This window comes from Methanolobus tindarius DSM 2278, assembly GCF_000504205.1.
Classification (GTDB): Archaea; Halobacteriota; Methanosarcinia; order Methanosarcinales; family Methanosarcinaceae; genus Methanolobus; species Methanolobus tindarius.
Window position 1 is genome coordinate 461,372 of sequence record NZ_AZAJ01000001.1, and the last position, 57,671, is coordinate 519,042.

At 40.0% G+C, this 57,671-nt stretch carries 58 protein-coding genes and 3 tRNA genes (2 of these 61 running past the window's edge); 32 read left to right on the forward strand and 29 right to left on the reverse strand.

The window, feature by feature from the left end:
- Nucleotides 1-225 carry the end of a hypothetical protein gene (locus METTI_RS02050; RefSeq protein WP_048135048.1) on the forward strand. It extends 1,611 nt beyond the left edge of the window, so 225 of the gene's 1,836 nt are visible here — the last part of the coding sequence; its start codon lies beyond the left edge, outside the window; it ends in the stop codon at nt 223-225.
- A 32-nt stretch (nt 226-257) separates the two neighbouring features.
- On the opposite strand, the gene METTI_RS15465 is transcribed toward METTI_RS02050, so the two are convergent.
- Together METTI_RS15465 and ilvD are read right to left on the reverse strand one after the other, a co-directional pair.
- Nucleotides 258-470, reverse strand: a complete 213-nt coding sequence (locus METTI_RS15465; protein WP_342665105.1) for a hypothetical protein — start codon at nt 468-470, stop codon at nt 258-260.
- 81 nt (nt 471-551) lie between these two features.
- On the reverse strand, nt 552-2,213 hold the full coding sequence (ilvD, locus tag METTI_RS02055; RefSeq protein ID WP_023844150.1) for a dihydroxy-acid dehydratase: 1,662 nt from the start codon (nt 2,211-2,213) through the stop codon (nt 552-554).
- 709 nt (nt 2,214-2,922) lie between these two features.
- Between ilvD and METTI_RS02060 the strand changes: the two genes are divergently transcribed.
- Nucleotides 2,923-4,599: a radical SAM protein gene (locus METTI_RS02060; RefSeq protein ID WP_023844151.1), complete on the forward strand. Its 1,677-nt coding sequence runs from the start codon at nt 2,923-2,925 to the stop codon at nt 4,597-4,599.
- Nucleotides 4,600-4,603: 4 nt separating this feature from the next.
- Here the strand turns inward: METTI_RS02060 and METTI_RS02065 are convergent, their stop codons facing one another.
- The 4 genes from METTI_RS02065 to METTI_RS02080 form a co-directional block, all read right to left on the reverse strand.
- Nucleotides 4,604-5,632, reverse strand: coding sequence for a lysylphosphatidylglycerol synthase transmembrane domain-containing protein (locus tag METTI_RS02065; RefSeq protein WP_023844152.1), 1,029 nt, complete (start codon nt 5,630-5,632; stop codon nt 4,604-4,606).
- An 81-nt stretch (nt 5,633-5,713) separates the two neighbouring features.
- Entirely contained in the window at nt 5,714-6,865 is a 1,152-nt protein-coding gene (locus METTI_RS02070; RefSeq protein ID WP_023844153.1) for a sugar phosphate nucleotidyltransferase, read from the reverse strand.
- 75 nt (nt 6,866-6,940) lie between these two features.
- Nucleotides 6,941-7,321: an OB-fold nucleic acid binding domain-containing protein gene (locus tag METTI_RS02075; RefSeq protein WP_023844154.1), complete on the reverse strand. Its 381-nt coding sequence runs from the start codon at nt 7,319-7,321 to the stop codon at nt 6,941-6,943.
- A gap of 12 nt (nt 7,322-7,333) precedes the next feature.
- Entirely contained in the window at nt 7,334-7,888 is a 555-nt protein-coding gene (locus METTI_RS02080) for an FKBP-type peptidyl-prolyl cis-trans isomerase (RefSeq protein ID WP_245596059.1), read from the reverse strand.
- A 268-nt stretch (nt 7,889-8,156) separates the two neighbouring features.
- Here METTI_RS02080 and METTI_RS02085 point away from each other — a divergent pair, with 268 nt between their 5' ends.
- Nucleotides 8,157-8,984 carry an archaellin/type IV pilin N-terminal domain-containing protein gene (locus METTI_RS02085; RefSeq protein WP_023844156.1) on the forward strand — a complete coding sequence of 276 codons (828 nt, stop codon included), beginning with the start codon at nt 8,157-8,159 and terminating at the stop codon, nt 8,982-8,984.
- A gap of 41 nt (nt 8,985-9,025) precedes the next feature.
- On the opposite strand, the gene METTI_RS02090 is transcribed toward METTI_RS02085, so the two are convergent.
- Nucleotides 9,026-9,100, reverse strand: a tRNA-Ala gene (locus METTI_RS02090).
- 186 nt (nt 9,101-9,286) lie between these two features.
- On the opposite strand from METTI_RS02090, the gene METTI_RS02095 reads away from it, so the two are divergent.
- From METTI_RS02095 to METTI_RS02115, 5 genes are all read left to right on the forward strand, one after another.
- A tRNA-Ile gene (locus METTI_RS02095) sits at nt 9,287-9,363 on the forward strand.
- A gap of 422 nt (nt 9,364-9,785) precedes the next feature.
- Nucleotides 9,786-10,160, forward strand: a complete 375-nt coding sequence (locus METTI_RS02100; protein ID WP_023844157.1) for a transcriptional regulator — start codon at nt 9,786-9,788, stop codon at nt 10,158-10,160.
- Between the two features lie 172 nt (nt 10,161-10,332).
- On the forward strand, nt 10,333-11,574 hold the full coding sequence (locus tag METTI_RS02105) for a 3-isopropylmalate dehydratase large subunit (RefSeq protein ID WP_023844158.1): 1,242 nt from the start codon (nt 10,333-10,335) through the stop codon (nt 11,572-11,574).
- 38 nt (nt 11,575-11,612) lie between these two features.
- Nucleotides 11,613-11,816 carry a hypothetical protein gene (locus METTI_RS02110; protein ID WP_023844159.1) on the forward strand — a complete coding sequence of 68 codons (204 nt, stop codon included), beginning with the start codon at nt 11,613-11,615 and terminating at the stop codon, nt 11,814-11,816.
- Nucleotides 11,817-11,829: 13 nt separating this feature from the next.
- Nucleotides 11,830-12,609 carry a cohesin domain-containing protein gene (locus tag METTI_RS02115; protein WP_023844160.1) on the forward strand — a complete coding sequence of 260 codons (780 nt, stop codon included), beginning with the start codon at nt 11,830-11,832 and terminating at the stop codon, nt 12,607-12,609.
- Between the two features lie 74 nt (nt 12,610-12,683).
- On the opposite strand, the gene hmgA is transcribed toward METTI_RS02115, so the two are convergent.
- Complete coding sequence (gene hmgA / locus METTI_RS02120; RefSeq protein ID WP_023844161.1) at nt 12,684-13,928, reverse strand: hydroxymethylglutaryl-CoA reductase (NADPH); 1,245 nt, start codon at nt 13,926-13,928, stop codon at nt 12,684-12,686.
- A gap of 310 nt (nt 13,929-14,238) precedes the next feature.
- Between hmgA and METTI_RS02125 the strand changes: the two genes are divergently transcribed.
- Nucleotides 14,239-14,967, forward strand: a complete 729-nt coding sequence (locus METTI_RS02125; protein ID WP_023844162.1) for an RAD55 family ATPase — start codon at nt 14,239-14,241, stop codon at nt 14,965-14,967.
- Between the two features lie 139 nt (nt 14,968-15,106).
- On the opposite strand, the gene METTI_RS02130 is transcribed toward METTI_RS02125, so the two are convergent.
- Nucleotides 15,107-15,817, reverse strand: a complete 711-nt coding sequence (locus tag METTI_RS02130; protein ID WP_156916232.1) for a DUF5591 domain-containing protein — start codon at nt 15,815-15,817, stop codon at nt 15,107-15,109.
- A 116-nt stretch (nt 15,818-15,933) separates the two neighbouring features.
- On the opposite strand from METTI_RS02130, the gene METTI_RS02135 reads away from it, so the two are divergent.
- Nucleotides 15,934-16,305 (forward strand): helix-turn-helix domain-containing protein, encoded by a 372-nt coding sequence (locus tag METTI_RS02135; RefSeq protein ID WP_023844164.1) that lies wholly within the window; start codon nt 15,934-15,936, stop codon nt 16,303-16,305.
- Nucleotides 16,306-16,483: 178 nt separating this feature from the next.
- Nucleotides 16,484-18,190 carry a sensor histidine kinase gene (locus METTI_RS14980; RefSeq protein WP_023844165.1) on the forward strand — a complete coding sequence of 569 codons (1,707 nt, stop codon included), beginning with the start codon at nt 16,484-16,486 and terminating at the stop codon, nt 18,188-18,190.
- On the opposite strand, the gene METTI_RS02145 is transcribed toward METTI_RS14980, so the two are convergent.
- From METTI_RS02145 to METTI_RS02160, 4 genes are all read right to left on the reverse strand, one after another.
- On the reverse strand, nt 18,159-19,751 hold the full coding sequence (locus METTI_RS02145; protein ID WP_023844166.1) for a PAS domain-containing sensor histidine kinase: 1,593 nt from the start codon (nt 19,749-19,751) through the stop codon (nt 18,159-18,161). The two genes, METTI_RS14980 and METTI_RS02145, sit on opposite strands and share 32 nt — an antisense overlap.
- Nucleotides 19,752-20,315: 564 nt before the next feature.
- Nucleotides 20,316-21,065: an ABC transporter permease gene (locus tag METTI_RS02150; RefSeq protein WP_023844167.1), complete on the reverse strand. Its 750-nt coding sequence runs from the start codon at nt 21,063-21,065 to the stop codon at nt 20,316-20,318.
- A 1-nt stretch (nt 21,066) separates the two neighbouring features.
- Nucleotides 21,067-22,053, reverse strand: coding sequence for an ATP-binding cassette domain-containing protein (locus METTI_RS02155; protein ID WP_023844168.1), 987 nt, complete (start codon nt 22,051-22,053; stop codon nt 21,067-21,069).
- Nucleotides 22,054-22,056: 3 nt separating this feature from the next.
- Nucleotides 22,057-22,668: a TetR/AcrR family transcriptional regulator gene (locus tag METTI_RS02160; RefSeq protein ID WP_023844169.1), complete on the reverse strand. Its 612-nt coding sequence runs from the start codon at nt 22,666-22,668 to the stop codon at nt 22,057-22,059.
- A 124-nt stretch (nt 22,669-22,792) separates the two neighbouring features.
- Here METTI_RS02160 and METTI_RS02165 point away from each other — a divergent pair, with 124 nt between their 5' ends.
- Nucleotides 22,793-23,092: a carboxymuconolactone decarboxylase family protein gene (locus tag METTI_RS02165; RefSeq protein WP_023844170.1), complete on the forward strand. Its 300-nt coding sequence runs from the start codon at nt 22,793-22,795 to the stop codon at nt 23,090-23,092.
- 109 nt (nt 23,093-23,201) lie between these two features.
- Here METTI_RS02165 and METTI_RS02170 read toward each other — a convergent pair whose 3' ends face one another.
- Together METTI_RS02170 and METTI_RS02175 are read right to left on the reverse strand one after the other, a co-directional pair.
- Nucleotides 23,202-23,693, reverse strand: a complete 492-nt coding sequence (locus METTI_RS02170) for a TspO/MBR family protein (protein WP_023844171.1) — start codon at nt 23,691-23,693, stop codon at nt 23,202-23,204.
- 136 nt (nt 23,694-23,829) lie between these two features.
- On the reverse strand, nt 23,830-24,660 hold the full coding sequence (locus METTI_RS02175; protein WP_169729093.1) for a YihY/virulence factor BrkB family protein: 831 nt from the start codon (nt 24,658-24,660) through the stop codon (nt 23,830-23,832).
- 113 nt (nt 24,661-24,773) lie between these two features.
- On the opposite strand from METTI_RS02175, the gene METTI_RS02180 reads away from it, so the two are divergent.
- Nucleotides 24,774-25,826 (forward strand): AI-2E family transporter, encoded by a 1,053-nt coding sequence (locus METTI_RS02180; RefSeq protein ID WP_245596061.1) that lies wholly within the window; start codon nt 24,774-24,776, stop codon nt 25,824-25,826.
- Nucleotides 25,827-25,918: 92 nt separating this feature from the next.
- Entirely contained in the window at nt 25,919-26,674 is a 756-nt protein-coding gene (locus METTI_RS02185) for a cobalamin B12-binding domain-containing protein (RefSeq protein WP_023844174.1), read from the forward strand.
- A gap of 451 nt (nt 26,675-27,125) precedes the next feature.
- Here METTI_RS02185 and METTI_RS02190 read toward each other — a convergent pair whose 3' ends face one another.
- The 3 genes from METTI_RS02190 to METTI_RS02200 are packed head-to-tail and all read right to left on the reverse strand — an operon-like array spanning nt 27,126 to nt 29,263.
- On the reverse strand, nt 27,126-28,301 hold the full coding sequence (locus tag METTI_RS02190; protein ID WP_023844175.1) for an aminotransferase class I/II-fold pyridoxal phosphate-dependent enzyme: 1,176 nt from the start codon (nt 28,299-28,301) through the stop codon (nt 27,126-27,128).
- 35 nt (nt 28,302-28,336) lie between these two features.
- On the reverse strand, nt 28,337-28,828 hold the full coding sequence (locus METTI_RS02195) for an Lrp/AsnC family transcriptional regulator (protein ID WP_048135727.1): 492 nt from the start codon (nt 28,826-28,828) through the stop codon (nt 28,337-28,339).
- 60 nt (nt 28,829-28,888) lie between these two features.
- Nucleotides 28,889-29,263 carry a 30S ribosomal protein S8e gene (locus tag METTI_RS02200; RefSeq protein WP_023844177.1) on the reverse strand — a complete coding sequence of 125 codons (375 nt, stop codon included), beginning with the start codon at nt 29,261-29,263 and terminating at the stop codon, nt 28,889-28,891.
- A 232-nt stretch (nt 29,264-29,495) separates the two neighbouring features.
- On the opposite strand from METTI_RS02200, the gene METTI_RS02205 reads away from it, so the two are divergent.
- A complete protein-coding gene (locus METTI_RS02205) occupies nt 29,496-30,416 on the forward strand; it encodes a ribonuclease Z (RefSeq protein ID WP_023844178.1) in 921 nt (306 codons plus the stop codon).
- Nucleotides 30,417-30,462: 46 nt separating this feature from the next.
- On the opposite strand, the gene METTI_RS02210 is transcribed toward METTI_RS02205, so the two are convergent.
- A complete protein-coding gene (locus tag METTI_RS02210; protein WP_023844179.1) occupies nt 30,463-30,735 on the reverse strand; it encodes a hypothetical protein in 273 nt (90 codons plus the stop codon).
- A 60-nt stretch (nt 30,736-30,795) separates the two neighbouring features.
- Entirely contained in the window at nt 30,796-31,923 is a 1,128-nt protein-coding gene (locus METTI_RS02215; RefSeq protein ID WP_023844180.1) for an AAA family ATPase, read from the reverse strand.
- Between the two features lie 222 nt (nt 31,924-32,145).
- Here METTI_RS02215 and METTI_RS14985 point away from each other — a divergent pair, with 222 nt between their 5' ends.
- The 3 genes from METTI_RS14985 to METTI_RS02230 all read left to right on the forward strand — a co-directional run bounded on the left by METTI_RS14985 (nt 32,146) and on the right by METTI_RS02230 (nt 35,519).
- Entirely contained in the window at nt 32,146-34,482 is a 2,337-nt protein-coding gene (locus METTI_RS14985; protein ID WP_023844181.1) for a sensor histidine kinase, read from the forward strand.
- Between the two features lie 59 nt (nt 34,483-34,541).
- Entirely contained in the window at nt 34,542-35,321 is a 780-nt protein-coding gene (locus tag METTI_RS02225; protein ID WP_023844182.1) for a sulfide-dependent adenosine diphosphate thiazole synthase, read from the forward strand.
- A gap of 123 nt (nt 35,322-35,444) precedes the next feature.
- A tRNA-His gene (locus METTI_RS02230) sits at nt 35,445-35,519 on the forward strand.
- 369 nt (nt 35,520-35,888) lie between these two features.
- Here METTI_RS02230 and purF read toward each other — a convergent pair.
- From purF to METTI_RS02240, 3 genes are all read right to left on the reverse strand, one after another.
- Complete coding sequence (gene purF / locus METTI_RS02235) at nt 35,889-37,304, reverse strand: amidophosphoribosyltransferase (RefSeq protein ID WP_023844183.1); 1,416 nt, start codon at nt 37,302-37,304, stop codon at nt 35,889-35,891.
- 23 nt (nt 37,305-37,327) lie between these two features.
- Entirely contained in the window at nt 37,328-37,498 is a 171-nt protein-coding gene (locus METTI_RS15470; RefSeq protein WP_023844184.1) for a 50S ribosomal protein L37e, read from the reverse strand.
- A 118-nt stretch (nt 37,499-37,616) separates the two neighbouring features.
- On the reverse strand, nt 37,617-37,835 hold the full coding sequence (locus tag METTI_RS02240; protein ID WP_023844185.1) for an LSm family protein: 219 nt from the start codon (nt 37,833-37,835) through the stop codon (nt 37,617-37,619).
- A 281-nt stretch (nt 37,836-38,116) separates the two neighbouring features.
- Between METTI_RS02240 and thiD the strand changes: the two genes are divergently transcribed.
- From thiD to METTI_RS02290, 10 genes are all read left to right on the forward strand, one after another.
- Nucleotides 38,117-39,448, forward strand: coding sequence for a bifunctional hydroxymethylpyrimidine kinase/phosphomethylpyrimidine kinase (thiD, locus tag METTI_RS02245; RefSeq protein WP_023844186.1), 1,332 nt, complete (start codon nt 38,117-38,119; stop codon nt 39,446-39,448).
- Nucleotides 39,449-39,524: 76 nt separating this feature from the next.
- The gene (locus tag METTI_RS02250) at nt 39,525-40,820 is read left to right on the forward strand and encodes a DEAD/DEAH box helicase (protein ID WP_023844187.1); all 1,296 of its coding nucleotides are present in this window, start codon (nt 39,525-39,527) and stop codon (nt 40,818-40,820) included.
- Nucleotides 40,821-40,880: 60 nt separating this feature from the next.
- Entirely contained in the window at nt 40,881-41,477 is a 597-nt protein-coding gene (gene trmY / locus METTI_RS02255) for a tRNA (pseudouridine(54)-N(1))-methyltransferase TrmY (protein ID WP_023844188.1), read from the forward strand.
- Nucleotides 41,478-41,559: 82 nt separating this feature from the next.
- Nucleotides 41,560-42,852, forward strand: coding sequence for a tRNA pseudouridine(54/55) synthase Pus10 (locus tag METTI_RS02260; RefSeq protein ID WP_023844189.1), 1,293 nt, complete (start codon nt 41,560-41,562; stop codon nt 42,850-42,852).
- A 66-nt stretch (nt 42,853-42,918) separates the two neighbouring features.
- Nucleotides 42,919-43,212 (forward strand): 50S ribosomal protein L21e, encoded by a 294-nt coding sequence (locus METTI_RS02265; RefSeq protein ID WP_023844190.1) that lies wholly within the window; start codon nt 42,919-42,921, stop codon nt 43,210-43,212.
- A 162-nt stretch (nt 43,213-43,374) separates the two neighbouring features.
- Complete coding sequence (locus tag METTI_RS02270; RefSeq protein WP_023844191.1) at nt 43,375-43,728, forward strand: RNA polymerase Rpb4 family protein; 354 nt, start codon at nt 43,375-43,377, stop codon at nt 43,726-43,728.
- A gap of 79 nt (nt 43,729-43,807) precedes the next feature.
- Complete coding sequence (locus METTI_RS02275; protein ID WP_023844192.1) at nt 43,808-44,404, forward strand: DUF655 domain-containing protein; 597 nt, start codon at nt 43,808-43,810, stop codon at nt 44,402-44,404.
- A 14-nt stretch (nt 44,405-44,418) separates the two neighbouring features.
- Nucleotides 44,419-45,228: a 16S rRNA (adenine(1518)-N(6)/adenine(1519)-N(6))-dimethyltransferase RsmA gene (rsmA, locus tag METTI_RS02280; protein ID WP_023844193.1), complete on the forward strand. Its 810-nt coding sequence runs from the start codon at nt 44,419-44,421 to the stop codon at nt 45,226-45,228.
- Nucleotides 45,229-45,237: 9 nt separating this feature from the next.
- Entirely contained in the window at nt 45,238-45,834 is a 597-nt protein-coding gene (locus tag METTI_RS02285; RefSeq protein ID WP_023844194.1) for a HemK2/MTQ2 family protein methyltransferase, read from the forward strand.
- A 207-nt stretch (nt 45,835-46,041) separates the two neighbouring features.
- Nucleotides 46,042-48,612 (forward strand): PAS domain-containing sensor histidine kinase, encoded by a 2,571-nt coding sequence (locus METTI_RS02290; protein ID WP_048135053.1) that lies wholly within the window; start codon nt 46,042-46,044, stop codon nt 48,610-48,612.
- Nucleotides 48,613-48,623: 11 nt separating this feature from the next.
- On the opposite strand, the gene METTI_RS02295 is transcribed toward METTI_RS02290, so the two are convergent.
- Together METTI_RS02295 and METTI_RS02300 are read right to left on the reverse strand one after the other, a co-directional pair.
- A complete protein-coding gene (locus METTI_RS02295) occupies nt 48,624-49,478 on the reverse strand; it encodes a 2-oxoacid:ferredoxin oxidoreductase subunit beta (protein WP_023844196.1) in 855 nt (284 codons plus the stop codon).
- Entirely contained in the window at nt 49,479-51,206 is a 1,728-nt protein-coding gene (locus METTI_RS02300) for a 2-oxoacid:acceptor oxidoreductase subunit alpha (protein WP_023844197.1), read from the reverse strand.
- Between the two features lie 276 nt (nt 51,207-51,482).
- Between METTI_RS02300 and METTI_RS02305 the strand changes: the two genes are divergently transcribed.
- Both METTI_RS02305 and METTI_RS02310 read left to right on the forward strand, forming a co-directional pair.
- Entirely contained in the window at nt 51,483-52,280 is a 798-nt protein-coding gene (locus tag METTI_RS02305; RefSeq protein ID WP_048135055.1) for an ATPase domain-containing protein, read from the forward strand.
- Between the two features lie 201 nt (nt 52,281-52,481).
- The gene (locus METTI_RS02310) at nt 52,482-53,312 is read left to right on the forward strand and encodes a methanogen output domain 1-containing protein (RefSeq protein WP_281170051.1); all 831 of its coding nucleotides are present in this window, start codon (nt 52,482-52,484) and stop codon (nt 53,310-53,312) included.
- On the opposite strand, the gene METTI_RS02315 is transcribed toward METTI_RS02310, so the two are convergent.
- From METTI_RS02315 to METTI_RS02330, 4 genes are all read right to left on the reverse strand, one after another.
- Nucleotides 53,309-53,695 (reverse strand): 5-(carboxyamino)imidazole ribonucleotide mutase, encoded by a 387-nt coding sequence (locus METTI_RS02315; RefSeq protein WP_023844200.1) that lies wholly within the window; start codon nt 53,693-53,695, stop codon nt 53,309-53,311. The two genes, METTI_RS02310 and METTI_RS02315, sit on opposite strands and share 4 nt — an antisense overlap.
- Before the next feature lie 10 nt (nt 53,696-53,705).
- Nucleotides 53,706-53,993 (reverse strand): chorismate mutase, encoded by a 288-nt coding sequence (locus tag METTI_RS02320; RefSeq protein WP_023844201.1) that lies wholly within the window; start codon nt 53,991-53,993, stop codon nt 53,706-53,708.
- A 128-nt stretch (nt 53,994-54,121) separates the two neighbouring features.
- On the reverse strand, nt 54,122-55,003 hold the full coding sequence (locus METTI_RS02325) for a shikimate kinase (RefSeq protein ID WP_023844202.1): 882 nt from the start codon (nt 55,001-55,003) through the stop codon (nt 54,122-54,124).
- Nucleotides 55,004-55,147: 144 nt separating this feature from the next.
- Complete coding sequence (locus METTI_RS02330; protein WP_023844203.1) at nt 55,148-55,726, reverse strand: hypothetical protein; 579 nt, start codon at nt 55,724-55,726, stop codon at nt 55,148-55,150.
- Between the two features lie 555 nt (nt 55,727-56,281).
- Between METTI_RS02330 and METTI_RS02335 the strand changes: the two genes are divergently transcribed.
- Both METTI_RS02335 and METTI_RS02340 read left to right on the forward strand, forming a co-directional pair.
- Nucleotides 56,282-57,301 carry a 4Fe-4S binding protein gene (locus METTI_RS02335; RefSeq protein WP_048135734.1) on the forward strand — a complete coding sequence of 340 codons (1,020 nt, stop codon included), beginning with the start codon at nt 56,282-56,284 and terminating at the stop codon, nt 57,299-57,301.
- Nucleotides 57,302-57,303: 2 nt separating this feature from the next.
- Nucleotides 57,304-57,671 carry the 5' portion of a formylmethanofuran dehydrogenase subunit A gene (locus METTI_RS02340; RefSeq protein WP_023844205.1) on the forward strand. The gene runs 1,387 nt beyond the window's last position, so 368 of the gene's 1,755 nt are visible here — the first part of the coding sequence; the start codon lies at nt 57,304-57,306; its stop codon lies off the right edge, out of view.

Genomic DNA, 57,671 nt, shown 5'->3' on the forward strand with positions numbered 1-57,671 from the left:
CCTGATGTAAATCAGAGTGCAGGGACTAAGCCGGACAAACTGGAAACCAATATTCTAATGTATATGCCACGCGGAGCTAAAGTTAAAAAAGAGATCATAAAGAGTCTGGTATCACGCCAGTTCAGTCAGGAAGACATTGACAGGAAGATACAGGAACTGGTTGCAAGAGAAATACTCATACTTAAGCAGGAAAATGGTGTTGAACAGCTTCACAGACTAAAGTAAAACCAGTAGTGATATCGGACTGGATGTTAACATCAGATTAGGCCGGATCTTTCAGAAGACATTTCTGAAAAGATAATTCCTGATGAGCATTGTTTGCAAACATTACGGGAAGTGTCAAAGCAACTACTGCAAACAAGCCTGCCGCATAGACTACATGTGTTCAGACCGGATACAGAACCACATATAGCACAAATACCCACTCTTTCCATTAAGGAATAGTCTTGTAATTTTAAATAAAAATCCATCGGTCAAGCATAAAAAAGAAAGAAAGAGCATATCTGTTAGGATCTACCCTGACACATTATAATATAAAAATAAAAATGGCACTATTCGATAATAGCACCCTTGTTCGCGGAACTTACAAATTTTCTGTACCTTGCAAGGTAACCGGTAACCTTCTTTTCCAACGGGACAAAAGTTTTCCTGCGCTCTGCAAGCTCTTCTTCAGATACCTTCAGGTCAAGTTTTCTTGCAGGAATGTCTATCTCGATTATATCGCCTTCTTTTACAAGACCAATGGGACCGCCTTCCTGTGCTTCAGGAGAGATGTGACCGATACATGGACCCCGGGTTCCACCGGAGAAACGACCATCTGTAACAAGAGCAACTTTATCGATAAGACCCATTCCGGCAATAGCTGATGTTGGAGATAGCATCTCACGCATTCCAGGACCACCTTTTGGACCTTCATAGCGTATAACAACAACATCACCGGCAACAATCTTCTTGGCAAGGATTGCAGCCATTGCATCTTCCTCACTGTCAAATACCCTTGCAGGACCGCTGTGTTTCAGCATCTTAGGATCGACTGCTGCTTGTTTTACAACTGAACCATCCGGAGCAAGACTTCCTTTAAGTACTGCAATTCCACCTTCTTCATGTATAGGAGATTCCATCGTACCCATAATTCTTGCATTGAGTTTCGGATTTACAATGATAAGCTCTGATAGGTTATCCCCAACAGTCTTACCATTAACTGTTTTTTCATCAAGGTTAAGACTGGACTGGAGCCTGGACATGATTGCCTGGACACCGCCTGCCCTTTCAAAGTCAAGCATGTAATTTTCTCCGCCAGGTTTGAGAGAGATAAGATGAGGAGTGCTTTTACTGAGCCTGTCAAATACATCAAGGCTAAGCTCAAGTCCAAAGGCATGGGCAATTGCAGGAAGGTGAAGTGTAGTATTAGTACTGCCACCGATTGCCATATCTACCATTATGGCATTTTCAAATGACTTCATGGTGACAACGCTACGAGGATTAAGACCTTCATTGACCATTGAAACAATCCTTTCACCTGATTCTTTTGCAAGCCTTATTTTCTTAGCATCTGCTGCATGGGCAGTTCCACACCCTGGAAGACTCATACCAAGTGCCTCTGTCATACATGCCATGGTGTTTGCAGTGTACATTCCGGCACATGAACCGGCACCACTGCATGAACAGTCTTCGAGGAGCTTCAACTTTTCATCGGATACTTTTTCGGACTGGCATTCTCCAACTCCTTCAAATACAGATATGAGATCCCTTGGCTCATCATCAACATAACCCGGAATCATTGGACCGCCTGTAACCACAATTGCAGGAATGTCAAGGCTTCCTGCTGCCATAAGGTGACCGGGAGTAATCTTGTCACATGCTGTTATCATAACCATTCCATCAAGCTGGTGACCCTGAAGGACAAGCTCTATGGAATCTTCGATTGCCTCACGGCTTGGAAGGGAATATTTCATTCCTTCGTGACCCATGGCAATTCCATCACAAATACCTATAGTATGGAATTCAAATGGGACACCACCGGCACTTCTGATACCTGCCTTTACGGCCTCTGCAACTTTGTCAAGATGAATATGACCGGGGATGAGTTCATTCCTGGAGTTTACAACTGCAATGAACGGCTTTTTCATTTCAGAATCTGTTACACCGGTTGCCTTCAAAAGAGAACGGTGAGGCGCGCGTTCGAGTCCTTTCTTTGTCTTGTCACTTCTCATTGGAAAACCTCGTTTGATGCATTCACAGCATGCTTACAACTAATATAGGTAATGGAAAAAGGAATATATAAGAAGTGTGTGCCGCCAAAACATTGGAAATGTGAATATTCAAATACAACAACAAATGCTAACCGCTTTTAATACGCATAATACTAAAGCATAATATACCCTATCATGAAGATATTTATGACATATTGTGTGCATACAAATATGAATAAGCTTACAGATTTTCATATAAATCATACATATTGTATTCTTTAATAGCGGACATAATATTACATGTATGCAGCATCAGTAATGAAGAATTCAGTAAGTGTATCGTTAATAGACTCAAAATAGAATTGCCACCGTACTAAGCAGATTTGTCAATAATTTCATTTTGCAATTATAATCCTGACATCCTCAATTTGAACAGCAATTCAACAACAAAAGACATAGTTGAAAACTGTTTTGTTTAATCCACTATATACTGACCGTCTGATTAAATATGCTTAAAGACCTATAGGACATCATATTGGAAATTGATGGGAAATATACACAACCATGGAAAAACAGCAACCGTAAGCACACCAATAAAACAAATATATTAGAGAATAGATACTTGCATATATACAAAGTAATAGATACATTATATCCAATATAATGCAATAAAGATAATATTTTGTACACATATTAATCTGATTTTTTAGTAAAAAACAAGAAGAGAAGCATGAGAGCAGTAATAATTGACGGATATGTGGACGAGCCGGCATGTTTCGGAGTTCCACCTTACATTTCCCCATACATCAGATACATAGCAGGTGCCTTAAGAGAAAACGGATTTCAGGAAGAAAATATAGCATATTTTACAATTGATAATCTGCGCAAAGATATCACCGAGGCACCCAGACTCATAAATCGGGCAGACATAGTTGTAGTTCTTGCCGGTATGACAGTTCCAGGCAAATACCTGCGTTCAACACCTATCAATTTAGGCGAGATAGAAAGCATATTCAGTGCCACCAATGGAACTAAAATACTGGGAGGACCCATCAGGCTTGGTTTCTCGCTGGAAGGTGGAAAGAAAGCTGAATGTGATATTATAACTAACACAGATGTGTGTATTTCAAGCAAGGACATAGAGGCTTTTGTCTTTGATACAACAGGAGACAGTGCACAGTCTCCGGAAGATTTTGAACATCGATTCAGAACCGTTGAAGAGATAGGAAGATGGAGTACAAAAGGCAGTTTTATTATCAAAAAACATCCGGATTATCCTAATGTGATGTGTGAAATTGAAACATACAGAGGTTGTGGACGTAAGCAGCACTGTTCATTCTGCACGGAACCATCATACGGAAGCTCGGATTACCGGCCAATTAAGGATGTCGTATCAGAAGTTTCAGAACTCTATAAACACGGTGCAAGGTTTTTCAGAATAGGAAGACAGCCTGACATTCTAAGCTATCATGCAAAGGACAAAGGAGGAGAAATACCTGAACCTGATCCACAGGCCATACATTCCCTGTACAAAGGAATCAGAAACGTTGCGCCCGATCTGAAAGTACTCCACATGGATAATGCCAATCCAGGAACAATTGCAGCTTATCCAGAACTAACCAGGGAGATTTTTAAAACCATCGTAAAATATCATACACCGGGAGATGTGGCGGCACTTGGAATGGAAAGCGCGGATCCTGAAGTAGTAAGAGCTAATGGTCTTAAAGCAATGCCTGAGGAAATATATGAAGCTATCAAAATCATTAATGATGCAGGAAGAAGCAGAGGAGTTAACGGAATGCCTGAACTCCTCCCAGGAATCAATATTGTTCACGGACTTATGGGAGAATCAAAAAAGACATTTGAACTAAACTACGAATTCCTCAAGAAAGTTCTTGACGAAGATCTTCTCCTTCGAAGAATAAATATACGCCAGGTGATGGCATTTCCAGGCACCCGCATGTATGGGAATGACGAACTTGTAAGAAAGCACAAGCAGATATTCCTGAAATATAAGGAAAAGATCCGAAAAGAAATCGATATGCCAATGCTCAAAAAAATAATTCCTGCAGGTACTGTACTCAAGAACCTGATGTGTGAATTAAATAGCGAAAGAATTTGTTTTGGCAGGCAGATGGGATCATACCCCTTGCTTGTAGGAATTCCCGCAAATCAGGAACTTGGAAAGTTCATAGATGTTACAGTAACAAGACATGGCCACCGATCCATTACAGGAATACCATATCCACTGAACATCAACACTGCTTCAATGTCACTTTTACAGGAACTGCCAGGAATAGGTAAGAAACAAGCCAATCTTATCAATAGGGAAATGCCTTTTAAAAACGCAGAAGATTTTGTTGATAGGACAGGAAAAGAAGAATTACTTCCATACATCGGCTTCTAAAAGCCTATTTCAGGAAGTTCTTGATAAAATCAGTATCCTTCAAAATCTTGAAACTAACAAAACCACCTACGCAAATATTCATATAGAAAGTGAAAGCCCTCCAGGCAATTACTGCAATTCCAAGTAATGATGACGGAATGAAAAGAGAAAAAGCAGTTGTTCCTGCAAACTCAGCAACTCCGCTTGCACCCGGAGTTGCAGGTATGACAAGTAAGACCATAACTATAATCTGTGATGCAAAGACTATGAGCGGATCAGGGTGCTGGTTAAGACCAAGCAATATCACATAAAGCATGGAGAAATCTACAAACCAGAAGACTATTGTGTATAAGACTCCAAAAGAAAGCCCACGCCTGCCATCAGTTAGCAATATTGAAATGCTGTCATGAAAATGCTCAAGCTCAGAGTCAACTCTTTTTATGATTTTTTCTAATGCAGCATCTGTTTTCCTTCCCAAAAACGGAGCCATCCTCTTTACAACAAAATAAACTACATTTTTAGTTGGATCTGGTTTCCATATAGCATACAAGGTAAGAAACAGTATGAAAGTAAGACCTAATTCTGCAAAGATAAACATGGCATCAAAAACAGAATCATTGAGAACACCGCGTATGACATATATGGAAACTGGTGCTAAAGCGAGGATAAGTATGCCATCAAGTATTCTCTCCCCAAGAACAACAGCTGTGGCTCTTCCTAGTGGAATCTTTTCTTCATGAAGGAGGTGGATTCTTAAAGGCTCACCACCTAAAGAAGAAGGCGTGATAGATGCTGCCAGAGTACCTGATGTTACTATTTCACAAGCTTTAGTATAGCCAACATCAAAACCAAGTGCTTTACAAAGTGAACGTGTACGCATACCCCATACTACATAGCTAAGAGCATGTACGCATGCAGCAGCTAAGATATAAACAGGTTTTATCTGCATAAGGGCAGACAAAGTATTTGAATCAAAAGTAAATGCAACAACGATCAAACCCGATACAAGACTTATTAGTAAAGATATGAGAATCCATTTCTCAATTTTATTCATGACCCCAACCCTGCATAAATGTGTGATGTGTATGAATCAATGCATACACAATCAATACTATATAATCACAATCAACGAAATTCATTCACCAAGCATATCTTCTTTTACACTTGTCCCTGTGGAGATAGATCTTTTTGGCCAGATCCTCACGTTAGAGTGAACTGTAACATCATTTTCGATATTGACTTCCGGACCAATAACAGTTCCATTTTCAAGACTACAGTTGTCACCTACAACAGTACCATTATCAATAATAGAACCGGAAACATTTGAATTATGCCCTATTGACACGTTATTGAACATATAAGAAGATAATATTCGAGTATCATTGTTGATGGTACAATTGGAACCTATTGCCGTATATGGTCCGATAAGAACGTTATCACCTATAGTCGTATTTTCACCAATAACTATAGGACCCACAATCGCAGAATTGGACCCGACAGTCACGTTATGACCAAGAGAAACAGGACCTTTTATACGGGCATCCAGTGTTTTAAAATGACCTTCAATTGTAGTACCGGGGAGTGACTCCAACATCCAGCGTTGTGCCTGCCTGTAAGCCTGTGGGCTTCCAACATCAGTCCATCTGCCCCTGGCAAGAATACCGTTTATCTTCCGTTTTTTCTCAAGTATATCCGGGAAAAGATCCTTCGCAAAATCATATTGTTTGCCTTCTGGAATCCAGTCAAATATTTCCGGATCACATACATAAATACCTGTACTTGCAAGATTACTGAATATTTCACCGGGTCCTGGTTTTTCAAGGAAACGTCTGATCCTGTTATTCACATCCATATCTGCGATACCGAATTCACGAGGATCATCGATGGATAAAAGCCCGATTGTTACAAGTGCATCCGTCATTTCATGGAACCTGTACATCTCCCTTAAATTCAGGTTGAGTACATGATCGCCTCCAAGAACTATAAACGGACTGTCACGAAGATATTCCTCTGCATTCTTAACGCCTCCGGCAGTCCCAAGTTTTTCATCTTCATAAACATAATCGATATGGACTCCGAATATTCTCCCATCACCTAACTGCTCCTCGATTTTTTCAGCCATATACCCGAGGGTTATTACAATATCGTTGAAACCTTCTTTTGAAAGGTGTTCTATTAAATGTACAACAGACGGTTTGTTAAGAATAGGAATACTTGGTTTTGGACGGGCAAAAGTTAAGGGACGAAGCCTTGTCCCCTCTCCACCACACATAATACAGGCTTTCATATTTTAGTATGAGGGTATTTTTTACATATATGTTTAGCGGATTATTAAACTAAAAAATATAGAATCCGAAAGCAATTAAAGGACTGTTACGTCACTACTGCTATCTACAACAACTTCAATCTCACCTTCATACTCTGAAACTGTTCCGGATATCAGTACCCTGTCATTTACTTCAACCATCGAGTTAACATCATTGGAACCGCTGCCTGATGGTACAAACACTTTAACTGAACCTGAACCATAATCCACATCCATTAGCAAATGGTCACCTGAATAAGTGAAGCGTTTTGTGAGAATATCACCTTCAAGCCTTACTTTATCCCCTGGAACAGAAGATGAACTAAAAGAAATAGAATCATCTGAAGGACTCCCGGAATAAAAATAAGTATATGCAATGGCCAGAGAGAAAAGGGCCATGCATAAAAGAATAACTACAATTTTTTCTTCTTTTTCCATAATCAAACCTGATCAGGCATCTTCAGACCCTTCTATTGAAACCAGTTCGATATCAAAGATAAGAGTCTTACCAGCAAGATGATGATTAAAATCAACTGTCACGTTTGTTTCGTTGACATTCAGAATAACTCCCGGATAACCCTGGGCATATATAGTTTCACCAACAACAGGAGTCATATTTACTGCTTCAAAGTCTTCAACTTTGTATGATATAATACGTTCATCCTGCACTTCCCCGTAAGCTTCTTCAGGTGGAATTGTAACAGTTTTCTCTTCACCTACTTTCATACCAATTACAGCAGCATCAAAACCATCGATCATCTGACCCGCACCTGCAACAAAAGAAAGAGGTTTGTATTCCCTGAGAGAATTGTAAATTCCATTTTCTTGGGCAATATCTGCTTTTGAAGTATCAAAAACAGTTCCATCCTCAAGCATGCCGGTGTAATTTACAGAAATATTGTCACCTATTTGTACTACCCTGGAGTTAGCAGGGTTGTCAGAATCTGTACAACCACTTGTTAGCAGCATACCTGTTAAAAGTAAAAGAAGGAATATTTTTTTCACACAATCACCAATTAAGTTAATTAATACTTTTCATAACACTGGAAGCAGACTCATAACCCACAACAAGAATTATTGATACAAACATACATGAGTAGGGTTTTGCTATATAAGGTTACTGAAAATCTTTTAATTTAAACTATTTTGCTGTTAGTAAATGTATTTACGAATGTAAATTGTCAAGAAAAGATTAATATATAAAGTAATACTATAATTATTGTGCAATTGTTACGAGTAATACAACTCATAAACCAATTATTCGGTGAAGCTGATGCGACAACTACCCATATTTAAAAAGTTTATTTCATACACAAATGCCCAAATAGGAATTGGAACTCTTATTATATTTATTGCAATGGTTCTTGTTGCAGCAGTTGCCGCAGCAGTACTGATAACAACTTCAGGAGTTTTACAACAGGAAGCCCAATATACAGGAAGGGAAGCTACCAAAGAAGTTTCATCTAACCTTATGATACAGAAGGTTGAGGGGTTCCGGTCAAAGAACAGCAGTACGGATATGGCAAATTCGATCGATCTCCTCAAAATAACACTTGGATTAAGGGCTGCAAGCGAACCTGTTGATCTTTCTGCCCTTGTTATAAGTATTACAGACGGGTACCAGACAAATAATGTAATTTATGCGGGCAACAGGAATAGCCTCGCACCACGCGCAGATTTTGATGGAAATATGTCAGGCTTCAGCACAGATAAGGATGTAAACCTTTACAAACTTGTAACAGAGAACACAACCATAGGAAACACTGAAATAAATGTAACCTATACAAATGCAAAATACTATTTTACAGTTGACACAATCAGAGATGAAGATGACTCTTTTTCACAATCTTCACCCGTAATTACAACAGGAGATTTTGTAGTAATCTATGTAGCAACAGTATCCCCAACATCAGTCAACACAGGATACACAACACTCTATGAGATGAATGTTGCATCTTCATTGCAATCCTCAGGACTTAACCTGATTCCTCGCGCCTCAATAAATCTGGCAATGACACCAGAAGCAGGTGCTTCAACAAATGCAGACTTTATTCTCCCTACGACATTTGGAAGCTATGAAGCAGTGCAGCTTTACCCATAAGAAAAATATAGATCTTGTTGAACGGCATCTGTAAAAAAGTGTGGTGGACTGGTCGGGAATTGAACCCGAGGCCTCTACCATGCCAAGGTAGCGATCTTCCCCTGATCTACCAGCCCGGAATATCATGCCTTAGAACACATTATGTATCATAAAGCTAACGCCATAAAATTACAACGAATAGGTTCTGTCTAAAAAATTTCTTTTGATTTTTCGATTCCGAGCGAAACGTTAAAGTATTTGGATGCGTATTTGGAGTGTCGCGTGATGAAGGCGACACACAAAACGCATAACACAGGCAAATTGGGCCCGTAGCTTAGCTAGGTGGAGCGCACGGCTGATAACCGTGAGGCCCTGAGTTCGAATCTCAGCGGGCCCACCAATCAAACCTGTACTCTTTTTGTTAATAATTATTTTCAAGGAAGTTATATGTTAATTAATTTTCAATCCAATAAATTTAATCTTGTCTGAGCATTTTCTGATTTATACCCGGATTTATGCCTAAAATCGTCCATTAGCTCTTTTGCTATTTCTTTTTATGACTATCAGAAATATTCATACCCTGATTATCTTATGGACGAAAATATATCATCAAAAATAGATGTTAAAGACTTACTATTTTAATATAAAAAATATTAATATATAATAACTACTTATAATAGTGGTTAGTGTAAACAATATTTCAGGGTACAGGCAGGACTAAAACGCACTATACCAAATTCCAAAAACAGAAATACCTGTGTAAAAGCCCTGAATGAACGAATCCGAACAAAACGAAACAATTCATATAATCGGTGATTTACAATGAGAGAGAAAAAACCAACTGGCATGAGTGAAAAGGAGTATGAGATCGTAGAACTGCTCAGGAAATTAGATATAAACAGACCTGTAGCCCTGACTCTTGCCTGCCTCTCCAGTGGAGAAGAAATAACCTCCCGTGAAATAGAAAAGAATTCCAGCCTCAGACAACCTGAAGTCAGTATTGCAATGAGATACCTTAAAGACAACAATTGGGTGGACATTCGGGAAGAAAAGAAAACAGAAGGAAAAGGCAGACCTGTTAAATTATACAGACTTGTCACACCACTGGAAGATATTGTGCAGAGCATTGAGCAGAGAGTGCTTCTTGAAAGCAGATACGTACTCAATAATATTGAAAAGCTGAAAAGGCTTGCATAATCATTTGACTTAGCCAATTAAACTATTTTGCTGCTTCATGCAGCAAAAACTATTTTTTACAGATAGAGCATATCATCAAATACTAATTTGCTTCTATCGAAGATTTTAAGTTAATAAGGTAGTGTATCATCGCTATTACACTAATCTGCAATTATATAATGGAGTTAATCTTTTGAGCACTATAAGTGAGAAAATTTTTAGCCGTGCATCCGGCAAGAATGCGAAAGCAAACGATTTTGTTATCGCAGACGTGGATTTTGCCATGGCACATGACGGTACAAGTGTCCTTGCAGTTAAATCATTCAAGGAAATGGAAGAAGAAAAGGTCTGGAACCCTGATAAGATAATTATTCCCTTTGACCATTTGACACCTGCAAACACAGATACCACTGCTGCACTCCACCACGAGATCCGCGAATGGATAAAAGAGCAGAAAATAAGTAATTTCTATGATGTAGGAGAAGGAATCTGTCACCAGTTACTCCCTGAGAACGGATTTGCCCTCCCTGGAAAACTTGTAGTAGGTGCAGATTCACACTCATGTACCTACGGCGCATTCGGAGCCTTTGGAACCGGTGTAGGTGCCACAGACATGTCAGAGATATTTGCATCAGGAAAACTCTGGTTCAAGGTTCCTGAAAGCTTAAAAATAACAGCTGAGGGCAATTTTAAAAGCGGAGTCTATGCAAAGGATCTTATCCTGAAAATAATAGGCACACTGGGTGTTGCAGGTGCTACTTACAAAGCTGCTGAATTCTACGGAACTGCAATTGATTCAATGTCCATGTCAGGACGTATGACACTCAGCAATATGGCCATAGAGATGGGCGGTAAAGCCGGAATTATACCACCGGACAAAACGACATTTGACTTCCTTGAAGGAATAGCATCTGAAGAATATGAGCCTGTTTATGCTAGTGAAGATGCTGTATACTCGGATGAATACACCTTCAATGCAAATGAACTTGAACCTCAAATTGCATTACCACACCAGGTTGACAACGTCAATGACATAGGTGACATAAAGCCGACAAAACTTGACCAGGCATTCATAGGTACCTGTACCAACGGCAGGCTGGAAGATCTTGAAGTTGCCGCATCCATCCTTAAAGGAGAAAAGGTAGCCATACGTACACTCATTGTACCCGCGTCCCGCAATGTGCTGATAGAAGCTGTCAGAAAGGGTATTATTGAGACCCTGCTGGAAGCAGGAGCTGTGATTGGTTCTCCAGGATGCGGGCCTTGTCTTGGAGGACACATGGGAGTTATCGGCAAAGGTGAAACCTGCATATCTACAGCCAACAGGAACTTTAAGGGAAGAATGGGTACTGGCGGATTTATTTATCTGGCATCCCCTGCAACTGCTGCTGCGTCTGCCCTTACCGGTGAGATTACTGATCCGCGCGAAATCTGATATCTTATTAACACATATATAACAGTGGAGTTAGCAAAATGGAACTTGACAAGCCAAAACTTGAGCACCTAATGGAACATTGGATAGAACATAATGACAGCCACAGCAAGAGTTTCAATGAATGGGCGGGAAAAATTGAAGCTGCAGGATATGCAGATATAGCCGAAGATGTCAGAAGTGCTGCAAAGAAAATGGACGAATGCTCTGTTTTGCTTGAAACTGCCAGACAGAAGCTTGAATGAGCAGGATGTGTTAATGACAGGTAAAACGCTCAATCTCTTTGGGATTATTCTGGTAGCATGTGTAATCTGCCTCTGCGGAGTTGTAAGCGCTGCTACCAGTGTCAGTGTACTTCCATCAGTGGAGACTGTAGCCCCCGGAGAAGAGTTTACACTTGATGTATATATCAAGCCTGATACACTGGTTGCAGGTGTCCAGTTTGATCTGAACTATGACTGTTCACTCGTATCCATAGGGAGTATTGAAGAAGGAGATTTCCTTTCAAGCACGGACTCACCAGTGATGTTCAACCCCGGAAACATTGACAATGATGAGGGAGTTACCACTGAAATTTATGGTACCCTTATTATGGGCGATGGTACATCGGATGAAGGCACTTTCTGTACCATAAAACTGAAAGCATCCGAAGAGACGGGAACCTGTCAAATCAGAATCGAAAATATCATTTTAGGGGACAACCAAGGTGATGAGATAGATGCGGTCACCTATGATGCACTCATAAGTATCAGTGAAGAAGAAATTTCTGACAGAGATAACGACAACGAAGAAGGTACTGAGTTAAACATAATTGACAGAGAGGATGACAATGTAGATTCCCCTGTAGGTGAGGGAACTGTTCAGACTGCTGAAGAAAAAACAACACTTCAGAGTATTCAGGACACAGCAGAAAGCACTGAAACTCAGCAGACTTCTGCACCTGAAGCTGAGAGCAGTACATCAAACATCAGTATACTTACAGTTGCAGCAATTACATTTCTGGCCCTGGCATATGTCCTTGACAGAAAAAGAAAATAAAAAATGAGTTTAAGGGATGACTCCCTTTTCTTTAAGATTTTTTAACCTGATTGTATTGAGTAACAACTCAGCGTTTATCTTCCAAGTTCAGCATGGGCTTTTGCAAGATGACCTGCGGCCTGTGCACCTACAAGTGATATCTCACCGGCAAGCACAGCAGAAGCAATTATCTCTGCAAGCTTTTTAGCATTAGACCCGGGAGGCGTACCTGAGCCATTCACACCAAGAATTCTCAGGCATTCATGCTGAGGTCCCAGATTAGTGCCGCCTCCCACAGTGCCGATGGCCATTGCAGGAAGGGTTACTGAACAGTAGACATCACCATATTTTGTCAGTTCCATGGTTGTTATAGTACTACTGCCTTCTACCACATGAGCAGGATCCTGACCGCATGCAATGTACATTGCAGCTATGATGTTAGCAGCATGAGCATTATATCCAAGGGAACCTGCGCGTGCTGAACCAAGCAGGTTCTTGCGGTAATTTACCTCTACCATAGTCTCAGGTTTGCATTTCAGACGCTTTTCCACAAGTTCGGCAGGTATTGTCACATCGGCAACGACAGTTTTTCCCCTCCCAAGAATATTGTTTATTGCCGCAGGCTTCTTGTCAACACACATATTGCCCGAAAGGGAAATAGGAATTGCACCAAACTCATCCTTGATTAAATTAAGAACCGCATCTGTTGCAATGGTAACCATATTCATGCCCATGGCATCTTTTGTGTCATAGGAAAAACGGACATATACCGAATTGCCGGTCACAAATGGTTTTACATCAACTAACTCACCAAAGCGGGTTGTCTCAGATGCCTTTGCTTTCATACGGGACAGGACATCAGGATCCTGCAACCAGTCTGAAAACTCTTTTGCCTTGATAACATTTTCAAGTCTGAAAACCGGAGCACGAGTCATTACATCCTGAAATACCCGGACATTTGAACCACCGGACTTTGTAATAACTGAGCAACCCCTGTTCACACTGGCAATAAGTGCCCCTTCTGTGGTTGCCAGAGGAAGACGGAATTCATCACTGGCGAACTCACCATTTACTTTAAGTGGACCCGCAACACCCAGAGGCACCTGAATTACACCTATCATGTTTTCTACATTTTTCTTAGTTGCACTCTCGACATCAATTGAAAAATTCTGTATATGATCAAAATCAAATCCTGATAATTCCTCAAGAGAAAACCTTCTGATCATAACAGCCGTTTCCTTGTCAGTAAGAGAGTCAAGTTTATGATAAGAAATCTCGCCGGAAATTACCCCTTCAAGCAACTCTTTTTTTTCCCTGTTCAAATCCATTCTTGATGTCATATATAAGCTCCAATAAACTCCAGTGAATTAAACAAACAGCATCCCATAACGTTTTTTATAAATGTGAACTTGGCATCAATAATACAAATAGTTCACGCCCAATTGTTTCCTGCCTTAGATAAGGAGATGATTTACCAGGAATTAAAATTAAATACGTGATTTTTTATATTAGGATAACATAATAAACAATATTCTAAAATGTACGGATGATAATCAATAAGTTCTATCTTTAAAGGACTTAATCATTAAGAGAAATTGTTTGGGATATGACTATTAAATATTGATCAGAGAGATATAAAAGAGTGGTAATATGACAGATGCCGATCCATCAGAAAGAGTGAGTTCCGGTATTACCGGACTGGATGAAATGTTACGCGGAGGATTCTTTAAAGGAACTGCAAATGTCGTATCAGGTGATTCTGGTACAGGTAAAACGATATTTGGAACACAGTTCATTGTAGAGGGAGCAAAGAATGGTGAAAAGGTAATGTGCATCATCACCTCTGAAGAATCTAAATCTATTGTAAAAGAAATGAAAACATCATTTGGATGGAATCTTGAAGAATATGTTGAACAAGGACTTTTGACCTTTGTAGACATCACTGACCCAAGTCTTCGTCTCCAGAAGAGTGTTGAAATTGCACCATCTGAGCTAATCAAAAGCTTCAAGAAACTTATTGAAAGCAAGATTGAAGATATTCAGCCAACTCGTATCTTCATAGATTCAGTTGAAGCACTTTTCCTTGCAATCGAATCAAATTATAAGTTAAGAACCCTTATTGATGACGTGTTCAGCATATTCCGCAAGCACAATGTTACTTCTGTAATTACAGTCGGAGCAATGTTCGGGCTTGATGAAATGGTAGAATACGGTGCTGATTCTGTTGTAAAACTGGGACGTATCATGGCAGGAAACAACCTTCAACGTTCAATCTATGTTATGAAGATGAGAGGATCCGGCACAATTAACGAGGTCCGTGTACTCAGCATCTCAGACAGTGGCATGGCAGTTCTGGCCCAGTCCCCATATCTGGAATAAGTGGCATTTGTATTCTGCCACTTTTATCTGTTTTTTACTGTTTCTAATTTATCTTCGCATTTATCCAATAATCTATAAAATACGATCTCAGAAAATGATTTTAATTTAAAATTGAAGTAAAAATAGGCAATATACACAATTAAATGATATACCAGTCGTTATCATTTACATTGGTGTTTTCTTCTTCTTCCTCTGAGATTTTTGTTTCGGAAACAGCTCGGAATAACTCTTTTCCCACATATGATGCAATGGCATCAGAAAAGTCCTGAAGGTAGCTTGCCTGGTTAAGACTTCCGTAAATGAATTTCTTACCTGGCTGAACATGTGAGTTAATTGTTTCCTCTTCAGGAACAATTGTTACTTCAACACCGGACATCTCAACTGCAAGTTCCATTGCTTTTCTGAAATCACCGATACAATAAGCAATGCGGTACCTGTAATTGTCCCGGGTCTTCTCAAGATACTCTGCCAGTCTCTGGCTTTCCATTTTGATAAAATCCCTTTTTATTTTGGCAACATTACATTTTCCGAGCATGAACTGGTAATCCATGAAAGGGTATTCAGTATCAAGTTCACGCGGGGTTATGCCGCATGTACCAAAAACCACAACATGGACTTGTTCCGGCTTCAGCATTTCGAATATGACTTTATCGAATATCTTGTGAGAAGGACTTTCATGATATGGTTTCTTTTTTGCGCAGGGAACAAAGATACAAAACTCCCTGACCGGTGCTTTGTACTCAGTCAGTATCCACTCATTTGCGCGTATCATGTCAGGATGATAGATAATTTCATCAGTGTCCAGCGGCAGACTGGACCGTTCATCTTCTGGTATTATTGTCAAGCACAGGAGAATCTGGCAAACTATATATATAATTGACGCAATCTCTATTCGGTTTTGTGCAAACTGTACAACAGTACAGGCACAGTTTTTAGGATACTTATTACAAATTTATGAGGAAAAACATGGCAAGTTCTATACCTGAAATGCTGAGAGCGGAATGTAAATGCGAAGATATGGCAAAGTGTGTTCTCGGTTTGAAAGAGCTTGACATCAGTACCTACAAAGCTCTTCTTGAAAACGGACCAATGACCGCAGAAAAACTCGGGGAACTTCTTGGTCGTGAGCGTAGCACAGCATATCGTTCATTGCAAAACCTGATATCAGCAGGTCTTGTTTACAGGGAAACTAAATCCATATCTATTGGTGGATATTATTATGAATATGTGGGCATCGAACCGGTTGTTGTAAAAGAAATGATCCGCAAGAATATAGACCAGTGGTACGAGAAAATGAATGACCTTATTGAGAACTTTGATAAGGAACTGCTTTCCTGATACACACATGGAATTTTTTTAATTATCGCAGTTAGTAGCTATATTTGCGTTTATATTTCCAAGTTATTTTTAGAGTTAATAATTATATAATATTAATGCATATGTAACTGTTACACATTGTGTTCAATACAGCACAGAACACAAAATAGCAAACAACTATCTCTTGCAGAGTGGGATCATGAGAGATGCAGACAAGAACAAAGAGCAGTTAATTAAGGAACTGCAAGAACTCAGAATTAAATATGAGGACACTTTTAGTAAGCATGAGCCTTCATGCGGCACCATAAATGAGAGTATAAAAAATGATCTCATTGAAACTGAAGAGAATTACAAGCAATTACTTTCATCGATATCAAGCATAATCTGGAAAGCAGATATAGATAAAGATGAATTTAAAAACTTATATATTTCTCCGGTTGCTGACACAATTTTTGGACTTGAACCCGATACGATTAACAACAATTGGGAAATATTTCTTTCTTTTATCCATCCGGATGATGCTGATACCTTACATGAAAAAATACTAAATGGCATCAAAAAAGGTTCCCTTAAAATCAATTTTGAATTTAGGGCAAAGCGAAAAGATGGGACAAATCTATGGTTCTATTGTACCTGTACCATCATTAAAAAGAATGATGTAGCCCAGGTTTTTGGAAATACTGTTGATATTACCGAACGTAAAAGAATAGAGCAGGAATTAAAGAATAAGAGCAATGAGCTCAGCCAGATAGTGAACAGCTTCCCCGTACCGATGTTTGTTATTAATAAAGATCATGAAGTTACATACTGGAATAAAGCATGCGAAAAAGCAACTGCCATATCAGCCAAAAGAATGATTGGAACAAAAGATCCGTGGCTGGCATTCTATCCAAAGAAAAGACCGGTCATGGCTGATATGATAGTTGACAGGAATATGGAAAGTATCATTGATTTATATGAAGAAAAGAGTCTTAAAGACTCATTCATAGAAGGAGGATACGAAGCTGTAGACTTCTTCCCGCTTTTAAACAAATGGCTCTATTTCACTGCTGCTCCACTGAAGGACATGGACAGGAACATAATAGGAGCCATTGAGACTTTACAGGATAAAACTATTGAAAAGCAAGCAGAGGATGCTCTTATATCTGCCAAGATGCTTGCAGAAAATGCCTCACGTACAAAAAGTGAGTTCCTTTCCAACGTAAGCCATGAATTAAGGACACCACTGAGTCTTATTTTAGGATATTCTGACCTGTTACTTGAAGAGAATGAATTGATGGACGAGCAACAGGCAAAGTTTGCCGGAATAATCAAATCAGGTGGATCAAGACTTCTTGACATGATCAACTCCTTGATATACATTTCAGAAATTGAAGATGGAAAAATGGAACTTGAGATAAGTGACTTCTCCCTGCCGGAAATGGTTTACGACATACAGAAAGTTGCAAGATCCATTGCAATCAAGAAAAACGTAAAACTTGATTTTACACTGGATCCTGCTGTCAGAACAATATACGCGGATAAATCCAAACTAAAGATAATATTCCATCACCTGATTACAAATGCCATAAAATTCACACCAGAACAGGGAAGAATATGGGTGGATATAAGGCATGAAAACGGAAGTGCACTTCTTATTGACGTAAAAGATAACGGAATTGGAATTTCTGAAGATGACAAGGCAAAACTCTTTGATACTTTTGTCCAGCTTGATGGTTCTCCGACCCGCAGATACGGAGGAAGCGGACTGGGCCTTGCCCTTGTGAAGAAACTGGTGGAGATCCATAAAGGAAGCATCTGGATTGAGAGTGAACCCGGAAAGGGAAGCACTTTCCATCTGGTAATTCCTGCGCAGAATGAGATAATAAAGAGAACTAATGTGTTACTACATCCAACGGTAGTCTAAAAGAAAATACACTACCTTTTCCAGGTTCACTTTCCACAGAAACATCACCGCCGTGCATATCAACAAATCTTTTTACAAGTGAAAGTCCAAGCCCAGTTCCATCATATTTTCTTGATATCGTAGAGTCAATCTGCTGGAAAGGCATGAAAAGTTTCTTCAGATCATCCGGTGCAATACCTATCCCGTCATCTATTACCGAGAACTCAGCCATGTCTCCTTTAAGGCATGCTTTCAACATAACATGGCCGCCATCAGGAGTAAACTTAATGGCGTTACTTGCAAGATTGAATAGTATTTGCTTAAAACGAACCCTGTCGGCTGTAAGAGATAGTGTCTTTGGCTCAATGGAAATGCTGATTTCAATATTCTTTTTTCTTGCAAATGGGGAAACTATGTTAAAGACATTGCCAAATTTCTCTTCCACAGAGAATGTCTCATAATGTATTTCCATTTTTCCGGATTCTACTTTTGAAATGTCAAGAATATCATTGATAAGCTTTAAAAGATGTTTACCGCTATGGGATATATGACCAAGGGACCGCTTCTGCTGGTCGTTCAGATCACCGTATGATTCATCAAGCAGAAGATCGGAGTAACCGATGACAGCGTTAAGAGGCGTACGCAGTTCATGGCTCATGGTTGCAAGGAATTCACTCTTTGTCCTGTTGGCCTCTTCAGCCATAATCTTAGAATTAATTATAGCCTCTTCAGCAGATTTACGTTCGGAAATATCCTGGAAGTTTTCAAGGATAAACTGGTTCCCTTCGATGAAAATTCTTTTTGAGTTTTTAAGGATCGGAGTTTTGGTACCATTTTTGCATTTTATAGCAGTATCCATTCCCTGGAAACCTTCAAGACCATCTACCCATATGGGACATTTTTTGGACAAAGAACCTTTGGGACAGACTATATCACATAGTTGCCCTATTAATTCCTCTCTTTTGTATCCTGTTATTTCGCAGGTACGCTGGTTCACATCCTCGATAATATAATCCTTTCCTATAATGAGAGTTCCGCCAGGCATGTTTTCATATAATACTTTGAAGCGTTCTTCTATTTCCTTAAGGGTTTTCTCTGTATTTTTACTCTCGCTGATATCGTCAAGATAAAGAATTACTTTACTTCCCGTTTCAAGGGGAACATAAACTGTTGACACAAAAAAATCTCTTCTGGTAATAGTTTCATCAGGCAGAAGAATATCCATATTACCTTCAACATGACGATGGTCTTTACCAGTCTCTAAAGTATCGATAACAATATTTCGGATAGAGCAACGTGAACATTCGGGAGTATTTCCACATCCATTGCCACGAACAGAGTTCACACATGAAAAAATGTCACCACCCTGCATACCCAATACTGATGAAGGATCGCGGCCTATTAATGCAGCGCCTGCCTTGTTAATTTTTTCAATACGATAATTATCACCTATGACCAGCATCAAATTAGGTGCATACTCAAAAGCAGCATCTGTTATCTTTTTAAGATCCAAATCATCAGGATTTTCATCTGATTTTCCTGGTTTACAATCCTCAGGAACATTAACATTTTCCAGAACCATAATTTATCCCTGTTCAGAGTTATTCCAGATGAATAAAAGCCACCTTATACATTCTCCCAGATTATGCTTATCTTTTCTGTAAGACCGTATATTCAAGCAGTTATATATGGCACTTAAGAGAGAAGTTTTTCTCAATACCTGAATAACAATAATTTTTATTTATTTCCTTCCAACCAACTAATTAGCAAAGACCAACAACAGTTATAGTCCATAATCAATAGTTACTAATGCATACTGCATATATTAATTAGTGTATAAAAGTATACTGGCATTATATGCAGCAAACTTTCTAATGTCACGTAACTACAGTAACAGGTATGTCGGACATGCAAACATTGCAAACATAATGTTTTTTTGACATGTGCTTTAGAAATTATTTTATAAAAACGTTGCTATTTTAGGCCGATTGTTGGATCGGAAAAGAACAGAAATTCTTGATTTGCAGAATAGTTCAAAAAAGAAAAACGAAGATAAATAAATCAATTAATTGTATTCATTATTATATTAATTGTATAACAACCTCTGGTTTACAACTTTTATGAATTGAAATATCAATAATACAAGTCAGATACTGATCTTCCTGAACAGATAGGAACCCACTACAACCATAAGAACAGTGAATCCTGAAAGAACCCCAAAACTTACAGCAGGATCAATCTGGGAGGTTCCAAGAAGACCATACCTTATACCTTCTACACCATATGTAAGAGGATCCAGTAGTGTAAGTGACTTTACCCATTCCGGCAGGCTGTCTATTGGGAATAAGGCACCTGACAGGCCAAATATAGGGAAGATAACAAAGTTCATGATAAGCTGGAATCCATGCATATCCTCCATTCTTGAGGCAATTGCAATTCCAAAAGCTGTAAAAGCAAGACCAATTAATGTCATGAAAATTATTGCCACAATAAATCCGGGAATATTACTGATTTCCAGTCCCATGAAAAGTGAGAGTACAAGAATAATAAGACCCTGAATTACGGCTGTTGTAGCTCCTCCCACTGTCTGACCGAGCATTATTTCAAATCTTGACACAGGTGCCACAAGAGTTTCTTTAAGGAAACCGAACTGCTTGTCCCATATTATTTGTATGCCTGCAAAGACAGATGTGAAAAGAACACTCATGGAAATTATACCCGGCATGATAAAGCCAATGTAGCCCTGCTCCATTCCAGGCATGACAACAACAGAATTCAGACCGAATCCAAGTACAAGGAAGAGGAATAGCGGCATACCAAGACTGCCAATTAGTCTGCTTTTTGAACGAATATAACGTTTTACGCTCCTGAGCCATATAGTATAAACGATATCCATTTTATCTCCTCCCTGCCTTTCGCATCATTCGCATTTGATCTTTAGAACTTGCTTCCTCTTCCCTGATGGTTCTGCCTGTAAAATGCAGGAAAACATCTTCAAGGGTTGGTTTGTGAATAGAAAGGGATTTGATTTCAATATCATTTGCAGATGCAATATTTACGATATTTGCAACATGTTTTTCAGCATTCTGTATTCCGATGGTTATTGATGAATCATGAAGTTCAATACTTTTAATCTCAGGCATGGATTTTATTGCTGAATAGAGAGCATCCCTTTCAGGTGATACGAGAGTTATCACATCACCACCAATATCATTTTTGAGATTTTCAGAGGTATCCATAGCTATTATCCTGCCTTTGTCAATTATGGCTATACGATGACAGAGCTTGTCAGCTTCCTCCATGTAATGAGTTGTAAGGATTATGGTGATACCTTTTTCTTTGTTCAGTCTGTCAATGTAGTCCCATAGGTGGTTTCTTGTCTGTGGGTCAAGGCCAAGGGTTGGCTCATCAAGGAAAAGAACCTGTGGTTCGTGCATCAGACCACGTGCTATCTCTAAACGTCGCCTCATCCCTCCTGAGTATGTTTTCACAAGATTGTCTTTTTTATCGAAAAGTTCCACAAGCTTCAGGAGTTCAGTTATTTTCTTTTGCCTCGCTCTTTTAGGAATCCTGTATAGCCTTCCATGAAAATCCATATTTTCATAAGCAGTAAGCTCCTCATCAAGGCTCTGATCCTGAAAAACGATTCCTATGGATTTCCGGACATTGTCCTGATCCTTCAATATGTCAAAACCATTCACTGATGCTTTCCCTGAACTTGGAGGAAGCATTGTTGAAAGCATGGACATTGTTGTGGTTTTCCCGGCTCCGTTAGGACCGAGCAGACCAAATACTTCACCTTTTTTTATGCTGAAAGACAGGTCATCTACGGCAGTGAAATCAGCAAATTTCCGTACCAGGTTCTCAACTTTAATTGCATACATTTTTCATACACCAATGCCTTCAAATATGATATCGATTTTTGAGGAAATATCTCCTGAAAATGAATAGTCGGTTTCTGAGTGTAACCAGGTCATGAGACTGTGGAAGTAGACCGCATAGATAGTTTCTGATGCCAGCTTTGGATCAATATTGGATTTAATGGCACCTTTGTCAATGCCTTCTCGTATGAAGTCTCCAAGCATATTGATGAACTGTTCATGTTTCTTATTTCTGACAGATTCATCCGCTGGTTTTTTCCCGGAGGAAATTATCATTTTTCTATGCTCAAAGGCTAATAACCTTAGGAGTTCCCTGTCTTTTTCATAATATTCAGCCACAAGAACAAGAAATTCCCTGATTTTTTCCCTTGATGAAATGTCACGAAGCATTTGCTCTTTCATGATACTAACTATGAATTCTTCCCTTTGTTCTTTGAAATAAAAGAGAAGTGATTCTTTTGTAGGGAAATAATTGAAAAAAGTACCTTTGGCAATACCTGCTTCTTTAGTAATTTCATCAACCGTTGTGCACTCAAATCCTTTTTCCTTAAACAGTCGACTGGATATTTCAAATATCCTGTTACGGGTTTCTTTTTTCTTTTTCTCTCGCAGGGACATGGAACCTCATCAATCACTACTAAACATGACTGGAGTCATAAATGACTGCAGTCATATTTAAACATTGTCAATACCAGAAACTAGATAAAATACCTGTTTGAGACTAGAATCCGGAGTAAATAACATGGATGAACACCCATTAAAAATAATACAGGACAAAGACACCGATTTATTCAACATAATTGAATCAACTATTGAAAATGCACTTTCGGAAGGCAGCATGCCATTGAAATACAAATTTCTTATTGCCATGGCACTTGATGCTGACCATGGAGCCGTAGACGGAGTAAAAGTGCTTGCAATCCAGGCAATGGAAGCGGGTGCAACAAAAGAAGAGGTTATGGAAGCAGTGCGCATTGCGAACTACATTGGTGGCATTGGAAGTGTTTACACCGCAGCCAATGCCCTGAGAGACATATTATAGATAAAAGTTATCAGTAAAGGAGTAAAATATATTACTTCCTGCTATGCGATAGCAGAACATAATCTTTTCATTTTTTACATCCAGCATACGCATTTCAATCATTTTGATTCTACATCACCGGATTCAGAATCATTATCTCATAATTGAGGTAAGCTGCGAAAGACACCCAGATGATATAAGGAGCCAGCAATACACCTGCAGGTCTTGAAATCCTGTAGAACTGTATAATATTAACAACTATCAGGATCCAGAGTAATGTGATTCCTACAAGTCCCAATCGTGGAGACTGTAATCCAAAGAACAGGTAAGACCATATAAAATTAAAGAACAACTGGACGATAAATATTGACATGGCGGTTTTTACCTGTGAAACAGACCATCCTTTTTGCCAGACAATATAGAATGCGATTCCCATTAAAAGGTAAAGAAGAGTCCACACGATTGAAAAACTCCAGTTTGGAGGAACAAGTGCAGGTTTTTCCAGATATGCATACCATGTTGGAATTGAACTTACTGTAATAAATCCACCGAGTATTCCGGGTATCTGGCAGACGATTATTGAGATAATTAATTGTTTCCAATTAACATTTGAAGCTTTCATTTTTAAATTACTCCCACATACATATCATATTAAATAGAACTTAAACTTAAGCATGAAACATCATAATCTTAATACAGCCAATTTGCCATAAATGTATGATATTTCATACAATCATGATATGTAGTCACACATCTGATTACAAACTCGTATTCTGCACCTTTGAATCATAATCAGCATACACTCCTGTGAATACTATCATAAAAGTTACGATGATAGAAGACATATATATCCACAGAAGTACCACAAGTATTGATCCAATTGTCCCGTAAACGGTTGTGATATTGCTGTAGGAAAGATAGATACCAATCACATATTTTCCCAGTGTCAGTAAAAGTACTGTTAAAAATGAACCGGTAAATACATACTTGAGATTCACCCTGGCATCGGGAAGTACCCTGAAGAGATACATGAAAAGAACAATAAGTGTTATGAAATTTATACCAAAACTTGCATACTGAACAGTACCCACTGATATTGAAAATGCTGTCTGTAAAGCATCGGATATCACAAAGAAGATCATTTCAAAAAGAGTGCTCACGGATACAAGCATCCCAAATGCAAGGGCTGCAATCAGAGCGGATAGTCTTGTATGGAAAAAGTTATGCAACCAGTGTTTGTTTGAAGGAGCGAGATTCCACATTTTGTTTATCAGTTTCTTTATCTGGAAGAAGATGTTGCCTGCACTCCAGAGGTAGATCAGAAAACTGAACACAATCCCAAAGTTACTGGGAGTACTCACAGAAAGCTGTGTAAAAAGAGAATTTAAAGTTTCTATTGCAACATCATCTGCAAATACTGATGCATCCGTTAAGATAGCTGCTTTCAACAATTGTTGTTTCAGGAAGATGCTTCCCATAAATAATGTGAAAAGAAGCAAAGATGGAAGACCGATAAGTGCGTGGAAGGAAAGTGATGCGCTATTTGTTATCCCATCCTCTATGGTCCATTTATCCAGCGTTGTTTTCATAATCTCTTGAAATTGAGAAAGCATTTATAAGAATATTTATGTTATAGAATATATTAGTTATCAGAAGAAATAAAAGAATACATAGATAATAGCCTTAAATATCATAAAAAAGAATGGAAGAAGTAATGAATAATTCCAGTAAAATGGCACAGGCATTACTGATACTTGCAATACTTGCAGCAGTCCTTTTGTATGCACTGTATCCTTACATAAACGCATTTTTCGGTGCATTTATTCTATATGTTGTCTTCAAACCTTTGTACACTTACCTTATTACAAAACAGAAGATCAACAAAAGAGTGGCTGCTTTTACAATAATACTTCTTACTATTGTCCTTATACTGATACCTCTGTATTTCCTTATGACTATAATTATAATCCAGATACAGAGTGTTATATTTGATACGGATACTTTACTGGCACAATTGGCAAATATCAATACCTACGTAGAACAATTTAGTTCAGCCACTCTGCCAATCGGGATCAATTTACAGGAAAAGCTCACAGAGATTGTGACAGCTGCAGCAAACTATTTCAGCATTTTACTTGTTAATGCTGTCCAGAGTATCGGACAGAGAATTATAGAATTTGTAATCATGTATTTCCTGCTCTATTATCTGCTGGTTGGCATAAATTCAACTTGTTCTGCCAAACTTACAAATGCAATACCATTCAGCAGGGAAAATACAGAACTGCTACAAAAGGAATTTACAAATATTGTCAATGCAACACTCATAAGTTCAGGAATAATTGCTGTAGTCCAGGGTGGGTTGCTTACAATCACATTCCTTCTGTTTGGAGTTTCCGGAGCATTCCTCTGGGGATTTATAGCTATGATCCTTTCATTCCTACCTGTTGTAGGAGCACCGATAATCTGGATCCCTGCCGTTATAGTTCAGATAATTCAGCAGGACTATCTTGCAGCCGTAGGAATACTTATCGGCGGCGTTATTATTAGTTCTATTGACAATTTCCTCAGACCAGCCATACAGGACAAAGTTGGAAAAATCCACCCACTTGAATCACTCATCGGAGTTATTATAGGCCTGAACCTGTTTGGACTTCTGGGAATTATCATAGGGCCTTTACTGATCTCTTATGTTGTCCTTATGGCAAAGATGTTCAACGAAGAGTATCTGTCTGAAAATAAAACAGATACAGATTAACTGTATTTTCAGAGAAAGTTATTAGTTCACAAGCGATGGTGGGCAATTTATATATACATGTTTTACGGAATACAATTGCTGAGTTCCTTGTAATGACATATGGAAAATTCAAGCACAATAGTGAATTTCGAAGTGATCCTGTGCTACCTACAAAAGAATATCTTGATCGAGCAATTGAAACTGTATTAAGTCTCAATGATAAAGAAGCATGCAAAATTGCATATGAAGCACTGAAACTTGGAATTGATACTCAATATCTTTTAGAGCATGGTTTTCATGCTGCTCTCTCTTTAATGAAGGATATGTTCGATGAAGGTAAAGTTTATCTCCCACATATGATTGCGGCTGCCGACGCTGTGCAAGCTGCAACTAAGATTTTGATTCCAAACCCCGGCGAGAACATTCTCAAAAATTCAAAAGGTATTGTGCTTCTTGGCACCATAGAGGGAGACATCCATTCTATAGGAAAGGACATCGTTGCAACATCCCTTCAGCTAAACGGCTATGAAGTTATCGATCTTGGAGTGGATGTGCCAGTGGACACCTTTGTTGAAATGGCAATAAAATTCAACCCGGATGTGGTAGCAACATCTGCCCTTATGGCAATCACCATGACAAACCAGATGACACTGGAAGAGAGTCTCAGGGAAGCAGGCATCAGGGATAAATTGAAAACGATGGTTGGAGGAACACCTGTCACCCTGGAATGGGCCAGAGAAATAGGTGCTGACATATATGGTGACAATGCATCCGATGCACTCAGAAAAGTAAATTCCATCATGTGGCCTGAAAATAAACAACAATTAATCGTAGATAAAAAAAATAGTTCTGAAAATATCTGTTACTGATGATAATATATTCTGATACAGTCTGTTTTTTGAGTTATCAGAAGTTGTAGAAAACAGGAAATTACAAGCCGAAGAATCAGAACGCAGGCAAAAAGAAAGCTTTTTGGGAGAGATGATGTTAGGGAATGCAGAGGGAATCTGCCTGCGTTCTGTTATTTTAGACGTTTTTTCGTTTTTCTTCAGCGATTTTCCGATGAACACATCGTACCACCTATGGTCAGCAAAGCCCTGGTCAATGAGGTTTTGTGACCGCACACCATAGTATCAAATACTGATATATAAATATATCTACATTGTAGTATATTATGAGACTCATCATTATGAGATTTTAAATTTTGGGAGAAATTGATCAGTATAATTATTTGCATAGAAGATAAAAAGAAGAAGTAAAAAATAGAAAAATAAAGGAAAAATGAAGTTCCCAATCCAGTATAATTTATAAAGATTAAAATTAAAGCCCATTAACAAACGCTTCAATCCTCACCAAAGCTTCTTCAATTTCTTCTCTGGAAGTTGCGTATGAGCACCTCAAAAAACCTGTGCCGGCTTCACCGAATACATTACCAGGGATTGTAACGACTTTTTGCTCGTTCATGAGACGTTCTGCAAACTCCTCGGAGCTAAGGCCTGTGTCCCGGACGCTTGGAAACACGTAAAATGCACCTTTTGGTTCAAAGCATTTGAGTCCGATTTTGTTAAGGCCACTAACAATCAGATGTCGGCGACGGTCGTAATCACGGACCATTTTTTCCATTTCGTGCTTGCCGTTTTTGAGGGCTTCGATTGCACCAATTTGTGCGGTTATTGGAGCACATAGCATTGAATACTGGTGTATCAGCATCATAGCACTGATAATCTTGGGGGATGCCATTGCATATGCCAACCTGAAACCGGTCATTGCGTAAGCCTTGGAGAAACCGTTCAACAGGATTGTCCTGTCACGCATTCCTTCAAGAGATGAAAAACATGTGTGTCCACCATTATAGGTCAGACAATCATAGACCTCATCTGAGATTACCATGATATCGTGTTCACACACAACATCTGCAATAGCCTCAAGGTCAGCTTTGCCCATGGTTGCACCGGTAGGGTTATTCGGATAATTAATGAGAACTGCTTTTGTCTTTGGAGTGATTGCTGCTTCAAGTTCCTCGGCAGTGAGTTTAAAATTATTTTCAAGCTTTGTGGAAATAATTACAGGAACTCCTCCTGCAAACATTATCGAAGGAACGTATGCAACATATGAAGGCTGCACAACGATAATCTCATCACCCGGATTGGTAATTGCTCGAATAGCCACATCAAGGGCTTCGCTTACACCGGAAGTAACAAGAATCTCTGAATTTGGATTGTAATTAACTCCATACTTTGAAGCATAATGATCTGCCAGCTCTTCACGAAGCTCAACAAGACCATAATTTGAAGTATATGAGGTTTCACCACATTCAAGTGAGTGAATGCACGCTTCCCTTATGTGCCAGGGAGTCACATAATCCGGCTCACCTACACCAAGGGAGATAACATCTTCCAGACCTGACGCAAGATCAAAGTAGCGACGAATGCCTGATGGAGGCACCTTGTTCATAACATCAGCTACAAATTTAGAAGGGGTGCATGCTTTTCTCATATATTATACATCCTGTAATGTGACTCAATAATAAATTATGGAGTCACCGGTAAACGTGAAACATGGTCCTGCTCATGAAGGATTACACCATCCTCTTTGTATGTTTTCAGGACAAAGTGAGTTGTTGTATGCTGTACCTGTTCAAGAGTTGAAATCTTCTCGGCAACGAAAAAAGCAACTTCTTTCATTGTCTTTCCAGATACTGTAAGTGAAAGATCGTATTGCCCGGATAGAAGTCTCACTGAACGGACTTCAGGGAACTTATACAGACGTTCAACAAGAGGCTGGTAACCTATTGACCTTTCAAGGCTGACCTTAAGCTCGATAATCGCATAGACATACTCATCACCGGCAAGATCCCAGTCAATTACAGTCTTATACTTGCGGATGATTCCGCTTTCTTCAAGCTCTTTTACAATCCTGTCAACTTTGTCTATAGTAAGTCCTGTGAGGGTCGCAATTTCTTCATGACTTATTCTTGCATCCTCTTCCAGACATTCCAGAACATGACGTGTATTATTATCCATCATTTATTAGCAACCCCATAACACCAGACAATCAAATTAAAAAGAAAAAAGAATGCCCGATTACTCGAGCAATACCGCGTTCACAACTCCATCCTGACCAGGACGGCTTGTGATCTTTGCATTACCAAGAGGAGTCTTGATAACTGAGCCCTTTGTAAGGATGTTACGCCTGACGTAGTGCTCGTTTGCAGTATTTCCGGTGACGGTTTCGATGGTAGTCTTCTGGGTCTTACCCTGGGCATCTGTTACATTTGCAACATTGCACTGGAGAAGCCTTACCTTTCTGTTTCCGCCTCTTGTAGAAACATTCTTTCTTTTTGTTTCATTGATGTGAGTGTCAGCAGATTCGCGACCAAGCTCGAACTTTCTTTTGCTGCGAGCAGACTTGATTTTAGCACCTGTGTAGGTTCTTCTAGATCTACCTTGCCATTTCATGATATATCCTCTTATGATTGTTATATAATTATGAATTGAATTAACCTTGTAACTCGGATTAAATCTGGTATGATTTATGGACGTTCCTTTAATAATAAGATGCTATATGAACTTTACGAGTGATGAAATACATATACTCCCTGTACAGAAAAGCAAAAATGAGAAGAAGAATCAGCTTTTCCATAACCTCACATAGACAATTCATAAATAAGTCCAGCGCTTATATTAATGTATGCTTCGCGTAACATTTCTTGGAACGGGAGGATCACTTCCAACCCCGGAACGCAATCCATCGGCCATCATTATTAATCGTGAAGGCGAGCTTATGCTTTTTGATTGCGGAGAAGGGACACAACAACAGATGATGCGGGCCAAAACGGGGATGAAAGCACTGTCATCCATATTCATAACACATTTTCATGCCGACCACATACTTGGAATTCCCGGCCTTATACAGACAATGTCTTTCCACGGAAGAACAGAACCACTGAAGATATACGGCCCTCACTGGGTTCATGAATTTGCAAGGATACTCAGTTCCCTTGGATACTACAAACTGAAATTTGAGATAGATGCTATTGACCTGTCACCGGGAGATGTAGTAAAAAGAGACGATTACTCCATTGTAGCACTCAAAACCGAACACAGTATACCAAGCCTTGGATATGCACTGGTTGAAAACATGCGACCCGGCAGATTTGACCGCCAGAAAGCTATTGAACTTGGAGTATCGCCCGGACCGCTTTTCTCAAAACTCCATAAAGGAGAAGCAGTAGAAGTAGATGGAAAAACAATAAATTCTGAAGATGTAGTTGGGGAGATGAGACCCGGCAGGAAAATAGTCTATACAGGAGACACACGTCCCTGCAAGGCAATACTTGAAGCGAGTAAAGATGCAGACCTTCTTATTCATGATTCAACACTTGCCAGCGACCAGCAACAGTGGGCTATCGAGTCTATGCACTCTACATCAGAAGAAGCAGCAAAACTTGCAAAAGAAGCTGATGTCCTGAAACTTGTACTTACCCACATAAGTTCCAGGTATTCAGATAATCCGACACAGTTGCTTGAAGAAGCTAAGAAGATATTTGATAATGTAATTGTTGCCAATGACCTGATGGAACTTGACGTACCCTTCCGGGACAAAAACTGAACAGAGTAATCAGGAAAATAAAAGTAGAAAAGGGAACTGGATCTATTTAAAGGAAGGTCCAGTCAAGTCTCTTATCATTTGCATCGTAAAGTGAAACTTCCATTGATATTTCCATATCTTCAAGATCATATGGCAGGCGTTTTATACCAATATAAAGAGTGTCTCCCGGACCATAATCAAATCCTTCTGGTTTGACCTTGCCGAAATATGCACGACCACCAGACTCTACCTCTTGAACAGTGACTCCTTTCCACATAAGAGTGTCAATTACATTTACAATGACACATTCGAAACGGTCAGATTCATTTACCTCAGACATAGCTCTCCGATATATTTGTCAGCTTTTAAAAAGATAATCCTAGAAAAAGACACTTTCAGATCAGATGTACATCCTGTCAGCATTTGTTGGTGCAGGAATGTTCTTGAGTTTTTTCACAGAAGCATAAAGGTCATCCTGAATAACATAGTCCCTGTCCTCAATAATAACATTATGAAGAGCAGTCTTCAACACCTTGCTTACAAGATCCCTTCCGGAAAGTCCTTCGGTCATTTTTGCAATGGCAGACAGATCAAGGTCCTTCACAGGTATGGGAAATGTCTTTACATTGGATTCCAGAATCGAAAGACGTTCCTTCTCATCTGGTAGTGTGAACTCAATCTCTTCCTCAAATCTGCTCCTAACGGCAGGATCAATAGTATCTGTGCGGTTGGTGGCACCTATGGTACAAACACCTTCTCGTTCAACAATACCGTCCATCTCAGTCAGCAAGGCATTGACTATCTCTGCAACATCACCACGCAGCTCCTGATGTCTGCGGTCAAGTGCAATGGCATCAAGCTCGTCTATGAAAATGATACATGGAGCCATTTCCTGAGCACGGTCGTACAACTGATGAATCTGCCTGGCACCTTCTCCTACAAATTCACCGATAAGTTCCGTTGCTTTTACAGGAAGAATAGGAACATGTGCCTTATTTGCAAGTGCCTTTGCAAGCATAGTTTTTCCGGTACCTGACGGACCGAAGAAAAGTACATTTCTTGGTGCCCATTTACCGAATTTCTCAGGTGCTTCCAGAAAACGTTCAATTAATTTGCACTTCTTGCGTGCATTTTGCTGCCCGATAACGTCATCAAAGGTGACATCACTTCTGAACTCAACAGCAGGAGTACTGCTAATTACGGTTTCATTCACAATTATATGTGTATTCTGACCGATGACAGAAGCAGGTGGTTCAACATCAGTCACCTTGTATGCAAAATCAGGAAACATCCTGCGGTCAAAGAGATAATCACCTTTGTGCGCGGTGTAACCCTTCCACTGTTCACGTGCATAGTGTTCGAAAACTCCCGGATCTGTAATTTCAGGATATTCATCGAGAAGACTTGTCATTGGATAACCGGCAGGCTCCAGGATGAGAAAATCTGCTGTACTTTCCCCGGGTTCAGAACTTGATTCCCTGCTGGATTTGCTAGTGGTTTTCTGGGCAGTCCTTACTATATGTATCATCTCTTTTATTTTCTAATACTTATTGATTTAAGAAAGCTATTAAAGCTAACCCTTAAACCTCTTTTAAAGTTCAAAAGAGGTTTATGGCCTAAAAGACCGGAGTTTCATCACATACTGTAATCCTGAATTTAAAATATGCGGTTAAATAAAACTCTATAAAATATTAGAACTAAGAAGCAAACGAATGATAAATATAGTTAGAAATACTATAATAATAGATTGATGATGCATGAACGCACACTGAAAAACATGAAGATCACCAGTGTGGTAAACACTGTCCTTATTCTGATAATCAGCATATTCGGATTAGTATTAGTTGTACCTTTTGTGCTTGCTAAGGATACGAATTCCCTGATTGTCAGTTTAGCTTTGATAACTTCCACTTTCACAATAATCATCTATGCAAGTAAGCAGATAGAAAAGAAGAATACAGAACTGGAAATGAAGATAAGCGAACTGGACAAAATGCATAAAGAACTTAATGAAAAGCATCACGGTTTGGAGTATCTCGTCTCCCGCAACACCAGAATAGAGAACATGATATCTTCACTTATCTCAATGTTCATCAAACCGGGAAACATAGAAGGAACCCTGGATGAGATTTTAAAGAAAACAGCTTCATTCTGTAATGCCGAATATTGCTATCTTTTTTTATTCAAAGCAAATGGTGACCCATATATATCCCATAGCTGGAAAAGTGAAGGAAATCCTGAGAAGAAAAGTGTTTTTGAATCAACACCTTACTCAAAATTCCCATGGACAGGAAAAAAGATTGTTCAAAAGCAGATGGTACACATTTCTAAAGAAGAACACCTTCTGGCTGCTGCTGACAAAGAAAGAAACATTGTCTTATCAGATGGCATCCAGTCATTGATGATAGTCCCGGTAGAATCTGAATCAGAATGTATAGGATTTATCAGTATAGAAAGTATATCAAGCAAAAATGATTGCAACCTTGATAATATCCAGACATTGAAAGTTTTGTCTGAGATTATGAGCACAGCACTTAATCACAGGTCATTCCTTAAAGACCTTGGACTTTTTAAAGACCTCATTAACAGGTCTAATGACTTCATTTTTATTATAGATATGGAAAAGAACCGTATCCTTGATGCAAATGAAACTGCATGCAAAGAACTTGGATACTCCATTGATGAGCTGACCGTCATGGAAGAAAAGGATCTTAATTTGCTTTTTGAGGACACATTCTGGAAAAATGACCTTCGAGATCTTGCAGGAGACAGATACCTGCAACCAGGCCAGACACTAACAAAAAAGGATGGAACAAAGATTCCAGCAGAGATGAATATTACTTTTGTAACCCATGACCACCATAATTATGCCCTTGCTGTTGTGCGTGACATTGCAGCACGTCTGGATATGGAAAGCAGGCTTGCAAAGACAAAGCAGGTCATGGAACTTGCCATGGAAGGGGCGGATCTTGGAATGTGGGACTGGAACCTCAGGACAGACGAGGTTATGTATAATGAACGCTGGGCAGAAATGATCGGTTACGATGTCAAAGATATTGAAAAAAACATAATGAGCTGGAAAAAACTCATTCATCCTGATGATCTGGAATTGGTAGATAATACTGTTAGTGAGCATATAAACCGTGAGACACCTTTTTTTGAAGCGGAATTCCGTATGAAAAACAGCAAAGACAGGTGGCAGTGGATACTTGCCAGAGGTAAAATCACAGAATGGAATAATGAACAGCCATTCAGGTTTACCGGTACTACAATGGATCTTGATGAAAGAAAGAAAGTAGAGGAAGAACTACGACATTCCAATGAACTAAAAGACCTGTTCACCGATATCATGCGCCATGACCTGCTAAATCCTGCAGGAAACATCAGAGGATTTTCAGAAGTACTCTACGAGATGGAAGATGACCCTAAAAAAGTGAAAATAATAGACAGAGTACAGAGTAATACTAACAGGCTCATTGACATGATAGAAACTGCTGCCAAGTTTGCAAAGCTTGAAGCAACAGAAGAGCTGGAATTAAAAGGAATTGATATTATGGCAAGCATGAGGAATGTCATAGAACAATTCGAGCACCAGCTTCACGATAAGAATATGACACTTCACGTCAGGGCAGACGGAAGTTACCCTGCAATGCTCAATCCTATTGTAGAGGAAATTTTTGCCAATTACATATCCAATGCTATTAAATACAGTCCTGAAAACTCAGAGATAAACATTGATGTTGTTGACCTGAATTATGTGTGGATGGTAACTGTGGCAGATTCAGGAGAAGGAATATCAGATGATGCAAAACCACTCGTTTTTGACCGTTTTAAGAGAGTTAATAAGAGCGGAGTTAAAGGAACAGGACTTGGGCTTGCCATTGTTAAGAAGATAGCTGAGCTTCTTGGAGGAACAGTAGGTGTTGAAGACAACCCGGAAGGAACTGGCAGCATGTTCTGGGTAAAGCTGAAAAAGTGCCATGAAATGCTGGAAGATGATACATCATCCGCCATAGGAATTGAAATTTCAACCGGAACTAATGTGAACCAGAATACAAAGACAGAAATACACCCGATGTTGCATTAGGTTTAAGGAATATAATTGACATCAGAAGCCCTTGATATCTAATATCGTGAGGAAATAAGATGGAACTTGATGAACTAATCATAACAAGGGCTATAGTTGATGAATTTTCAAAGGTTTTTATTGATTACACAGATGTTGACGTTGCACTTGTAGGTGGAGGACCTGCAAACCTTGTAGCTGCTAAGTATCTGGCAGAGGCGGGTCTTAAAACTGTGCTGTTTGAGAAAAAGCTCTCAATTGGCGGAGGAATGTGGGGAGGAGGAATGATGTTCCCACGTATAGTTGTGCAGGAAGATGCAAAACATATCCTTGACGACTTTGATATCAATTACCACGAGTACGAAGAAGGATACTATGTTGCAAGCTCAGTGGAATCTGTTGCAAAACTTATTTGTGGAGCCACGGAGGCAGGTGCGGAGATCTTCAACCTGATTGACGTAGAAGATGTCATGATCCGCGAAAATGATGCTGTGTGTGGACTTGTCATTAACTGGGGGACTGTTTCCATGACAGGACTGCATGTTGATCCTCTTGCCATCAAGGCAAAAGTTGTTATTGACGGAACCGGACATGATGCAGGAATATGCAATACGGTTCTTAGAAAAATACCTGGTGCTGAAATAGGCTCTGGCATTCCAGGAGAAAAACCAATGTGGGCCGATGTTGGAGAACGTGCCCTCATGGATACTACCAAAGAAGTATATCCGGGATTAATTGCAGCAGGAATGGCCGCAAATGCAGTTGCAGGAGCACACAGAATGGGGCCGGTCTTTGGTGGAATGATGCTCTCCGGTAAAAGAGCTGCGGAAATTGCAATTGAAAAACTGAGAAATGAATAAAAGAATAGATGTTATTTATAAGTAAAAACGCCTGAGGACACTGTTTAACATGCTTCTAAAGGAAAAGGTTTATGTAAGAGACGGACATCTATAGGGTGCTTTCAAGTAAGGCACCTACTTCGAGCCGGGGTAGGGTAGCGGTTATCCTGTAGCCCTGTGGAGGCTACGATTCGAGTTCGATTCTCGATCCCGGCCCCATTTTTTATATTGATTTTATCTGTTTTTTATCAGGATTTTACCTTAACTAAATCTCATTTTACATTAATGATTACTATAAGTACCAAAACAGATGACTAAAAGAAGTTACGTTTTTCGAAATGCAACATAACGTTGCATTTACCACCACCTCACCATTAAGACTGTATAAGAATTAACCCCATCCCATTACAAGGGGTGGTACATCCTTGCAAATCCTATAACGGATTATTTTTGTCTATGCACTCCTACTATATAACAGTATAGATTTTATACACCAGTTATATGGTTTTTTGAATATATAACGTATAAAAAAATATGAAAGGATTGTTTTGTCAAAAATTAAGCCATAGTGACAAAAAGAAAAAAAGATTAAAACTCATTAAGTTTTAACTGTCTTCTCTGGCACATATCTTCGCCAGGAATTTCTACAGGATAAGCACCTGTAAGGCAGCCAACGCATAAATGATCCCGCTCTATTCCTATTGATTCAACCAGACCATCTACACTGAGATAACCAAGAGAATCCGCATTAATAACTGCTTCAACACCCTGGATAGTCTTGTGAGCTGCTATTAGCTCTTCTCTGGAAGCCATGTCTATTCCCAGATAACATGGTGCAATTATTGGAGGACTTCCTATACGGGCATGCACTTCAGTAGCACCCGCATTGCGCACCATGTCAATGATACGGCGTGAGGTGGTTCCTCTTACGATACTATCATCAATGAGAACTACTTTCTTGCCTTTGATATTCTGACCAATAGTATTCATTTTCAGGCGCACGGCAGTTTCACGCATTGCCTGGCCCGGAAGAATGAATGTGCGGCCGATGTAACGATTTTTCATAAGGCTTTCTTCGTAGTCTATCTTTGATTCTTTTGCATAGCCAATAGCAGAAGTTATACCCGAGTCAGGCACAGGAGATACCATATCTCCATCAACCGGGTGTTCACGGGCAAGTCTTTCACCTATTCTTTCACGAACCTTATAGACAAGCTGTCCGTCTATTATAGAATCAGGACGTGCAAAATAAACATATTCAAAAACACAATGCGCACAATATTTCTCTTCAAAGAGCTGGTATGATTCAATTTCACCATCACGGAAAATAAGAAGCTCACCGGGATTTACGTCCCTGAGAAGTTTACCATTAAGGGTGTCAATTGCCACACTCTCGGAAGCCACCACATAACCTGAATCGATTGTACCAAAGCATAACGGTTTGAACCCAACAGGATCCCTGACTGCCATGAGCATATCATCAATCATTATAGTCAATGAATATGAACCGTTAAGCTGCTTCATCACATTGCGCACAGCCTCAACCGGATCATACTTCAAAAGTTCCTTCACAAGAAGGTGGGCAAGTACCTCGGTATCAGAATTTGCGACGAATACATGACCTTCCGCCTCCAGCTGGTCGCGCAGTTCATAACCATTAACAAGATTACCATTGTGTGCAAGAGCAACATTACCACTCTTATATTTTACAATAAAAGGCTGGCAATTTTCTATACGTGAGTCACCGGAAGTAGAATAGCGAACGTGGCCGATACCCACATTGCCTTTCAGGCCAACAAGTTCATCCTTGTTGAAAACCTCAGGCACAAGACCCATACCCTTTAAGGTATGAGGCTCCTTACCATCATGGACAGTTACTCCTGCGGATTCCTGACCACGATGCTGCAGAGCATATAACGCGTAATAGATACGAAGCGCGGAAGGGACTGGATGTGGTTCTTCATCGAACTGTACAACCCCTACAACACCGCATTCTTCGCGCATTTATATCCCTAGTCTAAAAAGACTTAATATTTGCACTTTGCCTGCCACTTGTAGCTTCTCATGCGTGAGCTCTTTCCAAAGCCACATGATGTACACTGTTTTGTATGAATGTTGAGTGAAACACTACCGCAGCGCCTGCATTTTACATGTGTGCGCTTTTGTCTTTTACCCATTGAGGGAGTACCTTTTGACATTTATAATCACCTTTAATATGAAATTCTTTAATTGATTAATAATAATTTTGAAGCCTATGAATTACAGCTTGGAGGTTACCCTTGATATTGCTAGTAGTTCTTATAGGTTACGTTCATTTCAGGGAGAAACGTATACTACGTTGTCACCTCTGATTACAACACTACCCAGTTTTCTTACAATTTCTCCTTCCTTAAGTTCCTCTGCATCATCAAGTACAAGGTTCATGTGTACGTCATATCCCTGGAGTTTTCCACGGAATTCCCTTGCGCCTTTAAGTCTCACAATTACAGGTGTGTTCAAAGCATCGTTCAATATATCAAGAGGTCTGTTTCCCATTTTCGCCGCCTCAGTTAAATAAATCTGAATAAATTCTACACTTAAACTTGTAGCTAATATCTAGCTTGTAAATTTGTTTATTTACATATACATATTGCGATGCTCAATGTTGCATATGCTGTATATAAAACTATCGAGATTAACAGTTTTCAGATATCCAGAAGACTGCAAAACTATGAAAATGAGTCGCAAAGATATATAGGTCCAATTGACCAACTGTTATATAGGCGACAAGGCATTTAAGAGCTCCGTCACACGTCAGAAAACAAATGAGGGATTAAATGAGCAAAATACCAGTCATACTTTCCATAGCCGGCTCAGATTCCGGCGGAGGTGCGGGAATTGAAGCCGATATCAAGACAATAGCTTCACTGGGACTTCACCCTGCATGTGCCATCACATCAGTTACCGCCCAGAACACATTGGGAGTCAGAAGTGCTTACGATATCCCCTGTAATGTTATTATTGAGCAGGTCGATGCAGTCTGTGAAGACATGGACATCACATGGGCAAAATCCGGCATGCTGTCCTCATCAGAGATTACATCAACTGTTGCAGATATGGTTAAAAAACACAAGTTAAAACTTGTGGTGGACCCGGTTATGTCTGCAGAGGCGGGTGGTGATCTGCTCCGCAAAGAAGCTATACGAACCCTGCGAGATGAACTCTTACCTGTTGCAGAAGTTGTGACACCAAACATCAACGAAGCAAACACACTTGCAAAAATGCAGATAAAAACAGTTGAAGACGCAAAAATTGCCGCAAAAGTAATCAGTAAAACCGGAATTAAATACGTTATCGTCACCGGAGGACACCTTGATGCATCAGACATAATATATGACTCCTGTAATGACAGGTACTTTACAATCCCCGGAACTTTTGTAGAAGGCGGAACCCACGGTTCAGGATGTACTTATTCCTCTTCTCTTGCATCTTACCTTGCAAAAGGACATAGCATAGAAGAAGCTGCAAGAATGGCAAAGGAATTTGTTGTTGAAGGCATCAAAGGCAGCGTGCCCGTGGGCAAAGGCGTTGGACCGGTCAACCAGCTTGCATGGCTCCTGAACAATGCAGAAAGATGCATAACCATCAATAATGCGAGAGATGGAGTGCAATTATTAAAGGAATCAAATGCTTTTGCAAATCTCATTCCTGAAGTAGGATGCAATATCGCAATGGCACTCCCGAGTGCAAAAAGCCCTGCAGATGTAGCAGCAGTTACGGGCAGGATTGTTAAACTCAAAAACAATGCCCATGTCGTTGGTGATATTGAATTTGGCGCAAGCAGCCATGTTGCCAGAATAATCCTGACTGCGATGAAATATGATTCATCATTCAAAGCATCAGTGAATATCAAATATTCAGAAGCTATTGTTGGTATTTGCAGGGAAATGGGACTGAGCATATCATCATTCTCAAGAGAAAATGAACCTTCAGATACACACACAATGGACTGGGGGACATCCTTTGCAATTGAGACTTTTAAATCCATACCAGATATAATATATGACAAAGGCGGAATCGGAAAAGAAGCAATGATACGAATAATGGGAAAAAATGCCATAGATGTTGCTGAGACTGCCAGAAAGATAGCCGAAAAGTACCAGCCATGACTAGATATTAATTATATTTGCCAGGAACACACTTAATTAACAGTTAATCCCCGGCATCCACAAGAGTGAAGATAAAATGGAAGCAGAATTTTTTAAAGACCTTTACCTGTCAAAGGAAATAAGGAAAAGTATCCGTGAAATGGGTTTCAGAAAAGCAACAGAGATCCAGGAAAAGTGTATACCGGCCATAATTGAAGGCAAAGATGTTATAGGCCATGCCCAGACAGGAACAGGTAAAACTGCAGCCTTTGGCATACCGCTTATGGAAATGCTTGAACCAGAAGAGAAGAAGACCCAGGCACTCATTATTTGCCCGACAAGAGAACTTGTTATACAGGTAGCAGAAGAACTTGATAAACTTGGAAAATACATACCTGAAATGCAAATATTACCTGTTTACGGCGGAGCTGCAATGCAATCCCAGGCAAATGGCCTGAAAAATGGTATGCAAATTGTTGTGGGTACACCCGGAAGAATAATCGACCATCTGGAAAGAGGGAACTTTCAAACAGACGATATAGGAATTGTTGTGCTTGACGAAGCTGATGAAATGTTGAATATGGGGTTCAGGGACGACATCGAAAGAATACTTGACAGCACGCCTACAGAAAGGCAGACACTCCTGTTTTCAGCAACAATGCCAGAACCTATTCTGAAACTTACAGATATGTACCAGGATGAACCTGTCCACATAAAAGTGGTGCAGGAAAAAATGACAGTGCCTCAGGTTAGACAATATTATTTCGAAGTTAAGGATAACGCAAAACCTGAATCCCTGAGGCGACTTATCGAAGCTGAGAACATCAAGTCGGCCCTTATATTCTGTAATACCAAGAAAGAAGTTGACAAACTTGTCATAAAGTTGCGCTCCAGAGGTTACCCTGTTGACGCCCTGCATGGAGATGTAAAACAAAATAAGAGAGAGCAGCGCATGAACAAATTCAGGGATGAGGATATAGGCATCCTTATTGCTACGGATGTTGCCGCAAGGGGAATAGATGTTGATAACATTGAGGTTGTCTTCAATTATGACATGCCCCATGATCCGGAAATATACGTGCATAGAATAGGAAGGACTGCACGTGCCGGCAGGCCCGGACTTGCATACAGTTTTGTAACTGCAAAAGAAAAGGGAAAACTGGAATCCATTGAAGAAACCACTAATACTGCCATCATCAGGAGAGAACTTCCAAGCAACCGAGACATCGAGAAAATTAAGGAAAACAGGATTGCAGATGAGATAAAAATGCTCATCAGACGTGGTAAACTCGATAAATATGATGAGTTCGTTGCTGGCATAGCAGATGATGGTGTGGATTATCAACAGATAGCATCTGCCCTTGCAAAAATGTTGCTGAAAGGTGACAACTAATCCTTACCATAAACACAATCAATAACAATCCAGATAATTAATTATAACTGAGGAAATTCAATGAAAGATTTTGTGATAATAGGACATAAAGCACTGACAAGCGGAGATTTCTCCTTAAACGATCTTCCCGGGTCTGCCGGAAGGATGGACATACTCTGCAGATGTGTTAATTCAGCACTTTTCCTTTCACATGGAATGAGGCGTGATGTGAATGTCCACCTTGTGCTTCAGGGAGAGCCTGATCCTGCTAAAGTAGTCAGATTCAATGGTGAGAAGCTTAAATATCTCAATCCTGATGAAAGAAGTAGTGGATCCCTGATCAAAAAAGCACTGGAAAAGGATGCAATTGAATATGAGACACAGTCAACTCCAGGAGTATACATACGCCGTGCAGGACTTGAACAGCTGCTCAATGAGTTCAGTGAAGCAGGCAGGGATATTTACTACCTGAAAGAAGATGGCGAAGATATCAGAGAATACTCTGAACTTAACTCAGATGCTGTGTTTATTCTTGGAGATCACATGGGTGTTACCGAGGAAGAAGAGGTAATGATTGACAGGGTTGCAAAATGCACTCTTAATATCGGACCTATTTCCCTGCACTCAGACCATTGTATGATAATCATCCACAATGAACTTGACATGAGAGAGGCATAATCAAATAGTCAAAAAAGGTTATATTATATAGTACCTATTTAAGCAAATCCTAAATCCCCATTATAAACTACAAAGTGATCCAATGAGCATACTTGAAACCGCTAAGAAAATAATTGAAGAAGGCCCCATCTGCGACCATTGTATGGGCAGGCAGTTTGCCAAATTGTCCACGGGCCTTACCAATGTTGAAAGAGGGAAAGCTATCAAGCTGGCCCTGGCAATGGAAGGCGACGCAATCTTCAAAGAGTCAGGCGATGATTCTATCCTGGAAGAACTTGCAAAAAGCAGTCATTACGCCAGAAAGACATTGCGGATCGAAGGTGAGGATGAGAAATGCTGGGTATGCCTTGGAATCTTCGATAATCTCGATGCCTGGGCAGACAGAGCGGTTACAAGTATCGGAGACAGGGAATATTCAACATTTCTTGTAGGTACTAAGGTCAGTGGGCTTATTGGGGAAAATGAGGAAATACTCTGGAGTGAATGCGGCATTACACAGGCCGAGCAGTTCAAAACTGAAATGAACCGTGAGGTTGGTAAGCTCATTTCCGCACGTACCGGCAAGGAAGTGGAATTTGAGAGACCGGATCTTGTTATAACCCTTGACATTGCGGATGAAAGCACAAGCGTACAGGTCAAATCACTCTACATCCAGGGAAGGTACAGGAAACTTGTCAGAGGAATACCACAGACAAGATGGCCATGCAGAAGCTGCGGCGGCAGGGGATGCGAGGATTGTAACAACACTGGTAAGCAGTATCCTGAATCTGTAGATGAACTCATAGGCAAGGAGCTTGTTGGGATGACAGAGGCGATGGATTCAAAATTCCATGGTGCCGGAAGGGAAGATATCGATGCCCTCATGCTTGGTACCGGAAGGCCGTTTGTAGTAGAAGCGGTCAGCCCGAAAATACGCAGCATAGATGTCTGGGAACTTGAAAAGAAGATTAACAAGTTTGCAGATGGAAAGGTTGAGGTTGAAGGACTTAAAATTGTTGAGAAGGCAGTAATTGAGACTCTGAAGTCCTCAAAGGCGGATAAAGTTTATAACCTTAAAGTTACATTCAAAGAGCCTGTTTCCACGGACAAACTGGAAGATGCTATTACAGCACTTATCGGAGTACAGATACATCAGAGGACTCCGCAGAGAGTGGCCCACAGAAGAGCGGACCTTGTCAGGAAACGATATGTCCACAACATGAAACTTGTTGAGAAAACAGAGGAATTTGCTATCATTGAAGTGCATTGTGATGGCGGCCTGTATGTTAAGGAACTTACATCAGGAGATGATGGAAGAACCGAACCGAGTCTTACAGGGCTTCTGGGCATTCAGGCAAAGGTTGATGAACTCAACGTCATAAAGGTAGACATATAAACAAGTCTTAAGGACTTACATACAATTCATACATCAAAATCATATTTTCAATGGAGGAAAATAATCATGGCAACATCACACGGTGAAAAACACTGCACAAGATACAAGTTAAAGAAGACCTCAAGAGAAAGAGGACTTTCACCAATAAGCAAGGCAATCCAGGAATTCGACTGCGGTCAGATGGTTCACATAGACATTGACCCTAGCGTACAGAAGGGAATGCCACACGCAAGGTTCCAGGGAAAGACAGGAAAGATCACCGGACAGCGCGGACGTGCCTACACTCTTGAGATCAGGGACGGAAACGCAATGAAGGAACTTATATCCCTACCACAGCACCTTAAACCACAGAAATACTAATTCACAAATAATTCAGGTGTAATACCTGGATTACCTTTATTTATCGTTAGATATATCTTTACTGTGTATATTTAGCGATAATATTTTATCCCGAATTAATCTTGTAATTACATCGCCATTCCAATGTGGCCTTAATCCAACTAATGCATAGAGTGTATATCAATGATAGTAAAAGAAGTTCTTAGTGAAGAGTTGTTGACCCTGCCTGAAGTTAAGGGTATGCTGCACGAGATTATGGAAGAACGCCTCAGCAATGAGGAAGAGTTGGGCTATGAACTGCGTAAAGCTATCAACCATGCAGAGATGTTCTCAAAGACAACTCCGGAAAAAGCAAGAGATCTTGTAAATAAACTTCTTGAGCTGGAAAAAATGAAGCCTGAGATTGCAATCAGAATTGCAGATGTCATGCCACAGTCAAGAGATGAACTCAGATCACTTTACGCGAAGGAAAGATTCACACTTACCGAAGAAGAACTCGATGAAATGCTAAACCTTGTTGAAGAAGCAATGGATTAGATTTATATTCGATACACCCCTTTTTTTACATCGAGAGTAGTTGCAGTAGCAACAGGTATGCCACATGAGGGAATGATATATGCCAGCAAGGGGAAAACCACCTGAGAAAGAAGAGTACGCATGGATTTTAGATTATCTTCCATATGGAAGCACCGACGATAAACGTCCTTCATATCAAAAGAAGCCTCTTGTCCAGGCAGTTGGAGAGAAACATTTCGTTCTTATGGAACTTGTACCAAAAGAAGGAAAAGTACCGGATATCCAGGCAAGAGTCTACATAGGAGACGGTGACAGGGATCTTATTGACCACGTAAAGCATCGTGTCACATATACAGATCTTAGTCACGGAGCTCAGCTTGAGTTACCATACATTCTGGAAATGACTGTAAAACATGACGAAGACAGGTTTGTACAATTCTTTAACGATGCACATCCAATCACAAACAGGCTTCACATGCTTGAATTACTGCCGGGAATCGGAAAGAAACTTATGTGGGCTATTATTGATGAAAGGAAGAAAGGGACTTTCAAAACCCTGGCCGAACTACATGAAAGAGTCGGCGGAGTGCATTCACCTGAAAAAGTCATAGTAAACAGGATAATAGAAGAGCTGAAGGATGAGAATATCAAATACAGACTTTTCACAACTCCTTCACGCCGCCCACGTAATCACTAAAAGGTGTTCGTTTCTTGGTCTATGAGATACTCAAAAAATATGGTATCCGCGGTGGATACCATGACCAGCATTTTTTGATTGACGAAAGAATCCTTGACAGGATTGTCGATGCAGCAGACATACAGCCCCATGAGACAATACTGGAAATCGGTGCAGGTATCGGAAACCTCACTGAAAGGCTAATGGCAAAAGCCGGCCATGTTATTGCAATCGAAAGAGATCCTGAACTTGTGTTTGTACTAAAGGACCGCTTTGGAGAGCCTGATAATTTCACACTCATAAACGGAGATGTGCTTGACGTTGATTTCCCGGCTTTTGACAAAGTCGTTGCTAATCTTCCTTACTCAATCTCATCTGAAATTACATTTAAGCTATTCAAATACGATTTTAAACTGGCAGTATTGATGTACCAGTATGAATTTGCACAGAGACTTGTGGCCCAAGCCAATTCTAAAGATTACAGTCGTCTGTCAGTCAATGCACACTATTTTGCTGATACTTCCATGATAATGAAAATACCCAGAGGAGCGTTCTCTCCCCCTCCTGAAGTGCTCTCAGCTGTCGTGGAAATAAAACCACGTCCTGCCCATTTTGAAGTTCTGGACAAGGAATATTTCCTTAATTTTGTCACTGCTGTTTTCGGACAGAGACGAAAGAAGATGAGAAATTCCATACTCAGGAACAAACAGCTTCTGGGAATTGAAGATATGAAAGAATTCATAAATGAATTACCACAGGAATTGCTTGATAAAAGGCCAGAGAATCTTGAACCGGAAGAATTCGCAAAACTTGCGAATATGATGTTCACACATAAAGAAAAATAGCATTTGTCCATGGTTACAATTGAACACCGAAGCGCAAGGGTCACACTGGCCGAGCAGGTTTATGAACCTGCTGAAGATTCATATCTACTTGCAGATACTGCGCTTGACCTTGTTAAAGATGGTATGAACGTTCTGGAGATTGGAACCGGAACTGGTTTTGTATCCGCTGTTCTTAAAGCCAACAGGACTATTAGCCTTATAGCCACTGAGATTAGTCCAATAGCTGCAAAATGTGCAAAGTCAAACGGAATAGAGGTAATAAGAACTGACATGTTCTGCGGCCTTAAAGGAAAAAAACAATTTGATATTGTGATATTCAACCCTCCTTACCTCCCCACATCAAATGAGGAAAAAGTACCAGGGTGGCTTAACTATGCCTTTGACGGCGGCTTAGATGGACGCAAGGACGTAGAACCTTTTATGCAACAGGTTGGAAACTACCTCAAACCTCAGGGATTTATCCTTATGCTGATTTCATCACTAACAGGCATAGACGAAGTGATTGAGGAAATGGGAAAACACTCATTCAAAGCAGAGGTTATTGCCAGTGAAAAATGCTCTTTTGAAAATCTGGTGGTCATCATGGCAAATGCAATGGATCACTGATAAAATACCGGCACACATTTGTATAGCCGGGTATTATATATTATGTTTGCATAAAATATGACCAAGATTTATCTCTTGAAATTGGCTATGGCAAGGGAATAACTGGTAGAAATGATTAAAGCGATAATTCTCGACTTTGCGAAAAAAAACCATGATCGGCTTGAAGGAGAACTAAAGGAGATACATCAAGTATTTTCCATATGTCACGTGGATGATGGTAAGCCGAAAATCCCTGAATCGGGAAACAATTTAGTATTTATCTCCAGAGTTGGGAACAATGACCTGAAATACGTAGAAGAAGCAATAGAAATCGCATCCTCCAGCAATTTACCTATCCTGTTCATAGTATCAAACCCCGATGACCTCTTTTTTAAAACAATAGAGAATGAAGAAAATGTATGGTATGTTAAAGAACCATACTCAAAAATCGAACTCAAACACACACTTGAACATCTTGATTCCCTTCTTGAGAAAAATGATGATCAATTCCGCCTTATTACAGAAAATGTAAATGATGCAATTTTTGTAATGGATATGAAAGGAGACTTCTCCTATTTCAGCCCCTCCATAGAAAAGATCTCAGGATTTACACAGGATGAAGCTGTTAAGAAGAATCTTTCAGAGTGGATTACAAAGGAATCATATGTGTATTGTGTAGATATGATCACACACTTTGCAACTGAATTGAGCAAGGGAGTAGTTTATGATCCACCTGTTTTTGAAATAGAGATAATTTGTAAAAACTCTCAAACAATACTGGCAGAACTTACTGTCAATCCTATAATTGATGATAATTTTAATTTTAAACATTTTATAGGAGTTCTCCGTGACATCAATTCCAGGAGAAAAGCTGAAGAACGTTTCAGGATAGCTGCACAATGTGTTAGTGACCTGATATATGAATGGGACATGAAAACAGACCAGATGGAATGGTTTGGAGATATTGATAAACACCTTGGATATGAGCAGGGAGAAATCAAAAATAATCTTGATTCATGGTCAGAACATGTGCATCCCGAAGACCTTCCAAGAGTAATGAAGACAATAGATGCGTATCGTTTGAATGGTGAAAGTTTCGATGCCGAATACAGGATGATAAACAAAGATGGGAAAATCAAATACTGGATCGAACATGGTCTTCCAATTTATCACAGAGATACAGGAAAAATTCAGGGAACCATTGGCGTATGTTCCGACATTACTGAACAAAAAGAGATAGAGAATGCTCTGAAAAGGAGCGAGGAGATGTTCAGACTCATAGCAGAGAATGCCAATGATGTAATCTGGATGATAAATGAGAAGGGAAAACTCTTATACGTCAGCCCTTCTGTCCAGAAATTGAGAGGATACAGCCCTGAAGAAATCTATGAACAGGACATTGAAAACAGAATTGCAAATGAATCCGGCCTTCAGGCAATGAAACAATGGAATGAATTCTTCCGGAAATTCAAAAAAGGCGTAGTTCCCGATACACCCAGAAAACTGGAAGTTGAACAGCCATGCAAAGATGGATCTACAGTATGGACTGAAATGCACATCAATCCAGTACTCGATGATGAAGGCAATTTCAGGTATTTTCTTGGAATAACCCGTGACATCAGTGAACGGCGAAAGAATGAGCAAGAATTAATGGAACAAAAGAATATGCTTGACAGCATATTCGACCTTGCACCAATACCCATGGTACTGCTCAATGAAGAAATAATTGTAGAGAATATGAATAATGCATGTTTAGAAATGTTGCAGCGAAAAAAAGAAAACATGCTTGGCCTTAAAGCCGGAGAAGTGTTTGACTGTATAAATTCAGAAAAAGGCGATGGTTGTGGAACTAACAAAGAATGTATTAAGTGCATATTTAATGATTCTGCCATTGAAACATTTGTAACTAAAAAGAATATTCATAAAAGGGAAGGTAAAACCACGATACTTGACCCGGCTGGTAAAACCATTCAACTCAATGTACTGGTTTCAACTGCCTATATCGAAATTCCTGATGAGCCAAAGATAGTTGTCAGCGTAGAAGATATCACTGCAAGAAAAATGGCAGAGCAAGCAACTATTAGTTCAAAACTCGAAGCAGAACAGGCTAACCGTACTAAGAGTGAATTTCTGGCAACCATGAGTCATGAACTCAGGACGCCGCTAAATGCAATAATAGGTTATTCACAGATGCTTCAGGAAAGCAATTTTGGAAACATGTCTGAAAAACAGCAACGTTTTGCAAGCCATATTTCTACAAGTGGAAAGCACCTTCTGGAACTTATTAATGATATATTGGATCTTTCCAAAGTCGAAGCAGGAAAAATGGACCTGTATATGGAAACTTTTGATGTTAATGAAGTAATAAAAAATGTTTACAACATAATCGACCCTCTTGCTGTAAAGAAAAATATAGAGCTTAATTTTGAAATTGACCAGGACATTTCCATATATGCCGATAAAATCAGGTTCAAGCAGATATTTTACAACCTGATGAGCAATGCAATCAAATTCACACCAAACGGCGGGCATGTCACAGTAGACATTAGTGTAAATGAAAGCTTTTTGAAAATATCAGTCATAGATGATGGAATCGGGATTTCTAAGGATAAGCAGATAAAACTCTTTACACCATTCTATCAGGCAGATTCATCCACGGCAAGAACATACCAGGGTACAGGTCTTGGATTATCAATTGTGAAAAAGATTGTGGAGCTGCATGGAGGGACTATTTCTGTAGAAAGTGAAGAAGGAAAAGGAAGTAACTTCTCCTTCACATTACCCTTTTTGAAAGAATAATAAAGAACGGCTCATATAAAGCCGTCTATAAGTTCATTCACTTTTTCTGTTGCTGGCGGATTCTTGTAAAGAGGGCCTGATTTGAGAACATCGAGATAATCATCAAAGCATGGTTTCTCGTTCACATAGAAAACACCCAGAGGAATCTTTTCACCCCATTCCATTGACTTTTCAAATGCTTTCACGCGATCGTTTAACTCATAACCAGCATCATCCATTTCATAGACCCTTTCAGAATACCACTTGAATGTATTCAGTTTATTGAACGATACACATGGCTGCAGTACATCAACCAGTGAAAGACCTTTGTGTTCAATGGCCTTTTCAATCAGGGAGGTTAAGTGTGAGACTTTTCCGGCATACCCGCGGGCCACAAAAGAACAATCCAGAGATATAGCCAGAGACAATGGATTCAGTGGCATGTTAAACACACCATGGGTCTGCACCTTTGTCTTCATACCAATCTCACTTGTAGGCGAAGCCTGCCCTTTTGTAAGTCCGTAAATCTGATTGTCATGCACAATCATTGTTATGTCAGGATTTCTTCTGACGGTGTGCAGGAAATGGTTCCCTCCTTCACCATAACAATCTCCATCACCTGTTACAGCAATTACAGTAAGTTCATGGTTGGCAATCTTGGCACCTGTTGCAGGTGGTAATGAACGTCCGTGAAGTCCGTTAAAACCATTGCAATTAAGGTAATGCGGGGTTTTACTTGACTGACCGATACCTGATGCCACCAGTACTTCATGAGGTGAACGTCCAAGGTTTACAAGTGCCTGCTTGATAGATTTCAGAATTGCAAAATTACCACATCCAGGACACCATGCTGTTTCAAAGTTACCATAATCTTCTATGCTGACCACTCAGATCACCTCCTTTTCCTTAAGGGCAGCAATTATGAATTCGGGACTGAAGGGTTCTCCATCATATCTAAGAATTGTTTCAGTTACTTTCACATCTGCGTCCAGCTTGAGATGTCGGGCAAACTGCCCGGTGGAATTATTCTCCACACAAACGGTCTTTTTAGCTTTAGAGAATAAATTCCTGGTTGCTTCAACCGGAAGCGGATGGATATGAGTGAAATGGACGTGATTTACCGACTTACCCTGAGATTTCAGAATATCCACAACCTCTGCAAGAGGACCGCAGGTTGAACCCCACCCTATAAGAGAAATCTCAGCGCCGGGGTCGCCATAAACTCTGGCAACGGATATCTCATCACTGAGAAGTTCCAGTTTCTTCATGCGCTTATCATTCATTTTTATGCGGTTTTCCGCATCCTCGCATATGTGACCGAACTCATCATGTTCGTCACTGTCAGAAAGAACAAGAACTCCCTCCTGACCTGGCAAAGCACGCGGAGATATTCCCATGGGAGTAATTTTGTAGCGTTTATACTTTTCTTTCTTTGTTCTCAGATCCTGATCGGAAAGAAGGTGACGTTGCACAGTTATTTTTGATGGATCAAATCTCTTTGAAGTGAAAAGAGAATCTGCAAGGTACTGGTCACTCAGCACAAATACAGGAATCTGGTATTTGTCAGCAATGTTAAAAGCTTCAGCAGTCAGATAGAAACATTCTTCCGGCGTTCCCGGTGCAAGTATACATCTTGGGAATTCACCCTGTGCAGCCGTCAGGACAAACTGAAGATCCCCCTGCTCAGTCATAGTTGGAAGACCTGTTGCAGGACCTGGACGCTGACATAGGAATATTACAGCCGGAGTTTCTGTGATGCCCGCCAATCCAAGAGCCTCAGTCATAAGGGCAAATCCTCCTCCAGAAGTGGTAGTCATGGAACGAGCTCCCGCATAAGAAGCACCAAGTACCATGTTAAGTGCTGCAATCTCATCTTCTGCCTGTTCCACAACAGCATTAAATTTATCCGCATTTGCAGCCACATAGGTCATAACACCTGTTGAAGGAGTCATTGGATACGCAGCAAGGAACTGTACTCCTGCAGCAAGGGCACCAAGGCCTACTGCCTCGTTACCGCTTATGAGCATCATCTTTTCCTTCTCCCCGGGATCATTTATAGCAAACTTGCAGCCACCTGGGTAATTTTCCTTAACAAAATCATAACCTGCTATTGCAGCACTAATGTTTTTCTGTATAATTTCCTCGCCTTTTTTCTTGAAAGAAATTTTCAGTATTTCCTCAAGGTTAGACAGGTCAAGACACAGAAGACCAATCACAGCACCCATGGAAACTGAATTGGAATAAATTTTGTCACCGCAAACGTCCTTTGCGATTTCCAGCATCGGAACGTGGAAAATAGATTCGGAACTGCTGTTTACTTTTACGTTATCCGCATCAACAACCACCACACCATCGTTTACTTCTGAGAGGTGTTTGTCGATGGAATCTGAATCCAGTGCAAGTAGCAGATCCACACCTTCATTCATTGCAGCAATTGGAGAATCACTTATACGAATCTTGAATGTGTTGTGTCCGCCGCGCACCCTGGAAAGATAATACTGCGTTGCAAAAACATGGAATCCACTTTTCTTTAATGTCTTGGCAAGGGCCATGCCGGTGGTTTGAAGACCCTGGCCGGCTGCACCCCCTACTTTAATATTGAGATCTATTGTCACGATTATCCCCTATACTATTATTTTATACCCGATGGTAATGATACCAATCCCTTCTTATTTTCTGAGGCTAATATATAAAAACATTCGCAAAAAACTGAATCTAACTTTTAAAAAACACGATGTTTTGCACTATTTACACATAATACCATTTTATGATAATCCTGTTACCAAAATTAGCTATTGGGAGCCATCTAAGAATATATTTATATAATATATTATCCTTAATAATATATAATTCGTTGAAAAATGATAATTATACAGTCTGACGTGATACATATGGAAAGAATGCCCACAGGAATAGCAAACCTTGACAAAAAAATTAGTGGCGGTTATCCGAGAGGTAAAGGAATCCTTATTACAGGTGTACCGGGTGCTGGAAAAACTATTTTTGGATTGCACTTTCTCCATAAGTCATGCATGGACGGCAAAAAGTGTGTAATGGTTGCAACTGAAGAAACTCCGGAAGACGTACTGGAGCAGGCTGCGATGCTTGGCCTTGGACTGGAATCATTTATAGAGAAGGGACAGCTTGTAATAAAACAGGTCATAGAGTTTAGAACCCGTTCAATAGCCCGGGAAGCTCACCTCGTTGATGACTTCAGTGATACTGAGATTGACATTATCGAAGAAACCCATCTTGACAGGCATATGAGACTTGATCAGGAAGGTTTTAACATTGAGGAAATTGACATAATTGACCTCGTCAGATTGATACCTGAAGATACAGATGTGGCTGTTATTGATAATATAGGAGTGCTTGCATTTGGTCTGATGCCAAAGGAATTCAGGGATAAATTTGATACTATTAACCGTATGCTTGCAAAACAGAAGACAACAGCTCTTTACATAATGGATGAAGCTGCCTATGAGATGACTCATAAGATTGCAGATTATTCAACATACGGTTCTGTCAAGCTCATGGTTAAGGAAAATCCATATACAGGCAAAAATGAACGTTTCTTAAGCATACCAAAGATGAGAAGCACAAAAATATCCCTTGATATTACAATATTTGATATTACGTCTGCAGGAATCAGCCTTAAAGGTTCAAAGGCAAAACTTGTTGAACTTTGATTCTCCCTGCATTTTTACAGGTAATAGTTAAGGTAGATTTTCAATCTGTTTTTTACATATTTTATTATTTTACCTTAAAAAGCATTAGGTATATATAATAAAAACTTAAATATATAATTGAACTGAAAACTAGTTCAAACCATCCAACAAAACGCACCAGGAGACCTCACCATTACTCTTACTGATAATCCGAAAATACTCATCGTTGACGATGAGATCATGAATATAGAGTTGCTTAAAGCATATCTGGAAGATGATTACTCTATCGTATCTGCTACAAACGGCAGAGACGCACTTGATCTTGTTCCCGAGGAAAAACCTGATGTTATTCTTCTGGACGTTATGATGCCGGACCTTAACGGATATCAGGTATGTGAAACGTTAAAAGGTGATCCTGAAACCCAGTTTATTCCTGTTATTATGGTCACCGCACTTTCCGGCAGAGATGACTGGATATCCGGAATAGAGGCTGGTGCTGATGAGTTCCTGACAAAACCTGTAAACAAAATGGAACTGCTTACGCGTATAAATTCACTGCTGAAACTGAAGAAGATGCACTATGATCTGCTTGAGGAAAGGGATAAACTAAACCTTCAGAACAAAATAAGATCAGTGCTCACACAGATTATTCCGACATTACTTCGCACACTTCCAGCCGAACAGAAGAGTGTTGTTATTCACCAGATGATAGACATGGTAGTGGAATCTATTCTTGAAAATACAGATTCCGGAAGTCGTGAAAACGGACATGAGGGAATTGGAGATATATGCTGTAATATCATCAACCAGCTTGGCGCCAATTTTGAATCAGGTCCCGGCGAGGAGGAAAATACAGTATTCCTTATTAAAGGCAATGTATGCCCCTGGGGAAAAGAAGAAGCTCAGCTTAACCCAATTCTTTGTACCATTTCAAGAGGAATATTTTCAAGAATTCTTGACACCTATGATCAGGAACTTGAAGTTGAGGCTATTGAAACAATGGGAAATGGGGATGAACAATGTTTATTCCAGCTTAATAAAATAGAATATTAGATAAGATCCAATATTCTTATTGCCAGATGGGCAGCATTTGCGCCGTTGTCAACACCAACACTTGCTACCGGAACGCCGGGCGGCATCTGAGCTGTTGAAAGCAATGCATCAAGACCCATCATTTTTGCGCTCACAGGAACGCCGATTACAGGCTTTTTTGTTTTTGATGCAATGACACCCGGAAGCGCTGCAGACAATCCTGCTATGGCAATGTATACTTTTGAATCACTTTGAGAAACATACTCATCCAGTTTGTCCGGGTTACGGTGAGCTGAAATTACCTGGACATCGTATGAATAATCCGTACCATCAAGCACTCCGGTCACTCTGTTTGCAACAGAACGATCGGATTCGGAACCCATTATTATTGCAATATCAACCATTTCTTACCTCCTAAGGAAGATTACCTTCGCCTCTCAGCTCCTGCTGACGCTCGATGTTCATCCTTATCAATATATTATATATTTCTTTTACCGCAGAAACATCAAGATTCAATTCTATTGCAGCATCTGCTGCACGATCCAGAACCACATTATTCTGTGTCGGATCGTTAATATTGATCTTTTCCTGTTTCTTCGCTTCAAGTACCTTAGCAGCCATACCTACCCGCTTATGAATAAGCTGCATGATCTCGCTATCAATCTGTTCTATTTCCGTGCGTACTTCTTTGATAGTGGACATGTATACCCCGCATGTAAAAACATCTATTTATTACTACAACTTAAGAATATGATTTTGATTTACAATCATTGTTTATTGATGATGAGTGACGGTTATTGAATGTTATTTTTCAAATTATACAAATTAAGCTATGCTGTTTCGTAGCATGCACCTTTATGAGCACCTTTGTTATTTACTTTTGTCCTTATCACGTTTCCGCTGACATTATAGCCTTTCCAGGCATCTTCAAGAATACCTGCCTGCTCATTATTTACAAGTGCAACAAATGAAGGACCTGTACCTGAAAGTGTTACTCCTTCAACACCAATATTAAGAGCACGCATCAGGAATTCCGTGTCAAAACCCAGGGCACCGCAGTAAAGAAAACCATTAAGTGTCATTGCCTTTTCAAACTTGCCTTCCATGGAAAGGTCAAATGCCATATCAACCCATGGGGCTATCAGCCTTGAATTATCTACGTTGGTACCTGAACTGAATGACTTTTCATCAGGTGCAAATATCAACACCTCATAGTCGTGCTCTGTCCTTTTCAAAAGTTCCATGGCTTTGTTGTCAGTTACTACAAAACCACCGTAAAAGGATGCACATGCATCATCCAGAGCACCGGTGATTGTCACTTTTGAATCAAGGGCAGCCTGTACACCCATTTTAACAGCATCAAAAGGATCCAGCTCCTCGCCAATGGCATCCAGAGTTGCAAGAATCGAAGCATTTGCAGCTGCACTGCTGCTTTTAAGACCACTTGCAAGAGGAACCTCTGATCGAGTATTTACTGTGCCACCCATCTCAATTCCAAAATGCTCAAGTACATATGAAACCGATCTTTCAATAAGCTGTGTATCCGCGTCAGGCATTCCCTGAATGCTGCCGCTTATCGATGTTGTTTCATCTGTGAGTTCCACATCAGCAAATGTCTTCAGATCGATACCAAAAGCCGCACCTTTCCATGTGGCTATTGCGTTTATTACCGTACCTGCACCAAGTGCATAAGCACTTCCTTTTGCTACCATTATGTTACCCTGTTATCCTTTAAAAATCCAGGATTTGGATTAAAATGTACAACTCTGCAAAACCCTGTATTTTACCCATACCAGTACTGTAAACTATTAAAGAATAATGTTTACAGGAATGAAAACAGAAATACTACACATGACTTATGAATTTGTCTTTGGTGTCAGGATCATGTCCTTTAATCTATTGTAACAAACCCTGTGCTTTTCCTCCATGTCAAGAGATTTAGCCTCGTTCTGTTTTTCCCTTTTTCTGGCGGAACCAGCAAGGCATTCGTCAAGTTTCTCTTTCAAATATGCACTATTGTTAGTATCATCTTCAGACAATAATTCCAGAATAAACTTGCTGTTGTGGAAATCGACTCCTTCTTCCTGTAATAATTTACCGCATGAAGTGGAGTACATAAGCACACCATTTGAAACAGGTCCGTAGAACTTTATTTTTTCACATGTCTCATTTTTGAGATGTTGTGGGGACTTGTAAACAGTATCATCCTGAAGTGTGACAAGCACATTAAAACTTTTACTTTTCTTGAGTCCCGGAGGGATTGTCTCCGGATACAGCACTTTTGGTTTCACACCCATATGCTCAAGATCAGACACCAGCTCAGATGAGCTTGAATCATCTACTACGATGATGTGCTCTATAGTCTTATCTTCAGCCAGTATCCTGGCAATTTCTTTTTCATATTCCATACATCCTATTATACTCATCAAAGGCACATTCCCATCTCCTCACAATGAGGGTATCATAAAAGTATTGCAAAAACGGTCGGTTATCGATCGTATAAGCTAAATACAAAAAAATTTCGCAGACCAAAATATATACCCCATATTATATGGGATAAGTTTTAGTATATAAATCCTGCGAAAAATATGCTTTTTATTAAAATATATATACAGTTGGTTGGCGAGGTAAACTTACAGTCAAAAAATACAAACGACAACAACAGATACAAACGATACTTTTATAACAAATACGAGTCACTATATTTTACAATTCCCGACCCCATGGGTTGGAATTTAAGTAAAGTGACACGATCATTGAGAATCAAGATTGTAAGCAAGTTTTTCCGAGGGTTTTTAGCCTGAAAGTAAGACTTGTTGAAAAAGGCGTATTCATGCCCGCAAACACAAAAAGTGCTTGATTGAGAAATGTTCTTTAGTGGCCTCAGTAATACTGATATCTGCATTTTTTCTGCAGAACCGCTGCAATCTTTCACAAGACATGACCTGGAAGCATTTGTACTTATTAGGCAGGATTACGGAGAAGATCAAATGAACGAAGTAGTGTTTGGAGTAAAAGACGACAAGCAACTCGAATACACTCCTGAGAAGTGTATCGGTTGTGGAACGTGCGTTATGGCATGTCCTAAAGGTTCATTAGTTATCGGTTCAGTTGGAGCCGTGGCCAGAGGACTTATCGACAAAGATTTCCTTGAGAACCAGACAGAACTCTGCATTGTATGTGGAATCTGTGCTAAGACATGCCCAACAGGTGCACTTGAACTGAAACAGGCCGGCGAGTCTGTAAATGATAATGCTTACATAAGCGTTGCACTTAAGGACACAACAGTCAATGACAACTGTGTACACTGTGGACTTTGTGAACAGATCTGTCCACAGGGCTGCATTGAAGTCAAACAGTGGCTTTCCAACGATGGAACTGCCAGTGTAGACGGTGAAACTATTATTGACACAGAATGTTGCATACACTGTGGCTGGTGTGCAGAAGTCTGTCCTGCTGAAGCTATCAGCGTTGAAAAGCCATTTGAAGGCACATGGGTACAGGATGATAAAGTATGTACTGCATGCCGCAGCTGTGTAGATGTATGCCCATGCAATGCACTGTTTAACCCTGACTGGGAAGCAGGAGAAATTGTAAACAAGGTAGAACAGCGCGCAGATGCATGTATTTACTGTGGTGCATGTGACATGGCATGTCCTGTTAAAGCTATTACTGTTACAAAGACAGGAATTCTTCCGGAAGTCGACAAAAAGACACTTCTTGAGAAGAAACTGCTCAATGCGGAAATGAAGAGACCTACACTCACATCAACACTTGTTATCGATGAAGATGCATGTCTTGGATGTGGAAACTGTGTAATTGTCTGTCCTGTAAATGCAACGGATGAAGAAGTTGCAGCAGGATGCCTGAACGATGTCGATGGCAAGAAGATCCTTGAAGTAAGGAACGGTGTGGCACAGGTCGTTAACCAGGATCTCTGTGGATCAGACGGTGCATGTGTAATGATCTGCCCTGTAAGTGCCATTACACTTGAGAAGAGGGAGGTTTAAACATGGCAGGAACTATTGCAATCAAGAACGGTTACGTTTACGATCCGCTCAACGACATTAACGGCGAAATGATGGACATTTTCATCAAAGACGGAAAGGTAGTCACTGAGCTTTCCGGCGCCGACATGAAAGATGCAAAGGAAATAGATGCAAAGGGCAAGACAGTAATGCCTGGTGGTGTTGACTCACACTCCCACGTTGCAGGAGCTAAGGTCAACGTTGGTAGGATGATGAGACCTGAAGACCACTACAGGCACTACCAGAAGAAGACGCCACTTACACACTCAGGCTGCGGATACAGTGTACCATCAGTTTACCTTGGTGGATACGAGTACTCCAAGATGGGATACACAACTGTTTTTGAGGCAGC

Coding starts and splice junctions, on each gene's coding strand:
- METTI_RS02155 (WP_023844168.1), bottom strand. CDS start 22,053: ATGTATGCAATTAAAGTTGAGAACCTGGTACGGAAATTTGCTGATTTC.
- METTI_RS02160 (WP_023844169.1), bottom strand. CDS start 22,668: ATGTCCCTGCGAGAGAAAAAGAAAAAAGAAACCCGTAACAGGATATTT.
- METTI_RS02065 (WP_023844152.1), bottom strand. CDS start 5,632: ATGAATAAAATTGAGAAATGGATTCTCATATCTTTACTAATAAGTCTT.
- METTI_RS02265 (WP_023844190.1), top strand. CDS start 42,919: ATGGCAACATCACACGGTGAAAAACACTGCACAAGATACAAGTTAAAG.
- METTI_RS02260 (WP_023844189.1), top strand. CDS start 41,560: ATGAGCATACTTGAAACCGCTAAGAAAATAATTGAAGAAGGCCCCATC.
- METTI_RS02195 (WP_048135727.1), bottom strand. CDS start 28,828: ATGGATAATAATACACGTCATGTTCTGGAATGTCTGGAAGAGGATGCA.
- METTI_RS02215 (WP_023844180.1), bottom strand. CDS start 31,923: ATGATACATATAGTAAGGACTGCCCAGAAAACCACTAGCAAATCCAGC.
- METTI_RS15465 (WP_342665105.1), bottom strand. CDS start 470: ATGGATTTTTATTTAAAATTACAAGACTATTCCTTAATGGAAAGAGTG.
- METTI_RS02165 (WP_023844170.1), top strand. CDS start 22,793: ATGGATGAACACCCATTAAAAATAATACAGGACAAAGACACCGATTTA.
- METTI_RS02060 (WP_023844151.1), top strand. CDS start 2,923: ATGAGAGCAGTAATAATTGACGGATATGTGGACGAGCCGGCATGTTTC.
- METTI_RS02150 (WP_023844167.1), bottom strand. CDS start 21,065: ATGGATATCGTTTATACTATATGGCTCAGGAGCGTAAAACGTTATATT.
- METTI_RS02200 (WP_023844177.1), bottom strand. CDS start 29,263: ATGAAATGGCAAGGTAGATCTAGAAGAACCTACACAGGTGCTAAAATC.
- METTI_RS02135 (WP_023844164.1), top strand. CDS start 15,934: ATGGCAAGTTCTATACCTGAAATGCTGAGAGCGGAATGTAAATGCGAA.
- METTI_RS02190 (WP_023844175.1), bottom strand. CDS start 28,301: ATGAGAAAAGCATGCACCCCTTCTAAATTTGTAGCTGATGTTATGAAC.
- METTI_RS02075 (WP_023844154.1), bottom strand. CDS start 7,321: ATGGAAAAAGAAGAAAAAATTGTAGTTATTCTTTTATGCATGGCCCTT.
- METTI_RS02320 (WP_023844201.1), bottom strand. CDS start 53,993: ATGTCCACTATCAAAGAAGTACGCACGGAAATAGAACAGATTGATAGC.
- METTI_RS02115 (WP_023844160.1), top strand. CDS start 11,830: ATGACAGGTAAAACGCTCAATCTCTTTGGGATTATTCTGGTAGCATGT.
- METTI_RS02070 (WP_023844153.1), bottom strand. CDS start 6,865: ATGAAAGCCTGTATTATGTGTGGTGGAGAGGGGACAAGGCTTCGTCCC.
- thiD (WP_023844186.1), top strand. CDS start 38,117: ATGAGCAAAATACCAGTCATACTTTCCATAGCCGGCTCAGATTCCGGC.
- METTI_RS02325 (WP_023844202.1), bottom strand. CDS start 55,003: ATGGTAGCAAAAGGAAGTGCTTATGCACTTGGTGCAGGTACGGTAATA.
- METTI_RS02170 (WP_023844171.1), bottom strand. CDS start 23,693: ATGAAAGCTTCAAATGTTAATTGGAAACAATTAATTATCTCAATAATC.
- METTI_RS02145 (WP_023844166.1), bottom strand. CDS start 19,751: ATGGTTCTGGAAAATGTTAATGTTCCTGAGGATTGTAAACCAGGAAAA.
- METTI_RS02315 (WP_023844200.1), bottom strand. CDS start 53,695: ATGGTTGATATTGCAATAATAATGGGTTCCGAATCCGATCGTTCTGTT.
- METTI_RS02125 (WP_023844162.1), top strand. CDS start 14,239: ATGACAGATGCCGATCCATCAGAAAGAGTGAGTTCCGGTATTACCGGA.
- METTI_RS02085 (WP_023844156.1), top strand. CDS start 8,157: ATGCGACAACTACCCATATTTAAAAAGTTTATTTCATACACAAATGCC.
- METTI_RS02175 (WP_169729093.1), bottom strand. CDS start 24,660: ATGAAAACAACGCTGGATAAATGGACCATAGAGGATGGGATAACAAAT.
- METTI_RS02305 (WP_048135055.1), top strand. CDS start 51,483: ATGGAAAGAATGCCCACAGGAATAGCAAACCTTGACAAAAAAATTAGT.
- METTI_RS02240 (WP_023844185.1), bottom strand. CDS start 37,835: ATGGGAAACAGACCTCTTGATATATTGAACGATGCTTTGAACACACCT.
- METTI_RS02225 (WP_023844182.1), top strand. CDS start 34,542: ATGGAACTTGATGAACTAATCATAACAAGGGCTATAGTTGATGAATTT.
- METTI_RS14980 (WP_023844165.1), top strand. CDS start 16,484: ATGAGAGATGCAGACAAGAACAAAGAGCAGTTAATTAAGGAACTGCAA.
- METTI_RS02210 (WP_023844179.1), bottom strand. CDS start 30,735: ATGTCTGAGGTAAATGAATCTGACCGTTTCGAATGTGTCATTGTAAAT.
- trmY (WP_023844188.1), top strand. CDS start 40,881: ATGAAAGATTTTGTGATAATAGGACATAAAGCACTGACAAGCGGAGAT.
- METTI_RS02285 (WP_023844194.1), top strand. CDS start 45,238: ATGGTTACAATTGAACACCGAAGCGCAAGGGTCACACTGGCCGAGCAG.
- hmgA (WP_023844161.1), bottom strand. CDS start 13,928: ATGACATCAAGAATGGATTTGAACAGGGAAAAAAAAGAGTTGCTTGAA.
- purF (WP_023844183.1), bottom strand. CDS start 37,304: ATGCGCGAAGAATGCGGTGTTGTAGGGGTTGTACAGTTCGATGAAGAA.
- ilvD (WP_023844150.1), bottom strand. CDS start 2,213: ATGAGAAGTGACAAGACAAAGAAAGGACTCGAACGCGCGCCTCACCGT.
- METTI_RS02180 (WP_245596061.1), top strand. CDS start 24,774: ATGGAAGAAGTAATGAATAATTCCAGTAAAATGGCACAGGCATTACTG.
- METTI_RS02185 (WP_023844174.1), top strand. CDS start 25,919: ATGACATATGGAAAATTCAAGCACAATAGTGAATTTCGAAGTGATCCT.
- METTI_RS02270 (WP_023844191.1), top strand. CDS start 43,375: ATGATAGTAAAAGAAGTTCTTAGTGAAGAGTTGTTGACCCTGCCTGAA.
- METTI_RS02275 (WP_023844192.1), top strand. CDS start 43,808: ATGCCAGCAAGGGGAAAACCACCTGAGAAAGAAGAGTACGCATGGATT.
- METTI_RS02250 (WP_023844187.1), top strand. CDS start 39,525: ATGGAAGCAGAATTTTTTAAAGACCTTTACCTGTCAAAGGAAATAAGG.
- METTI_RS15470 (WP_023844184.1), bottom strand. CDS start 37,498: ATGTCAAAAGGTACTCCCTCAATGGGTAAAAGACAAAAGCGCACACAT.
- METTI_RS02100 (WP_023844157.1), top strand. CDS start 9,786: ATGAGAGAGAAAAAACCAACTGGCATGAGTGAAAAGGAGTATGAGATC.
- METTI_RS02335 (WP_048135734.1), top strand. CDS start 56,282: ATGAACGAAGTAGTGTTTGGAGTAAAAGACGACAAGCAACTCGAATAC.
- METTI_RS14985 (WP_023844181.1), top strand. CDS start 32,146: ATGATGCATGAACGCACACTGAAAAACATGAAGATCACCAGTGTGGTA.
- METTI_RS02110 (WP_023844159.1), top strand. CDS start 11,613: ATGGAACTTGACAAGCCAAAACTTGAGCACCTAATGGAACATTGGATA.
- METTI_RS02205 (WP_023844178.1), top strand. CDS start 29,496: ATGCTTCGCGTAACATTTCTTGGAACGGGAGGATCACTTCCAACCCCG.